The sequence below is a fragment of the Sinorhizobium sojae CCBAU 05684 genome (assembly GCF_002288525.1).
Lineage (GTDB): Bacteria > Pseudomonadota > Alphaproteobacteria > Rhizobiales > Rhizobiaceae > Sinorhizobium > Sinorhizobium sojae.
This window is the reverse complement of sequence record NZ_CP023067.1, coordinates 2834878-2891285: the sequence shown is the minus strand read 5'-3', so window position 1 is coordinate 2891285 and position 56408 is coordinate 2834878. Positions and strand designations below refer to the sequence as shown.

The following is a 56408-nucleotide window of genomic DNA, read 5'->3' as shown; positions in this document are numbered from 1 at the left end:
CGCCGAGGGAGGAAATGGTGATCGTCGAGCCAGTCAGTTCGTCGCGCGTTGCGGTGCCGCTGCGGGCGGCCTCAGCCAACCGATTGAGTTCCGCCGCGCAGTCCCAGATGCCGCGCGCTTCCGAGTGACGCACGACCGGCACCGTCAGGCCGGCGGGGGTCTGCGTGGCAATGCCGATATGGACGGCCGCATGGCGATGGATGACGCCGGCATGGTCGTCGAAAGTGGCGTTGATGCCGGGCTGCTCGGAAACCGCCTTGACCAGCGCCCGCATCAGGAAGGGCAGGATCGTCAGCTTCTGCTGGCCGGGCTTGCGGTCGCGGTTCATCGTCGCCCGCAGGTCCTCCAGTGCCGTCATATCCACCTCCTCCACATAGGTTATGTGGGGAATGCGCGAAGTGGAGAGTGACATCTTCTCGGCGATCCGTCGCCGCATCCCGGCGATCTTGACCTCTTCGACCGCCGTCTTGCGGACGAGCCCGATCTGCGCAGGCAGCGGGCCGGGCCCGCGGCTGATGAAGAGATCGAGATCCTCGTGGGTGATCCGTCCGGCAGGGCCGGTGCCGGCGACCTGCCGGAGATCGACGCCGCTTTCCTTGGCGCGCAGGCGCACGGCCGGGGAGGCGAGCGGCTTGGCGGAAACATCCGGCGCCTGTCGCGGCCTTGGCGTTTCCCTGACCGCGCTCCTGTCCGGTTTCGGGCGAGCATCCTCCTTGACCGGCGCGGGGGCTGCGGCCAGGGGTTCCTCAAGCACGGCTTCGGCAAGCGCCTCGGGAATGCTGTCCGCTGGAGGCTCGCCCGCTTCGCCGGCCGTTTCGATCCTGACGAGCGGCGCCCTGACCGGAACCGTGTCGCCCACATGGGCTCCGAGCCAAATCACCTTGCCGGATACCGGCGAGGGGATTTCGACCGTCGCCTTGTCGGTCATGACGGCGGCCAGCACCATGTCTTCGCGCACCGGATCGCCCGGCTTCACATGCCATTCCACGAGTTCCGCCTCGGCGACACCTTCACCAACGTCCGGCATTTTCAGGACGAATTCTCCCATGGCCTCACGCCTCCATCGCTTCAGTGAGCGCGCGGCCAACGCGCGCCGGCCCCGGGAAATAGTCCCATTCCTGGGCATGCGGATACGGGGTGTCCCAGCCGGTCACCCGAATGACCGGAGCTTCCAGATGGTAGAAGCAATGTTCCTGGACGAGGGCGGCCAGTTCGCCGCCGAAGCCCGAAGTCAGCGTCGCCTCGTGCACGACGACGCAGCGCCCGGTCCGGGTGACGGAGTCGACGATCGTCTCGAGATCGAGCGGCATGAGACTGCGCAAGTCGATCACTTCCGCATCGATGCCGGTCTCCTCGGCTGCGGCAAGCGCCACGTGCACCATGGTGCCATAGGCGAGCACGGTTACCGCCGAGCCCTTGCGGCGGACTTCCGCCTTGCCGATGGGGATCGTGTAGTGCCCCTCCGGCACGTCGCCGAGTTCGTGCTTCGACCAGGGGATTACCGGACGCTCGTGATGACCATCGAAGGGGCCGTTATAGAGCCGCTTCGGCTCCAGGAAGATGATCGGATCCGGATCCTCGATGGCCGAGATCAGCAGGCCCTTTGCGTCGTACGGATTAGACGGCACGATGACCTTGAGACCGCAGACATGGGTGAAGAGCGCCTCAGGGCTCTGGCTGTGAGTCTGACCGCCGAAGATGCCGCCGCCGGTTGGCATGCGCACGACGATCGGGCAGGTGAAGTCGCCGTTCGAGCGATAGCGGATGCGGGCCGCTTCCTGTGTCAGCTGGTCGTAGGCCGGGTACATGTAGTCGGCGAACTGGATCTCGACGCACGGCTTCAGACCGTAGGCGGCCATGCCGATGGCGGTGCCGACGATACCGGATTCGCTGATCGGCGCATCGAAACAGCGGGTCTTGCCGTATTTCGCCTGAAGCCCTTGGGTGCAGCGGAAGACGCCGCCGAAATAACCGACGTCCTCGCCGAAGACGACGACGTCCTCGTCGCGCCCCATCGAGACGTCCATGGCGCTGCGCACCGCTTCGATCATTGTCATTCTGGCCATGTCAATACCCCGCCTTCTGCCGCTGACGGCGGATATGCGGCGGCATCACCGCGTAGACGCCTTCGAAGATGTCGCGCACCGAGGGCCTGCCGCCGGCGTGGAGTGTGCCATGGCTTTCCGCCTGCTTCTGCGCCTGGATCACCTCGTCCATGATTTCGGCTTCCGCCTGTGCGTGACGCTCTTCCGACCAGGCGCCGCGAACGATCAGGTGCTTCTTCAGCCGCAATACGGGGTCGCCGAGCGGCCAGGCTTCCGATTCGGTCTTCGGCCGATAGGCGCTCGGGTCGTCGGAGGTCGAATGGGCGCCGACGCGGTAGGTCACATATTCGATCAGCGTCGGCCCGAGATTTCTCCGGGCGCGTTCGGCTGCCCACCGTGCCACCGCGAAGACGGCGAGATAGTCGTTGCCGTCGACGCGTAGCGCCGGAATACCGAAGCCCAGACCCCGGGCGGCGAAGGTACCGGAACCGCCGCGCGCAATGCCCTGGAAGGTCGAGATCGCCCACTGATTGTTGACGATGTTGAGGATGACCGGCGCCTTGTATGTGGAGGCGAACACAAGGGCGGAATGGAAATCCGATTCGGCCGTCGAGCCGTCGCCGATCCAACCCGCTGCGATGCGGGTGTCGCTCTTGATGGCGGACGCCATTGCCCAGCCGACGGCCTGCACGAATTGCGTGGCAAGGTTCCCGGAAATGGTGAAGAAGCCATGCTCTTTCGAAGTGTAGAGGACCGGCAGTTGCCGGCCATGGCAAGGATCGCTCTCGTTCGAGAAGATCTGGTTCATCATCTCGACCATGGGATAGTCGTCAGCGATCAGGAGCCCCGCCTGCCGGTAGGTGGGGAAGTTCATGTCGCCCTTGCGCAGTGCCTTGCGGAAGGCACAGCTTACCGCCTCCTCACCGAGATGTTGCATATAAAAGGACGTTTTGCCCTGGCGCTGCGCCATCAGCATGCGGGCATCGAAGGCGCGCAGCATCATCATGTGCCTGAGGCCTGTCAGCAATTCCTCATCAGATAGGAGACCGGCCCAGGGCCCGACCGCCTCGCCCTCGCGGTTGAGGACGCGGATGATCGAGAATGCAAGGTCACGGATTGTCTCCGGGTCGACATCGACTTCAGGTCGCGGGACTGTGCCGGCCTTCGGTATCATGACGGTGGAAAAATCGGGTTCGTCGCCCGGTCGAACCGCCGGCTCGGGGATATGCAGGCTCAATCGGCTGAATTCGTCCATGCGGGTTCCGGCCTCCTTTCCGGATTGCGCATCTCGCGTCAGCCACTCGCTGGAGACTATTCTCGCGGGTCTTGCTGCGTGGATGACGGCGGCGGTTCGTGGCAGGGGCGCGCTCCTCGGCGCCGCACTGTCAAACCGCCTACAACCCTCGTTCTCCCAAAGGGTTATGATGACAGACTGCCACGAGTCCGGGGTGAGATGAAGGATTTTCGACGAGGCGCCGACCCGCGGCGCAAAGAAAGACAGAATCGTGCCGGCACCCGTTTCTGCCGATCGGCGGGCCGATGGGGAACGTGTCGACAGCGCAATTTTCTTTCGCGATGATGGTGATTGAAACCGCTCAGACGGGCGGCGCGATCTCGATCGGAGACCCGTCGCTGAAGCGCGAGAGGCGAAATGGGGTTGGGTCGACGATCGGCGGGTCGCCGGTGACGAGATCCGCGACTAGGTGTCCGGCGCCGGGCCCGATGCCAAAGCCGTGGCCGGAGAAGCCGGTGGCAATCACCAGCCCGGTCAGGGTGTCCGCATGCGAGATGACCGGCACGACATCCGGCGTGACATCGATCAGGCCGGCCCAGATCTGCACCGGTTCGACGCCGCGGAGGGCGGGGAGATCCTTTCTCACTTCCTTAAAGGCGCGGAGCACCGATCGAGGATCTGGCCGCGGGTCAAGGATGCGATGCCGCTCGAAGGCGCCCGGCCGGTCGAGCGGCACGGGATTCAACTCGAAGAGCTCACGCCAGCTCTGGGCGCTGAGCCCGACTTGCACGGATTCGCTCTCGGCCTGCCGGGCCGGCCGGAACTCGCGATAAAAGGCAAATGTATCCGGCACGACGGGATGCAGGTTGGCGCCGGCAGTGGCGATCGTGTAGCCGCCGTCGAGGCGTTTCCGATAGGCATAGGCCGACGTGGCGCCCGCGCCCCCGGGGCCGCCCTCGGTCGGTGCGGTTCTGAGGACCGTATTGCGCACCTTCAACTGCGGCAATCGGATGCCGACGGCCTTGCAGAAGAGCCGCGACCAGGCGCCGCCAGCGAGCACGACTGTGGTCGCCTCTATGCGGCCCTTCTCGGTGACGACGGCGCTGATGCATCCGGCCGATCTCTCGATGCCGCGCACGGCGCAATGGGTGACGACATGCGCACCGGCGCGCCGGGCGCCGGCCGCAATCGCCGGAACGGCCTTCTGCGGTTCTGCCCGGCCGTCGCTCGGCGTATAGAGACCGCCCCGGTAACGCGAAACCGCGCCTGCCATAAGCGCCGCGGTTTCATCTGTACCGATCTGCCGGCTGTCGACGCCGTGGTCGCGGGCATGCTTCAGCCAGGCGTCACGATTGGCAATGTCCTCTTCCGTCTCGGAGACGTAGAGGATGCCGCTGCGGCGAAAACCGGTGTCGCCGCCGGTACGTGCATCGAGCGTGTCCCAAATCCTGAGCGATGCCATCGCAAGCGGGATCTCCCGACGATCGCGTCCCATGACGCGCACCCAGCCCCAATTGCGGCTCGACTGCTCGCCGGCCAGCACGCCCTTTTCGCAGAGCACCACCTTGACGCCGCGCTCGGCAAGGAAGAGCGCCGTGCTGATACCGATGATGCCGCCACCGATGATGACCACTTGGGCCTTTTGCGGCAGGACGTCGTCGGTGATAACGGGATCGAGAGTGGGACCGGGCATGATGCGTCTCGGGATAGTGGTGGCTGCCGTCGCAGAATTGCCGATCGCCATCACGCCGACAAGGTGCTGCTGCTGCCTTCCTGCAGGATTTTTGTTTTTTGTCTATAAAGATACAATTGTTCGCTTGACAGCCGGCAGGGGCCGATGTCTGTTGACACGACGAGCATCCGGAAACGGCGAGGCGGTAATGAGCGGACTTCTGGCAGGCAAGCGTGCGGTGATCACGGCCGCGGCACAGGGTATCGGCCGTGCGGCGGCCGAAGCTTTCAGCCGGGAAGGCGCATCGGTCATCGCGACGGATATCAACGAGGACAAGCTTGGCGAACTCGCCGCTCAAGGCATCGAAGTGGCGAAGCTCGACGTCTTGAGCGATGAGGCGATCACTGGATTTGCGGCGCGCACGGGCTCTATCGACATCCTCTTCAACTGCGCGGGCTTCGTCCATGCGGGCACGATCCTCGAAGCGAGTGAGAAGGACTACGATTTCGCCTTCGATCTCAATGTCAAATCGATGTACCGGATGATCCGCGCTTTCCTGCCGGGAATGGTCGAGAGGGGCGGCGGCTCCATTATCAACATGTCGTCGGTTGCCGGCGTGCCGATGGGCGTGCCGAACCGTTTCGCCTATTCTGCCAGCAAGGCAGCGGTCATCGGCCTCACCAAATCGGTGGCGATCGACTTCATCGGCAAGGGCGTCCGGTGCAACGCCATTGCCCCTGGTACGGTGCAGTCGCCATCGCTCGAGGAACGCATGCGCGCGCAGGGCAATTACGAGAAAGCGCGGGCCGCCTTCATCGCCCGACAGCCGATGGGCCGCCTCGGCACGCCCGAGGAGATCGCGGCCCTCGCCGTCTATCTCGCGAGCGACGCCGCCGCCTATACGACCGGCCATGTCCATATCATCGACGGCGGTATGAGCCTCTGACTGCGGGACTTTTCGAGTATCGCTGCAGCCGTTATGCTCCAGCGCATGTCCAGAGCCGATAACGAGCTTCGCCCCATTCTGCGCATCGATTTCCCGCCCGAAGACCGCCTCGGACGCGGAAAGATCATGCTTCTGGAGCTTATCCGCGAAACCGGGTCGATCTCGGCCGCCGGCCGGGCGATGGACATGTCCTACCGGCGCGCCTGGCTGCTGGTCGACGCGCTCAACCGCATGTTCAAGGAGCCCGCCGTCGAATCGCAGCGGGGCGGAAAGCAGGGCGGCGGCGCCGCACTCACCGCCTTCGGCGAGGTGCTGATCGACCGCTTTCGGGCGATGGAAACAAGGTCGCGAGCTGCGATCGCCGACGATCTCGCCTGGCTGGAGACGGTGCGTGCACAGGATCGAGCGCGGCCCAGCGAAACGCTGCCTCTCGACTGAGGCCGCAACAGATGCGGTGCCTCGTCTAATAATCGAGCGCGACACTCTTGACGATCGCGTGCACCGGCGTTCCCGGTTCAAGCCCGAGCGCCTCGCGCGAAAGGGTTGTGATGCGGGCGACCACCATGGCGCCGCCGCAGTCGACGCGGACGTCGAGGCTCCCCTCGTGGGCCGGCGACAGGTCGAAGACCGTCCCAGGCAGCACGTTGAGAGCGCTGATCCCTTGCGGCCGTGTCGTGGCCAGCATGACGTCGCGGGCGGCGATGTAGAGCCGAAGGCGGTGGCCGGCCGCTGCGACCAGGTGAGGAATACGGAAGAGGCATTCGCCGGCGCGCACGAGCGTCAGATTGTGCGCCTGGTCATGATGCTCCACGAGGCCCTCGATCAACGCGCCCGCCTCCATTCTAGCGATCGCCAGCGTGTCGGCCGGCCGGCTGAGAATGGCGGCGGCTTCGCCGGAGGCTTGAACCCGGCCATCGTCGATGACGACAACGCGTTGCGCCAATCGCGCCACTTCCGCCACCGAGTGGCTCACATAGACGATCGGGATCTTGGTTTCGTCGCGGAGCCGCTCCAGATAGGGCAGAATTTCCGCCTTTCGCGCTTCGTCGAGCGCAGCGAGCGGTTCGTCCATCAGCAGGAGGCGGGGGGCGGCAAGCAGCGCACGGCCGAGGGCGACCCGCTGGCGTTCGCCGCCCGAGAGCGTCGAGGGGCCTCGGTCGAGCAGGTGCCCGATGCCTAGCATGTCGACGACTTTGGCGAATTCGGACGCGGACCTGCTTGTGCCGGCGAACCAGCGGCCGTAGGTGAGATTGCTGCGGACCGTCAGATGCGGAAAGAGGCGCGCCTCCTGGAACACGTAACCGAAGCGGCGGCGGTGGACCGGCGTGAAGCGCTTGCGCGCGCTATCGGCAATCACGTCGCCGTCGAGGACGATTCGGCCGCCATCGGGGCGCAGAAGCCCGGCGATGATGTTGACGAGCGTGGTCTTGCCGGATCCGGAGCGCCCGAATAGTGCCGTCACGCCGCCGTGCGAGCGAAAAGCGGCGTCGATTCGAAAGGTGCCGATCCGATGGCGTGCCTCGACCTCCAGGCTCATGCGGAGACCGTCCGTCTCGCCGCGGCTGCGGCAAGGATCTCGGAGACCATCAGCGCGGCCATCGACAAGACGATCGAGATGATGGTGAGGCGCATGGCACCGGCATCGCCGCCCGGCACTTGCGTAAAGGTGTAGATTGCGACGGAAAGCGTCTGCGTCTCGCCGGGAATGTTCGAGACGAAGGTGATCGTGGCTCCGAACTCGCCCATGGCCTTGGCGAAGGACAGGATCATGCCGGCGACGATCCCGGGCAGGATCAATGGTAGCGTCACCGTCAAGAAGATCCAGGCGGGGCCGGCGCCGAGCGTGGCGGCGGCATCCTCGAGCTTGCGGTCGACCGCTTCGATCGACAGCCGCATGCTACGCACCATCAGCGGAAAGCCCATGACGGCGCAGGCGAGCGCCGCACCGGTCCAACGGAAGGAAAAGACAAGACCGACATTTTCCGCCAAGAAGGCACCGATCGGACCGCGCCGGCCGAAGAGCAGCAGCAGCACGAAGCCGGTGACGACAGGCGGCAGGACCAGCGGCATGTGCACTAATCCGTTGAGGACCGACTTGCCCCAGAAGCGGCCGCGCGCGAGGATCATGGCGGTGACGAGCGCGAGCGGCAGGCTCGAAAGCATCGCAACGGTTGCGACGCGCAGGCTCAGCCGGACGGCCGTCCACTCTGCCTCGCTCAGCGCCATCCAATCCAAATCGATTCTCTCCTGTTGACTGCCGCGCTGCGCATTCGGATTCCACGGCGCGGCCTTTGATGTTTCTAGCCCTGCGGCGACGGGCGGTGAAGGTTATTTCAGCACGGTAAAGCCTTGCGCCTCGAAGAGCGGCGCGGCATCTGGCGATCTGATGAAGTCGAGATAGGCAGCCGCATTCGGGCTTGCGCTGTCTGCGGTGATCGCGATCGGATAGATGATCGGCGGGTGGCTGTCTTCCGGGAAAGTCCCGACGACTTTCACGCCCGGATCGGCCGCTGCGTCGGTCTGATAGACGATGCCATAGGGCGCTTCACCGCGCGAAACAAGCAGGAGGGCGGCACGCACGCTTTCAGCGCCCGCCACCCTGTCGGCAACCGTCGGCCAGAGGCCGAGCTTTTCGAGCGCCGCCTTGCCGTATTTGCCGGCGGGGACCGAATCGACCGCGCCCATGGCCAGGCGTCCATCGCCGAGGAGGCCGGCGAGGTCGAGGCCGACTTTGATGTCCACCGGGGCGGCGTCCGCCTTGGCGGAAACGAGGACGAGCCGATTGCCGAGCAGGTTTGATCGGCTATCGGCCTTGATGAGATTCTTCCCGGCCAGATAATCCATCCAGGCAAGATCGGCCGAGATGAAGATATCGGCCGGCGCCCCCTGTTCGATCTGCTTGGCAAGCGCAGAGCTTGCCGCATAGGACGCGGTCACATCGCTGCCCGTCTGCCTTTTCCATTCCGCATTGACGGCATCGAGCGCGTTCTTCAGACTCGCCGCGGTGAATATCGTCACCCTCTCGGCCGTCCGAACGGGGGTGAAGCCCGCGCCCAAGAGGAGAATGCCGAGCGCCAGCGCCAATCCCTTCAGCCAGTCTCTGCGTCCGATATCCACCTGTCCTTGCTCCATTTTCCACGTGATATTCCGGAGTATATAACGCTTTATCCTTTTCGTTAGCTCTATATCCGAAGAAATACAATGCTCATCGATGAGGGCGATCAAAGCGGTGAAAGGAAGGGGTAAAATGTGGGCAAATGCTTGCGACCGGTGCCGACGCGGCTAAATTCCTCGGCGGAACACGAAGGAGGTTGGGGGCCCATGGATGCGACGATCAAGCTGGAAGAAAGCTGGAAGGCGGCTCTGGCGCCGGAGTTCCGGCACGGCTATATGTCCGATCTCAAGCGTTTCCTCATTGAACAGAAGCACCAGGGCCGGCAGATATTCCCAAAGGGTAGCGAGTATTTCAGGGCGCTGGACCTGACGCCCCTAGACCGGGTGCGGGTGGTGATCCTCGGCCAGGATCCCTATCACGGCGACGGCCAGGCGCATGGGCTCTGCTTCAGCGTGCTGCCCGGTGTGCGCATCCCGCCTTCGCTCGTCAATATCTATAAGGAACTCGAGACCGATCTCGGCATCGCGCAGGCACGGCACGGCTTCCTCGAAAGCTGGGCGCGCCAGGGCGTGCTTCTCCTGAACGCGGTGCTGACGGTCGAACGCGGCCGGGCGGCTTCGCATCAGGGCCGGGGGTGGGAGCGCTTCACCGACGCGGTCATTCGCGCGATCAATGAGCAGCAACAGCCCGTCGTCTTCATGCTTTGGGGTTCCTATGCGCAGAAGAAGGCGGCCTTCGTCGATCGTTCCCGCCATCTCGTCCTGACGGCGCCGCATCCCTCGCCGCTCTCGGCACATTCCGGCTTCTTAGGCTGCCGGCATTTCTCCCAGGCCAACACCTTTCTGGCCTCGAAGGGGCTCGATCCAATCGATTGGCGCCTGCCGGACACCCCACCGCTCAGGGCTGAACCGTAGCGCATCGGCCCGAAAAATCGTACCCGATTCTCGGAGAGCTCGAAGCGCCGATTTAAAGAGTTGCAGCGACCTTTGCGCGTCTGAAAAGCCGCGCGGGCGCTGTAGCGCGGCGTCGCCCTCTGGCGCGCTCGTTCGGCCTCCTGTCGCGGTTGGGCTTGCGTCGGCGATCCCGATCCGCCAAGACGGACCGGCGCAAAGTGGGGGACACGGCATGCGGCATATCCTGATCATCGGCATCGGCGCGGGCAATCCCGAACATATGACGGTCCAGGCGATCAATGCGCTGAACCGGGCGGATGTGCTCTTCATTCCCACCAAGGGCGCGAAGAAGGCGGAGCTTGCCGAGGTGCGCCGCGATATCTGTGCCCGCTATGTGACACGGCCCGGCAGCCGCACGGTCGAGTTCGCCGTGCCGATGCGCCGCACCGAGGGGCGGAGTTACACGGATAGCGTCGACGAGTGGCATGCCAGCATCGCGACGGCCTATGAGGATCTGCTCGAACGCGAACTTTCGGACGGGCAGACCGGCGCTTTCCTCGTCTGGGGCGATCCAATGCTCTACGACAGCACGATCCGCATTATCGAACGGGTCCGGGCGCGGGGGCGTGTCGACTTTGGTTTCGATGTGATACCGGGCATAACCAGTCTTCAGGCGCTCTGCGCCAGTCATCGCATTCCCCTCAACCTCGTGGGAAAGCCGGTCGAGATCACCACAGGTCGGCGGCTGGCCGAGAGCTTCCCGGAGAAAACCGCCACGGCGGCGGTGATGCTCGACGGGGAGCAGGCTTTTCAAAAGGTCGAGGATCCCGAGGCGGAAATCTATTGGGGCGCCTATCTCGGCACGCCGGACGAGATCGTCATTTCCGGGCGCCTCGATGAGGTGAAGGAAAAAATTCTGAGCACCCGCAAGGAAGCGCGGGAGCGCATGGGCTGGATCATGGATATCTATCTCCTGCGCAAGGGCGCAGATTTCGACGATTGACGAAGCCGGTAGCGCCGGGTCGCCATAGTTGGGCCCGATTGATCTCTCTCAAGGCGCGAGCCTGTGATATAGGGTCGACCGAATTGCGGAGGATGGCGAGGTGCTACCTCAGGGGAGATTGATTGAAGCGATGACGAGCTGTGCCGTGAAGCCAGACCCCTCGATGCGCCGCGGCGCCTGCCCCTCGCTGGCGACCCCGATGCAGACGGGCGATGGTCTGCTTGTGCGCCTGCGCCCCGCCGGCGCCCTGGCGCCGACGGACCTGCGTAAGATTGCCATATTCGCGGAGCGCTTCGGCAATGGCCTTCTCGAGGTGACGGCCCGCGGCAACCTGCAGATTCGCGGGCTGACGGCCTCGACCGTTGCGCCGCTCGCCGCGGCTATCGCAGAGGCGGAGATTGCGATTTCCGATGGTGTCGCGATCGAGACGCCGCCGCTTTCCGGGTACGATCCGGGGGGAATTGCCGACCCGCGGCCACTTGCCGCCCGCTTGCGCGCGGCGATCGCCGAGCACCAGCCGGAGCTGACGCTCGCGCCGAAACTGGCGATCGTTGTCGATGGCGGCGGACGCTTCCATTTGAAGGATGTGGCGGCCGATCTGCGGCTCGACGCGCTCGGCGGAGGGGGGGGCGTCCGCTGGCTGTTGTCGGTCGGCGGCCCGGCCCGCTCGGCCCTGCCGGTTGCTCTGCTCGCATCCGAGCAGGTCGTTCCTGCGGTTATGGAGATACTGGCGGAACTGAGCTCCCTTGGGCCAGGCGCCCGTGGCCGCGATCTCGATGCCGATCGTATCCGGCAGTGCCGGTCCGATGCCGCTTTGCCGGCCGTGGCTGAAGAGATCTCACCCTGGCTGCCGGCGGGAATCCACGACTTCGGCGACGGCCGCATCGTGCTCGGCCTCGGCCTTGCTTATGCGCAGACGGAAGCAAGCGCTCTCATCGCCTTAGTGAACGGGGTGGAGGAGATGGGCGCGACGGAGATACGGCTTTCGCCGCGGCATGGCTTTCTTGTGCTCGGTCTATCCAGTGAAGCGGCAACGCTTGCGCAAGACCTGGCGCTCGCCCAGGATCTGCTGATCTCGTCCGATGATCCGCGCAATCACATCGCCACCTGCGCCGGCCGCGCCTGCGCCTCTGCGCTGATGGACACGAAAGCGGCGGCAAGGCTCTTGGCGGAGGCGGGCTCCGAGCTGCTCGACGGTTCGCTTACGGTCCACCTGTCGGGCTGTGCCAAGGGGTGCGCCAGGCCGACGGCCTCTCCATTGACACTCGTCGGTGCGCCATCAGGACATGCGCTTGTCGTAAATGGTACGGCTTCCGTCGCGCCGAGCGCCTACACGGATGAAAACGAAATAGGGTCCGCGCTGGCGCGTCTCAATGTGCTGGTGCGGGAGAACAAAGGCGCTGGCGAATCGGCACGCTCCTGTCTTACACGGCTCGGGACCGGGCCGATCGCCGCAGCGTTTGAACAGGGATAGAAATGCCTGACTACGATTACATCCGCGATGGCAACGCCATCTATGAGCGTTCCTTTGCGATCATTCGCGCCGAGGCCGATCTTTCCGGCTTTTCGGAAGAAGAAGCGGACCTTGCGGTCCGCATGGTGCATGCCTGCGGCTCCGTTGAAGCAGCGCGCCAATTCGTCTTCTCACCAGACTTCGTTTCCGCCGCTCGCACGGCGTTGAAGATCGGCGCGCCGATTTTCTGCGATGCGGAAATGGTGGTGCATGGCGTGACGCGGGCTCGCTTGCCGGCTGGCAATGACGTCATTTGCACGTTGCGCGATCCGCGCACGGCAGAGCTTGCGGCCGAAATGGGCAATACGCGTTCGGCGGCGGCGTTGAAGCTCTGGGGCGAGCGGATGGCGGGGTCGGTGGTCGCAATCGGCAACGCGCCGACGGCGCTCTTTTATCTGCTCGAACTGCTGCGCGACGGAGCACCGAAGCCGGCGGCGATCCTCGGCATGCCGGTCGGCTTCGTCGGTGCGGCGGAATCGAAGGATGCGCTTGCCGAGAATTCCTACGGCGTTCCCTTCGCCATCGTTCGGGGCCGCCTTGGCGGCAGCGCGATGACGGCGGCAGCCCTCAATTCGCTCGCGAGGCCCGGCCTGTGAGCGCGGCGTGTGCAGGCAGAATGAGCGGCGTCGGCAGGTCTGTAGACGTTGGCAGGCTCATAGGCGTCGGTACTGGGCCGGGCGATCCGGAGCTCCTGACGATGAAGGCGGTGCGGGCGCTCGGCGAGGCGGACGTCGTCGCCTATTTCGCCAAGGCCGGACGCAGTGGCAACGGCCGCGCCGTTGTCGACGGGCTGCTGAAGCCGGATCTCGTCGAACTGCCGCTTTACTATCCGGTCACGACCGAGATCGACAAGGACGACGGAGCCTATAAGACCCAGATCTCCGAATTCTACAATGCCTCCGCGGAAGCGGTCACGGCGCATCTGCTGGCAGGGCGAACCGTCGCCGTGTTGAGCGAGGGCGACCCGCTCTTCTACGGTTCCTACATGCACCTGCATGTGCGGCTTGCCGGCCGCTTTCCGGTTGAGGTCATTCCCGGCATCACCGCCATGTCCGGCTGCTGGTCGCTCGCCGGCCTGCCGCTGGTGCAGGGCGACGACGTGCTCTCGGTTCTTCCCGGCACAATGGGCGAGGGTGAGCTCCAGCGCCGTCTCGCGGACACTGAAGCCGCCGTCATCATGAAGGTCGGCCGCAACCTGCCGAAAATCCGCCGCGCCCTTGCAGCGGCCGGGAGGCTGGAGGCCGCCGTCTACGTCGAGCGCGGCACCATGAAAAATGCGGCAATGATCCCGCTGAACGAGAAGCCGGACGACGCGGCACCCTATTTCTCGCTGGTGCTCGTGCCCGGTTGGAAGGACCGGCCCTGCTCGAACGAGATTGTCCAGGAGGTGAGGGCATGAGCGGCAAGCTCTTCATCGTCGGCACCGGCCCCGGCAAGCCGTCACAGATGACGCCCGAAACGCGGGAGGCGATCGCGGCCGCGACCGAGTTCTTCGGCTATGGGCCGTATCTCGATCGCCTGGACCTTCGCTCCGATCAGGTCCGCATTGCCTCCGACAATCGCGAGGAGCTCGACCGTGCCCAGGCCGCGCTCGCGCGGGCGGCCGCCGGTGCGAATGTCTGTGTCGTCTCCGGCGGCGATCCCGGCATTTTCGCCATGGCGGCGGCCGTTTGCGAGGCGATCGACAAGGGTCCCTCGGAGTGGCGGCAGGTCGATCTGGTGGTCACGCCGGGCGTAACGGCGATGCTCGCGGTTGCCGCCCGCATCGGAGCGCCGCTCGGCCATGACTTCTGCGCCATGTCGCTGTCGGACAATCTGAAGCCATGGGACGTCATCACCCGACGTTTGAGGCTCGCTGCGGAGGCGGGGCTGGTGATCGCACTCTACAACCCCATCAGCAAAGCGCGTCCCTGGCAGCTCGGCGAGGCGTTCGAGGTCCTGCGCAATGTGCTGCCGGCCAGCGTGCCGGTCATTTTCGGCCGGGCGGCCGGGCGGCCGGACGAGCGCATCACGGTTATGCCGCTCGGCGAGGCCGATGCCAACCGCGCCGACATGGCGACCTGCGTTATCATCGGGTCTCCGGAGACGCGCATGGTCGCCCGTCAAGGCAGACCGGATCTCGTCTACACGCCCCGATCCTTTAACGGGGAAAGCCATTGATGGATGCGTTCGAGCGCCTCGTCGCACGTGCTGACTGCGGTCACATCGGCGGGCTCGTGGCGCTCGACCATGACCACATCGAGCCCGAGTGTGCGGGCGGCGGCGATCTTGCCGTAGGTTGCGCTGCCGCCGCTGTTCTTGGCCACGACGACGTCGATTTCGTGATCCCGGAGCAGTTTCATCTCGTCCGCTTCCGCAAACGGGCCGCTGGCGAGAATCGGAGTTACGTTCGGCAGCTCGAGCGGCGGCGTGACGGGGTCGACGCTGCGCAGGACATAGCTGTGCTGCGGGGCCCTTTCGAAATGGAACGCCTCCTGCCGGCCGATCGCCAGGAAGACGCGGCGTGGCTCTTCGCCGACGGCGGCCGCCGCTTCGGGGACGCTCTCCACTCGCGTCCACCGATCGCCGGCCTCGGCTTTCCAGGCGGAGCGGCGCAGCGCCAGGATTGGCGTCCCGCTTGCCTCCGCCGCCGTAACGGCATTGCGCGAGATGCGGGCGGCGAAGGGATGCGTGGCGTCGATGAGCAGGGAAATCTTCTCCGCCGTCAGGAAGGTCGCGAGCCCTTCTGCGCCACCGAAGCCGCCGATCCGCGTCGGCAGCGGTTGCGGGCGGGGGTCGGCCGTGCGTCCGGCAAGCGAGATCACCGCGTCGTAGCGCGAATCCGCTGCGAGGCGATCGGCGAGCTGCCGCGCTTCGGTGGTTCCACCGAGGATCAGAATGCGAGGTCTGCCCGTGGCTGACATGTCGAACAGCGTCTCGGCCATAGCCGCTCCCTGGCTCACCATCATCGGTATCGGCGAGGACGGTGTAGCCGGTCTCGGCGACGAGGCCAAGCAGCTCGTTGCGACGGCACCGGTCGTTTTCGGCGGTGTGCGCCATCTGGAGCTTGCGGCACCGCTGATCAGAGGCGAAGGCCAGGTCTGGCAAAGCCCTTTCGAAAGATCGATCGAGGCGATCGTGGCGCGGCGCGGCAGCCCTGTCGTCGTGCTTGGCTCGGGCGACCCGTTCCTCTACGGCGTCGGCGCGACGCTTGCCCGTCGCATCGACCCGAGCGAAATGCGCACGATTCCGGCGCCCTCCGCATTCAGCCTGGCCGCCTCACGGCTCGGATGGGCCTTGCAGGACGTTGCGGCCGTCTCACTACACGGCCGTCCGCTCGATCTCGTTCGGCCGCATCTGCAGCCGGAGGGCCGGGTGCTGGCGCTGACATCGGACGCAAATGGCCCGAGGGCGCTCGCCGAACTCCTCACCGAAAGCGGATTCGGTCGGTCCCGGATTACCGTGCTCGAAGCGCTGGGAGGAGAGCGCGAGCGGATTTCGCGGCAGGTTGCCGCAGATTTCGCGCTCGAGGAAATCCATTCCCTAAACGTCTGCGCCATCGAGGTGATTGGCGAGGCGCACGCGCGCGTGCTGCCGCTCGCCTGCGGCCTCGATGACGCCCTGTTCGAACACGACGGCCAGATCACCAAGCGCGAGATGCGGGCGCTGACGCTTTCGGCGCTCGCACCGCGCAGGGGCGAGCTTCTCTGGGATATCGGCGCCGGTTCCGGCTCGATCGCCATCGAGTGGATGCTGAGCGATCCGGCTATGCGGGCGATCGCCATCGAGGCTTCGCCCGAGAGGGCCGCGCGGATCGGCCGCAACGCCGCAAGCTTCGGTGTACCGGGCCTTGTCGTTGTCGAGGGCCAGGCGCCGGATGCGCTGCGCGGCCTTCCGGAGCCTCATGTGATCTTCATCGGCGGTGGCGGCAGCGAACCGGGGGTGATGGATGCGGCGATCGCTGAGCTTCGGAGCGGCGGCAGGCTCGTCGCCAATGCGGTGACGACGGAAATGGAAGCGGTGCTTCTTGCGCACCACGCACGGCTTGGCGGTTCGCTGATCCGCATCGATATCGCACGGGCTTCGCCGGTCGGTACCATGACCGGGTGGCGGCCGGCGATGCCGGTCACGCATTGGTCGTGGACCAAGGCCTGAGCAGAAATAGTTCCAAGAGGGATAGATCATGACCGTTCATTTCATCGGCGCCGGTCCGGGCGCGGCAGACCTAATCACGGTCCGGGGCAGAGACCTGATCGGCCGTTGCCCAGTTTGCCTCCATGCCGGTTCGATCGTCTCGCCGGAGCTTCTGCAATATTGTCCACCGGGTGCGCGCATCATCGATACGGCACCCATGTCACTCGACGAGATCGAGGCGGAATATGTTCGCGCCGCCAAGGCCGGCGAGGATGTCGCGCGGTTGCATTCAGGCGACCTCTCCGTCTGGAGCGCGGTCGCCGAGCAGATCCGGCGGCTTCAAAATCATGGCATCGCCTATACCATGACGCCCGGCGTGCCGTCCTTCGCCGCCGCTGCCGCAGCAATCGGCCGTGAGCTGACGATCCCGGCGCTCGCACAAAGTCTCGTCCTGACGCGCATTTCCGGCCGCGCCTCGCCGATGCCCGACCGGGAGACGCTGGCCGGCTTCGGAGCCACCGGTTCGACGCTGGCGATCCATCTTGCGATCCATGCGCTCGATCGCGTCGTCGACGAACTGACGCCGCTCTATGGCGCGGATTGCCCGGTGACGATCGTCGTCAAGGCCTCCTGGCCGGACGAACGAGTCTTGCACGGCACGCTCGGCGATATCGCCGCCAAAGTCGCGGCCGAGCCGATAGAGCGCACCGCGCTGATCTTTGTGGGGCCGGGCCTCGAGGCGTCCGACTTCCGCGAGAGCTCGCTCTACGATCCGGCCTATCAGCGCCGCTTCCGTGGGCGCGGATAGGGCTGCGGGGTCAGTCCGGGTCCGCCCTGGCCGGCGGACCGGGTTTTACGGGAACGTCCTGCGGCTTCTCGAAACGGTGGCGGTAAAGGGAGGCCTGCCCGAGCAGCATCAGCGTCACGGGGGTGGTCACCGTAATGAAGACGATGATCAGCACTTCATGGAAGATCCAGCGGCTCTGCAGTACTGCGAAGCAGAGCATAGAAGCGAGGCAAACGAGAATCGTGCCGCCGCTCGTCGTAATGGTCGGCGCGTGCAGTCGGTCGTAGAAGGTCGGAAGGCGCAACAAGCCGATCGAGCCGATCAGCGTCATTGCCGCGCCGAGGAGCAGAAGACCACAGACGGCGATCGCCGCCCAGGCCGGCAGATCGGTGAGGTGGCTCATTCGATGATCTCCCCGCGCATGAGAAATTTCGCGAAGGCGATCGACGAGACGAAGCCGAGCAGTGCGATAATCAGTGCCGTCTCGAAATAGACCGTGTTCGCCGTGCGAATGCCGAAGGCAACGAGCATCAGCATGGCGTTGATGTAGAGCGTGTCCAAGCCGAGGACGCGGTCCTGGGCGTGTGGCCCCTTGACGATCCGGTAGAGCGCGAAGGCCATGGCGAGCGCGAGCATGACCTGGGCGAGCAGGATGGACCAGAGGATTGCCAGCTCTGTCATCGGAATATCTCCTTCAGCGATGCTTCATAGCGCGCAAGCGTTTGCCGCCAGGCATTTGCATTATCCATGTCGAGGATGTGGAAGAGCAGCTTCTTCTTGCGCCTGTCGTGTTCCAGCCAGGCCGTGCCCGGCGTTGCCGTCAGGATGCAGGCAAGCAGCGCCAGGGCGTTCTCGTCCTCGATATCCAGGTCGACGGAAAGGAAGCCAGACCTCACCGGCTGTCGTCGCGACCGCAGTATGAGGCGCGCCACCGCGATATTCGAGCGGGCAATGTCGGCGACGACGTGGAGGCCGAAGCTTGCCATATGGCCGAGGCGGCGCAGATGCGATCGCGGCGGCTGCAGCTTCAGCATGACCCAGGCGAGGATCGTACTGAGGACGATGCCGACGAGAATAGTGCCCGGTGCCACCGATTGCCTTAGCAAGAGCCACATGAGGAGAAGCGCAGTCGAAAGCAGCGGGTAGGGAAACCAGGTGCGCATCGGCTATCGGCCTCCGGCCCGGGGTGCGGAAAGGACCCGCTCGCTGTGCAGTGCCGGTGCAAGCAGGTCGTCGGCCGTTGCCTGCATGTAGCGCATGGCGGGGCCCGCCTGGAAGCTCAGGAAGAGGCAGGCGGCGAGCAGGACCGCGACCGGCGTGATTTCGATGATGACGACACGCGGGATGGTTCCCTCGATCGAGGCCCAGAAGGTGCGGATCCCGATTCGGTTCATGGCGATCATGGCCGCGAGCCCGGAAAGGATGATCAGCGTCACATAGGTCCAGTCGGCAGCGGAAATTGCCATTGCCGGGTCAGCCGCCGACATGTCGAAGAGGCCCTTGAGGAGCGCGAATTTGGCGATGAATCCCGAAAGTGGCGGAAGGCCGGCCATTAGCACAGCGCAAAGCGAAAAGCAGAGGCCGAGCACGGCCATGGTGCCCGGAATGGCGACGCCCGCTTCCTCCTCCTCTTCGTCCTGGTCGAAGTCGCCATAGGCCTCCATCGTCACCGCCAATACGTCGGCTGCGGCATCGCGGCCGCGTTCGACGAGCTCGATGAGCAGGAAGAAGGCGGCGATCGTCAGCGTCGAACTGACGAGATAGAAGAGCGCGCCGGCCAGCATTTCCTCATGCCCTAGCCCGATGGCGGCAAGCAACGTGCCCGAGGAGACGAGGACGGAATAGCCCGCGAGCCGTCCCATCGCCTGTGATGCCAGCACGCCGATGGCGCCGAAGGCGATCGTCGCCATGCCGCCCGCAAGCAGCCAGCTCTGGCCGAAACCGGCCGAGGCGCCGGCCGCGGCGCCGAAGACGAGCAGGTGCAGACGGAGGATGATGTAAATCCCGACCTTCGTCAGTATGGCGAAGACGGCGGCGGCGGGTGGCGTTGCCGCGGCATAGGCCGTCGGCAGCCAGAATCCAAGCGGCCACATGCCCGCCTTTACCAGGAATGCGATGCCGAGAAGGGCGGCGCCGGTCTCGACGAGCATCCTGCTTTCGGGTGTCAGCGCCGCGAGCTTTGTCGCGAGATCCGCCATGTTGAGCGTGCCTGTGGTGCCGTAGATCAGGCTGACGCCGATCAGGAAAAGCGAGGAGGCGGCGAGATTGATGGCGACATAGTGCAACCCGGCCTTCACCCGCAGCGGACCGGAGCCATGCAACAGAAGACCGTAGGACGCCGCGAGCATCATTTCGAAGAAGACGAAGAGGTTGAAGAGGTCGCCCGTCAGGAAAGCGCCGTTGAGGCCGGCCAGAAGAAGCTGGACGAGCGAGTGGAAATGATGTCCGGCCGTATGCCAGCGCGCCATCGAATAAACCTGGGCAGCGAGCGCAAGGCCGCTCGTCAGGCACAACAGGAGCGCAGAGAGCCGATCGAGGACGAGAACGATGCCGAAGGGCGCCGGCCAATTGCCGAGTTGGTAGACGCCGTCACCCGGTAGGCTGTCCTCGCCCGCCGCCGCAAGGCGCATGAGGATCATCGTCACGACGAAGACCACGAGTGTCGATACAAAGCCGATGGAACCCTTGAGCGTCCGCTCGCGCTCGTTGATCGGGACCAGCGCGGCGGCGACCGCGAGCGGCACGAGAATCGGCAGGATCAGCAGATGGTGGAGCCACTCAGTCACCGCGCGGCTCCCTGCCGTCGACGTGGTCGGTGCCGGTGAAGCCGCGCGAGGCGAGAATCACCACGAGGAACAGGGCGGTCATCGCGAAGCCGATTACGATCGCGGTCAGCACCAGTGCCTGCGGTACGGGATCGGTGTGGTGCGCCAGGTCGCCGATGCCGCCCGGCTGAAGAATGGGCGGTGCATTCACCCGCAGCCGTCCCATGCCGAAGATGAAGAGATTGACCGCGTAGGAAAGCAGCGAAAGCCCGATGATGACCTGATAGGTTCGCGGTCTCAACAGCAGATAGACGCCCGATGCGGTCAGCGCTCCGATGCCGGCGGAGAGTATGAGTTCCATTACTGTGCCGCCTCCCTCTCGGTGCGCGCGGGTCTCGCATGGGCGCGCGGTGCGCGGACGGACTGGTGCGCCAGCGCGATGAGGATCAGCACCGTGGCGCCGAGCACGAGCGAGAAGACGCCGAGGTCGAAAAGAATTGCGCTCGCCAGCGGCACCTTGCCGATGATCGGAAGCGTCGCATATTGCGAATGCGAGGTCAGGAACGGATGGCCGAACAGCCAGGAACCGATGCCGGTGGCGGCCGCGACCAATAGGCCGAGGCTCATCCAGCGCAACGGGTGGATGCGCAGCCGCTCCTCGACCCAGCGCGTGCCGCCGGACATGTATTGCAGGAGGAAGCCGATCGACATGGCGATGCCCGCGGCAAAGCCGCCACCCGGCAGGTCGTGACCCCGCAGGAAGAGATAGGCGGCGAGCATGCCCGTGACCGGGAACATCCAGCGCATGATCGCGGAAGGAATGTGGAGGTATTCGGCTATGCTGTCGCCGGCGTTCCGATCCGGATGGTCGTCGTCGAAGGCGTTCTGCACCCTCTGCTGCAGCGGGATATCCTGGCTGTCCGGGTGCGGGCGGAAACGCAGGAGCAGCGCGAAGACGGTCAAGGCGACGATACACAGAACGGCGATTTCGCCGAGCGTGTCGAAGCCGCGAAAGTCGACCAGGATGACGTTGACGACATTGGTGCCGCCGCCTTCGCTATAGGCGCGCTCGAGGAAGTAGCTAGCGACGGTCCCGGACGCCGGCTGCGTCATCACCCGATAGGCAATGAGCGTCATTCCGCCGCCGGCGGCAAGCGCAAGCAGGAGGTCGCGCAGGCGCCGGAAGCGGATGCGGAACGGAATATCCTCCGGCTCCGGCTTCTGGACGGGTTTCGGCAGCCAACGCAATCCGAGCAGGATGAGCACGGTCGTGACGATCTCGACGAGAAGTTGGGTGACCGCCAGGTCTGGTGCGGAGAGCCAGGCGAAGGTGATGCAGGTGACGAGCCCCGCTCCGCCGAGCAGTACGAGCGCGAACAAGCGGTGGAATTTTGCCTGGTAGGCTGCGCCGACGGCGCAGGCGATGCCGATCGCCCAGAGCAGGGCGAAGGCCGGGTCGACGCCGCGTATCACCAAGGACGGCAATTCGAAACCCCGGAGGAAAAGCGGGGTTGCGGCCGCCGAAACCGCCAGGAAAACGAGGAGCAAAATCTGCGGTTGCAGCCGGCGCGTACCGAGCCTCTGTTCGAGCGAGCGCGCCCATTTCCACGAAAGCGTCACCAGCACGCGCTCAAAGATGCGCTGTCCTTCGAGCAGCCGGAAAACCGGCGGGCCCTCGATCCCGGTCGCGAGATAGGAGCGCATGAGGAAATAGAGGCCGACGCCGCCCGAAAGCGCCACGAAACTCATGATCAGCGGGACGTTCCAGCCATGCCAGACGGCCAGGCTGTAGTCCGGCGTCCTGTCCCCGAGGATCGAGACGACCGCAGTGTCCAGGAAGGGACCGATCGTCCGGCCCGGAAGAATGCCGACGACCAGGCAGGCGAGCACCAGGAATTCGATGGGTGCCCGCATCCAGCGCGGCGGCTCGTGCGGCTTTTTCGGCAGATCCGCAGGCGGAGCACCAAAGAAGACGCTGTGAATGAATCGCAGCGAATAGGTGACGGCGAACATGCCCGCAATCGTCGCGACATAGGGCGTCACCGTATCGAGCGTATTGACGAGATGCGTCTCGATCGCCTCGGCAAAGAACATCTCCTTCGACAGGAAGCCGTTGAGCAGCGGCACGCCGGCCATCGCAGCGCTGGCGACCATGGCGAGCGTCGCCGTAATCGGCATGTAGTGAAAGAGGCCGCTCAGCCTGCGCATGTCGCGCGTGCCGGTCTCGTGGTCGATGATGCCGGCCGCCATGAACAGCGACGCCTTGAAGGTGGCATGATTGACGATGTGGAAGACAGCGGCGACCGCCGCGAGCGGGCTGCCGAGGCTGAGGAGTACGGTTATCAGCCCGAGATGGCTGATGGTCGAATAGGCGAGCAGGCCCTTCAGGTCCTGTTGGAAAATGGCGAAATAGGCGCCGAGCAATAGCGTCGACAGGCCCGCAAGGCCGACGATCCAGAACCAGGCCTCCGTGCCGGCCATGACCGGCCATAGCCGCGCAAGGAGGAAGACGCCGGCCTTCACCATGGTTGCCGAGTGCAGGTAGGCGGAAACCGGCGTCGGCGCGGCCATGGCGTGTGGCAGCCAGAAATGAAACGGAAACTGCGCGCTCTTCGTCAGCGCGCCGAAGAGGATGAGGATCAGGATTGGCAGGTAGAGCGGATCATTGCGGATCGCATTGCCGGAGGCGAGCACCGCATCGAGCTCGTAGCTGCCGACGACGCGTCCGATGAGCAGCAGCCCGATCAGCATGGAGAGGCCGCCCATGCCGGTCATCGTCAGTGCGATGCGGGCGCCGTCGCGCGCATGGGCGTTGTGGTGCCAATAGCCGATCAACAGGAAGGACATAATGCTCGTCAGTTCCCAGAAGACTGCGAGCAGGATCAGGTTGCCGGAAAGCACGACCCCGAGCATCGAGCCCATGAAAGCGAGGAACAGCGCGAAGAAGCGCGGGACGGGATCTTCCGCCACCATGTAATAGCGGGCATAGAGCACGACGAGGACGCCGATCGCCGTGATCAGCGTTGAAAACAACCAGGAAAAGCCGTCCATCCGCAATGTGAGGTTCAGGCCGAGCTCGGGGATCCAATCGAGTTCGAAACGCAGCACGCCGCCTGCGGTGACGAAGGGGTAGAGACCGGCCGCCAACAGGAAACAGACGAGCGCGATGGCGCCGGCGAACCAAGCCGTGGCGCCGCGCTGATCCGACGGGAAGAAGAGTACGAGGAGACTCCCCCCGAAAGGGGCGAGAAGGAAGATGGTAAGCAATTTCTCCGCGTATACGATCGTTCGACTCCCGCCTGACTTGTATTGGGATTGGGTCCTGACGCGCCGGTGATATCGTCGCCGAAGCGGCCGACGAAGGCAATGCCCGCATCGCCCTCCAAACGGTAAAGGCGTATGTTTTTACGGCTTTTTTTCAGTCGGCTACCTGGGTCGCCGGAGAGAACTGGCCGGCGCTGTGCGCAGCCTTCGGCTGCTCTCAAGTCCCGAGCTTACGCTCAGCGGCGCGCCATCGCCGCTCGAAGATGAAGGCAGCGAGATCGTTGGCACCCATGGGTCGTGCGAAGGCATAGCCCTGGAGGCCATGGCAGCCGAGTTCCTTGAGAATGGCGGCATGCTCCAGCGTTTCCACGCCCTCGGCGATCACTTCGATGCCGAGCGACGTGCCGATGTCGATGATCGATTCCACCAGACGCCGCTGCTGAGCCGATTCGCGGATCGGCAGCACCAGTTGCCGGTCGATCTTCAGCCGGCGTGGCGTCAGCTTCAGGAGGCTGACGATCGAAGCATAGCCAGTGCCGAAATCGTCGATTTCGATGTCAATGCCGAGCTCCTTTATGCGCCGGATATTCGACAGCACCGTCAGGTCGTTCTCATCGAAGGAGATCGACTCCAGCAGTTCGAACGAAAACCGCCCTTCGGGTATGTGCATCTGCTCCAGCCGCTCGATCAGCCGCTCGTCGCGCAGCCGTGAATAGGAGAGGTTGACGGAGACCTTCGGTATGCGGACACCGTTCGCCTCCCACCGGCAGATCTGGAAAAGCGCCTGCTCCAGGATCGCCTGATCGATCGCCGCGACCACGTTGATGTCCTCGGCCGTCTTCAAGAAGGCGTGCGGGCCGATGAGCCCTTTGGTCGGATGATCCCAGCGCGCCAGTGCCTCCACGCCGATTACCTCCAGCGACTTCGGACAGAATTGCGGCTGGAAATGCGCGATGAATTCGTTCTGCTCAAGAGCGCGAAGGATTTCATCGGCGGTCTGCTTGGTCCTGAAAACCTCGGTCTTGAGCGCGCCCGTGAAGGTTTCGTGGCGATTGCGGCCGCGGCGCTTGGCCTCGTAAAGCGCGATATCGGCGTTGACGAGAACCTGGGAGAGTTCGTCAGCGGCGGCTGTCTGGCCGGCAATGCCGATGCTGACGCCGATGCGGCATTCCTGATCCTTGTAGCGGACCGGTGTACTCATCGCCTCGATGATGCGGGATGCCAGTGCCCCATCCTCGTCAGGGCTTCCGCTCGCGCGAATGATGACGAATTCGTCCCCGCCGATGCGCGCGACGAAGTCGCCCTCGCGCGCATTCTCCCGCAGAAGCGCGGCGGCATGCCTGAGGATCTCGTCGCCGGCGGCGTGGCCGAGCGTGTCGTTGATCTGCTTGAAGCGGTCGAGATCGATGTGAAAAATGCTAAGCCTTGCCTCGGCATCGAATTGTCTGCTGCGGTTCGCCAGGATCTGGTCGAGGAAGCGGCGGTTGGGCAATCCGGTGAGCGGGTCGTGAAGCGCATTGAATTCCATGCGGTGGCGCGCGGCCTCCAACTCGGCGCTGTGCGCCTCCGCAAGACGCTTGGCTTCCGAAAGCCTCGCCCGCGTTTCGATGTCGGCCGTCACGTCCCAGTTGACGCCGACGATCTTGCGTGTGCCGCTCTCGGCGAGGTAGGTGGAGCCGATGGCGCGGATATGGCGGATCCGGCCGCCGGGGAGAATGATGCGGAATTCGGAGTTATAGGCTCCACCCGTTGCGACTGCATCGGCGAATTCCGCTTCGGCGCGCACGCGATCGCCCGGATGCAATCTCTCTTCCCAGACAGCGGTTGTCGTGCCGACATGCGTTCGGACGCCGTAGAGCTCTTTCATCCGGCTGTCCCAGAGCAGCTTGCCGCTGTCGATGTCCACTTCCCAAATGCCGATCTTCGACGCGTCAAGCGCGATCTTCAAGCGGTGGGAAAGTTCCTGGAGCTGATCCTTGCTCCGCTTCAGCGCTCGAATGTTCTCCTGACGCTCTGTCGTCAAGCGGCCGGTCATGATCATCGGGACGACGATCATCAACCCGCCGAGCAGGATCAGCAGGCGAACCGTCCAGGCATTTTGCGGCGTCGCGGGCCATCCGCCCTTCGGTATCGCCGCGATGCGCCAGGAGCCGCCCGGCAGGGCAACGTCTATTTCGACCGGCGCATTCCGGAAGATCGTGGAGTCCCCGAAGAAGACGGAACCATGGCGCCCCAGACCGTCGCGGCCGGCAATGGCTATATCGATGTCGAGATCAAGCGAAACCAGGCCACTGTCGCGATAGAGCTGATCGACATCGATGACGGCCGAGACCAGGCCCCAGAAGCGCTTTGCCTTGCCGGTAATCACCGGAAAACGGCCGATCAACCCCTGACCGCCCTGCACGAGTTCGACTGGGCCGGCGAGCACGAGCTTTCTCGTCTCCATCACCCGCAACGCGCTCGCACGTTGCTTTTCATTGCTGCGATAATCGAGGCCGATGGCCTTTTCGTTGCCTTCGACGGGATAGACCATCGACACGACCAGATCCGGGGCAGCCGCAAGGTTGCGCAACTGCGAGCGCTCGGTGAAGATGCTTTGCGCGAGCTCGGCAAAACGCTGCTGCTGCATCTCCGGTTCGGTGGCTATGGTGCCGACCAGACCGCGGACGAGCTGGATATTGCCGTTAATGCTGTTCTCTAGGTTCGAGTGGATCGGCGCGAGCTCGTTGGCGACGAGCGAGCGCATGCGCGCTTCCGAAATGATCCGGTTCTGATGGTCGGCGAAGATCCCGGCCACCATCACGACAATGGTGGCGATGACCGCCGGAAGGTAGTTGGGGGTCAGAAATCGCGAAAGCCGGGACTTTCCGAGGTTGAGGATGTTGTTTTCTGGCACAAGACTACCCAGCAGACCCGCATGCAAATGAAGTTCGCTGCGATAATTTCAGAGTCTCCTTAACAATTCTTCATCCGTCGTGCTGAAATAGGATCATGCCCTCGCACCGATCATCGCCTGCAGGGTTGCCAGCCGGTCGGCGTCGCGTGGCAGCTTGTCGGGCCGCAGGCGGGCGATGCGCGGAAAGCGCATTGCGACGCCCGACTTGTGGCGCGTGGAACGGTTTATGCCTTCGAAGGCGACTTCGACGACGAACCCGGCATCGGGTTCCGCCCGCACGGCGCGCACCGGGCCGAAGCGCTCGACCGTGTTGTCGCGCACGAACCGATCGAGGATCTCGAGTTCGGCGTCAGTGAAGCCGAAATAGGCCTTGCCGACCGGGACGAGCGCCGCTCCGTCTTCCCCTTCCGTCCAGACACCGAAAGTGAAATCGGAATAGTAGCTGGATCGCTTGCCGTGGCCGCGTTGCGCATACATCAACACCGCGTCGATGTTGAACGGTTCGCGCTTCCACTTGAACCACGGCCCTTTGACGCGGCCAGCCAGATAGGGCGAATCGAACCGCTTCAGCATGACCCCTTCGATCACCGGATCCGGCGGGCTCGAGCGCAGGCGGTCCAGTTCCTCCCAACTGGAAAACGGGACCAGCGGAGAGAGGTCGAAATGTTGCGGCGAGGCGGAGTCGATCAAAGAGGACAGAGCCTCGCGGCGGACGTAAAAGGGCTCCGGGCGGATGTCCTGCTCGCCGGAAAACAGGATGTCGTAGCCGCGGATGAAGGCCGGAAAGTCTTCAAGCAGCCTGCGGCTGACCGTCTTGCGGTTCAGGCGCTGCTGCAAGTCGGCGAAGCTGCCCGTAGCGCGGTTGCTGCGCGCGGTCCCGCCGACCAGCAATTCGCCGTCGATGACGCCGGTGAAGTCGGCGGCATCGAGGATTTCGGGAAAGGCGCCGGAGATCTCGTCGCCGCTGCGCGAATAGAGGCGCCGCACGCCGCCGATATTGGCAAGCTGCACGCGGATGCCATCCCATTTCCATTCGGCGGCGAAATCGGCGGGATCGAGCCCCTCGAGTTCGTGCTCGGCGACTGGCGTCGCGAGCATCACCGAGTGGAAGACGGCGGGGGTCTTGAGCACAGGCATCTCACCCTCTCCGCTGAGCCAGAGGAAGAGGGGCAAATAGGGCGGTGCCAGGCCGTGCCAGAGCCTCTCTATCTCGCCGACATCCTTGCCACCCATGTCCGCCAGCGCCTGTTTGGCGAGCCGCGCCGAGACGCCGATCCGCAACCCGCCGGTGGCAAGCTTCAGGAAGGCGAAACGGCCGGACGCATCGAGTCGGTCCAGCGTATCGCGCACGAGCGAGCGCACCTCGGAGCGTCCCGCCATCTGGAGGCGCTCGATGATCTCTCCGAGGGAAATGTCCGCCGGCGCGACATCGGCCGGCGGCTCCCAGGCAAGCGAAACGGTCTCGGCGAGATCGCCCACGTAGTCATAGGAATAGTGGAACAGGACCTCGTCCATGCGCTCGAGCAGGAGGTCGCGAATCAGGGCCGGCTTCACGGCATTGAGCGAAAGCGTGCCGGCGATCGCCGCCAGCGCATAGCCGCGGCTCGGGTCCGGGGTGGTGTGGAAATAATCGACGAGTAGCCGGATCTTGGCGTTTCGCTGCGGCGTGAGCACGAGGCGGCCGAGGAGTTCAGCGAAGGCCTTCATCGGTCACTCCCCTTCATCGTCGTAACCGACGAGGTGCAGCGGGCGTGCCGGGATGCCCTCCAACTCGCACCAGCGCACGAGGGCCTCTTCGCGGCCGTGCGTCACCCAGACCTCACCTGGTGCGATGTCCCGTATGGTCTGTGTCAGTTCCGCCCAGTCGCAATGATCGGAGATAACGAGGGGCAGTTCGACGCCGCGCTGCTTCGCCCGTTGGCGAATGAGCATCCAGCCGGAAGCAAAGGCGGCAAGCGGGTCGGCGAAGCGCCGCGCCCAGCGGTCGGAGAAGGCCGAGGGAGGGCCGACGATGATCGCGCCGGCGAGGTCCTGTCGGTTCCCGCCCTCGACCGTTGCGTGGCGGATTTCGCCGAGTTCGATACCTTCGCGCTGGTAGTACTCGCAGAGCTTCGCAAGCGCGCCATGGATGTGGATCGGCGCGTCATAGCCCTGCTGACGAAGGAGGGCGATGACGCGCTGCGCCTTGCCGAGCGCATAGGCGCCGACCAGATGGGCTCGCTCGGGGAATTGCCTCAGCGATTGAAGCAGACGGGCAACTTCCACCCTGTCGTCCGGATGGTGGAACACCGGCAGGCCGAAGGTCGCCTCGGTGATGAAGACATCGCAGGGGACGGGCTCGAAGCTCAGACAGGTGGGGTCCGGGCGGCGCTTGTAATCGCCGGAGACGACAATCCGCGTTCCATTCGTTTCGACCGAGATCTGCGCCGATCCGAGCACGTGGCCGGCCGGATGGAAGCATATGCGAACGCCGTCGATCGCGATCGTTTCTCCGAGACGCGCTGTATCGCTCGCGCCGCAAAAGCCGTCGCCATAACGCAACCGCATGATGTCGAGCGTCTCGCGTGTCGCAAGCACATGGCCATGGCCGGCACGGGCGTGATCGGAATGCCCGTGGGTGATCAGCGCTCTTTCGACCGGCTGCACCGGGTCGATGTAGAAGTTCCCCTTTTCGCAATAGAGCCCCTTCAGGGCGGGATAGAGTAAAATCTCCGGCTTCATGCTTTTAAAGATAGCTGGCCGACGCCCGCCTGCCAGCTATCGGGCCAAGTTTTTTGGCGTCAATCGACCTTTGCCAGCGTGTCGCCGATAAGTTTCAGGACGGCCCCGGCATCGATGCCGATGCAGACCCGCTGGCTCGGCAGTCCGTCCCAGGCATTCGGCGGGAAGAGACGTCCATCGGGCTTCTGGATCGTCTGCCCGTCGGCGATGCCGCCGCAAAGGACGCGGATGGCACCGCTACGGGTTCGGAAGAGTTCCGGTGCGACGACATAGGCGCAGGCGCAGCTGTCGTGCACGACCATGCCGTCGTCGACATGCTGCTCGTAGAAGCTGATATAGAAGCGTGAGATGTCGGCAAGCAGCCGCGCAGCCGTGCCGCCGCGCTCGGCGATGTCCGCGAGCATGGCGCGCGTCATCACCGTCTGCGAGGTCACGTCGAGCCCGATCACGGTCACCGGCCAGGGCGCCGTCATTACCACGTCCGCGGCCTCCGGGTCGCCGTGGATATTGGCTTCGGCCGCCGGCGTGATATTGCCGGGCACGTCGAAAGCTCCGCCCATGATGACGACGCCCTTGACCAGGAGCGCGATGTCCGGATCGTTACGCACCGCCCGCGCCAGATTGCTCATGCGGCCGACCGCGACGAGCGTCACTTCGCCCGGACTGGCACGCACCGTGTCGATGATGAGTTGGTGGGCCGGGCGGGGATCGAGCGGCAGGTCGATCTCGTCCGGCACGTCGATATTGCCGAGCCCGTCATGGCCGTGGATGCCCGTCGGCCAATCGATATGCGGCCGGCTCGGATCGAAGGTCTCGCCGAGTCCCCTGGCGACCGGCGCGGCAATGCCCCAGGCCTGTTTTAGAAAAAGTGCGTTGCGCGTCGTTGTCTCGATCGAGGCGTTGCCAAACACGGAGGTGATACCGACGAGATCGATGTCTGGGTGCCGGTGCAGGAAGAGAAGGGCCATCGCGTCGTCGACGCCCGGATCCGTATCGAAGATGACCTTGTGCATGGTGTCGCCTTTCCGGCGGTTTCTCCGCCTAGTTGCCTGCAGTCGGTGTGTGCGGGCGGCAATGGACAAGGAGCGGGCGAAAGTCAATCGACTGCGGCTCGGCCCTTCCGAAAATGACGGATACCGAAGCGGCCGCGATCCGCCCTTTGGCGGCGCTTAAACTTTCCGAAAGGGTGCTTCGCCTATTCTTGGGGGAAACCATTGGTATTCCCTGCAATCCTTACGACGAGCGCGGAGCCGAGCGTGAAGGTTATCCTGAGTAAATTGCGTCCTTCGAAGCGCCTTGTACTTATTCTGTCCTCGGCCTTTGCCGTTTCCGCCGCTTCCGGCGCCGCTGCCGTTTATGTCGGTGGCGACCGGCTCATGGCGGGCCTTGGGCAACCCTCGCCCTCCGGCCTCGGCTGCACGACGCTCAGGACAGTGAAGCTCGATCACCACGGCCAGCGCTGGATCCGCATGCATGTGAAGACGGACAGGGCAAGCGGACAGGACCGCATGCGGACTGCGCTGCGCGTCGTCGGGGCATTGGCCAACAGGGAAAAGGCGGATCTCTACCAGGTGGTGGTGCTGGATGCTGCCGGTCCAGAGGAGCGCGCGGCGGTACGGGGCGCGGCGATCGGTGCGGAAGTGCTTTTCGCCCCCGGCCCGCGAAGCGTCATGGGCATGGATGAGCCGTTCCGCGCCTCCTATAACGACGGGAAGGCCAATCGGATTGGCATGTTTCACGGAAAGGTCGTCGACCTCGAACTCGACGAGGTCCGGGGCATGATGGCCAAGATGGACGATCGCTCGTTATGCGTCAATCCGACCGCGGAGGGAACCGAGGTTGCGCAGGTGAGCGAAAGCGCCGCGCATGGGAGCCAGTAGCCCAGCGCACCCAAATTTGGGATGCGTGCGCTGTAAGGCTTCCTTTTTTCGGTAGCTGCACACGGACAAGAAAGCTCGCCGCTCGCGCGACGGGCTCTTTTTATTCGACCGTTCTTCGCTCAATCAGCCTTGTGGCGGCGAGCCGGGAAGAGAATGATGTCGCGGATCGACGGCGAATTGGTGAGCAGCATGATCAGCCGGTCGACGCCGATGCCCAATCCGCCGGCAGGCGGCATCCCCTGGTCCATCGCGTCGAGGAAGTCTTCATCCAGCGTCTTTTCCGTCTCGCCGCGGGCGTGGGCCTGTTCCATCTGCTCGACCATGCGGGCGCGTTGCTCGATCGGATCGTTGAGCTCGGAGAAGGCGTTGCCGATCTCCCAACCGTTACAATAGGTCTCAAAGCGTTCCACGAGCCGCGGCTCGCCCGGCACTTCCTTGGCGAAGGGCGAGATGTCCTTCGGGAAGTGGATGACGTGGGCGGGCTGAATGAGCGTCGCCTCAACCTTCTCCTCGAAGATGAAAGCGAGAACTTCGCCCCAGGTCGCATCCTTCTCGATCTCGAAACCGGCCTTCCTTGCGGCCTCGCGGGCTTCCTCATCAGTCTTGATGGCAAGGAAATCGATGCCGGTTGCTTCCTTGACGGCCGCCGGCATGGAGACGCGCGGGAACGGTCCCTCGAAAGAAAGCTGCTTGTCGCCAAATTCGAACTCGGTCTTGCCGTGCACCGCCAGCGCCAGCGTCTCGAACATGCGTTCGACGAGGCCCATCATGTCCTCGTAGTCCGCATAGGCCCAATAGCACTCCATCATTGTGAATTCCGGATTGTGCCGGGTGGAGACGCCTTCGTTGCGGAAGTTGCGGTTGATCTCGAACACCTTGTCGGTCAGGCCGGAAACCAGCACGCGCTTGAGATAAAGCTCGGGCGCGATGCGCAGATACATGTCGAGCTTGAGCGTGTTGTGATGGGTCTTGAAGGGCTCTGCCGTCGCCCCGCCATAGATCGGCTGCAGCATCGGCGTTTCCACTTCCATGAAGCCCTCGTCTTCGAGGCAGCGGCGCAGGCTCGACACGATGCGGCTTCGCTGCTGAAAGCGCAGCTTGGATTCCTCGTTGACCATGATGTCGAGATAGCGCTTGCGGTAGCGGGTCTCGATGTCGGCGAGCCCGTGATACTTCTCCGGCATCGGCAAGAGCGACTTGCAGAGCATGGTGATTTCTTTGGCGTTCACCGTCAACTCGCCGCGCTTTGTGCGCCGCACCTCGCCGGTGACGCCGATGATGTCGCCGAGGTCGATCATCGGGAGCAGTGCCCGCGCCTCTTCGGGCGTCGTATCCTTATGCGAGAAGATCTGGATCTTGCCGGATGCGTCGTGAATGTCGATGAACATGCCGGAATTGCGCGAGGAAAAGACGCGCCCCGCGACCGTTACCGTGTCGCCGCTTTCCGTATCCAGTTCGAGTCCGGCATATTTCTCGGCGAGTTCCGCATTGGTGATGGTGCGATGGAAATGTGCCGGGTAGACGTCGCCGATCTGCTCGCGCAGGAGTTCCAGCTTCTGTGCGCGCACCTCGGTCGCGTCGGAGGAAAGGCCGGCGTTTTCAGTCGTCTGATTCATCGTCTTGTCCTTACTTTCCGCTGCCGACCATCGAAGCGACGACCTGGGACGCCAGCTTCAGACGCTGGCGCACGACCGCACGGCCGAGGAGCTCCATGGAATCGAAGAGCGGCAGCGAACGCTGCGAGCCCGAGACGGCCACGAAGAGCGGTGCGACGATCGCCTTCAGCTTTTTGCCGGTCGCATCGGCGACGGTGCGCAGTTCCGCCTCGATCGACTCCTTGTTCCATTCGAGGATCTTTTCGAGATGCGGCTGTACCGTGTTCAAGATTTCCAGCATATCCTCGGGCGAAGCCTTCACCCCGGCAAAGGCGGCGGACTGCAGGCCGAGATCCGATTTGAACAGGAAGGCAGCGAGGTCCGGCAGTTCGCCGAGCTTCGCAATACGCGATTGCGAGAGCTTGAGGCCCTCCTTGAGGCGATCGTTCTCCGAAGCCCAGGCGAAGACGCGGGCGGCGAATTCTTCCTCGGTAAGCTCCTCGCGGATCCAGCGGGCGTTTAGCCAGTCGAGCTTCTGGATGTCGAAGATCGCGCCGGCTTTCGAAAGATTTTCCGGGTCGAATTTCTCGGCGAGCTCCTCCATCGTCAGGAGTTCCTCGCCTTCGGCGATCTGGATGAAGAAAAGACCAAGGAAGTTCATTAGCGCTTCCGGCAGGTAGCCGAGCGCCGTGTAATAGGAGATCGAGGTCGGGTTCTTGCGCTTCGACAGCTTGGACTTGTCGGCATTGCGCATCAGCGACAGATGCATGAATTTCGGCGGCTCAAGCCCGAGATACTCATAGATCAGGATATGCTTCGGCACGGAGGCGAGCCATTCCTCGCCGCGCGCGACGTGGGTGATTTTCATCAGGTGGTCGTCGACGACATTCGCCATGTGGTAGGTCGGCATGCCGTCCGCCTTGAGCAACACCTGCATGTCCACGGCATCCCACGGGATCTCGACCTCGCCATAGACGCCGTCATGGAACCTGCAGGAGCCTTCCGTCGGGATCTTCATGCGCACGACATGCGGCTCGCCGGCTTCAACGCGCTTCGTCACTTCCTCGGCCGAGAGGCTCAAGCACAGGCCGTCATACTTCGGCGGCTTGCCAGCGGCACGCTGTGCCTCGCGCATCTCTTCCAGCCGCTCGGGCGTGCAGAAACAGCGGAAGCCGTGGCCGTTTGCGACGATCTTTTCGACATAGGGCTTGTAGATGTCCTTGCGGTCGCTCTGGCGATAGGGACCGTAGGGGCCGCCGATATCGGGACCTTCCGACCACTTCAGGCCGCACCATTTCAGAGCATCGAGCACCTTCTTCTCGAACTCCGGCGTCGAGCGTGTCGCATCGGTATCCTCGATGCGCAGGATGAACTCGCCGCCATGCTTCTTCGCGAAGAGATAGTTGAACAGCGCAATATAGGCGGTACCGACATGCGGTTCGCCGGTGGGGGAGGGCGCGATGCGCACTCGGACTGCTGAATCTGCCATGGTCTTGCCCGTCTTGACGTGCTTTGGGGCCCTTTGCCGGAGCGTACTCCCGCTGGCGGGCGCGCAATTTTATGGGAAGGAAACGCCCGCAAGGGCGCCGCACCAGCGGTATCGGCGGGCAATTCCAGTCGGCAGGGGTGAGACCATAGAAAGCCCCTTCTGTCAACGGAAACCGGCAGGCAGTCGCTTCTGCAGGGACGGTCGTGCTGCAGCATGGCGGAACGCGGCGCATGATCACCATGGAGGCCCGCGAGTAGCGGGCCTCATCAAGGCAATTAGTGTACATTTTCGGCCCGCTGCTTCCGCAGTCGGGCGTTGCGGGCCATTATGTTCAGCCCTTCGACCAGCGCCGAGAATGCCATCGCCGCATAGATGTAGCCCTTCGGGACGTGGAAGCCCATGCCTTCGGCGATCAGCGTGGTGCCGATCATCAGGAGGAAGGCGAGCGCCAGCATCACGATGGTCGGGTTCCGCTCGATGAAGTTGGCAAGCGGCGTTGCCGCAAGCAGCATCACCGTGACGGCGATGACGACCGCGGCGACCATGATCGGCAGGTGCGGCGTCATTCCGACGGCGGTGATGATGCTGTCGACGGAGAAGACGAGGTCGAGCAGCAGGATCTGCCCGATCGCCGCGGTGAAGCTGTTGATAGCCGAGGTGGCAATGAAATCCTCCGCATGATCTTTCGGATCAACGCTGTGGTGAATTTCTTTCGTCGCCTTCCAGACGAGGAACAGGCCGCCGGCGATCAGGATCATGTCCTTCCAGGAGAAGCCGTGCCCGAAGGCCTCGAAGACCGGCCGGGTCAGTTGCACGATCCAGGCTATGGTGCCGAGCAGCGCCAGGCGCATGATCAGCGCCAGCCCGATGCCGATGCGGCGGGCCTTCACGCGGTGGGTGCCCGGCAGCTTGTTGGTGAGAATCGAGATGAAGATCAGGTTGTCGATGCCGAGCACGACTTCCATGACGACGAGCGTAACTAGGGCGACCCAAGCCTCGGGGCTTTGGACAAGCGTGAGAATTTCCTGCATCGGCGATCTTTCCTTTCTCGATATGCGAGATCGCCGCAGTATTTAGCCATACTTCTGAAAGTCGCAAGCGCCGCCGCGCATTTAGCGGCGGTGTCTGCCGAGTGCTCTTCCGTGCCGGGCCGTGGTGGAAACCATAGGGAATGTATGCCCGATGCGGGGCCCGGCTTAGTAACATGCGTCATCAGGGCGCTTCCCGGCCATAGGCGGCCAGAAATACGCGGATGGCCGACGAGACGTTCTTTTCGAGCTGCTCGGCCGACACCGCATCGCACATGCCGAAGAGCCGCCCCTTGAAAAGCCCGGCCATCGAAAGCTCGATGAACTGTTTGGCCGCCAGTTCCGTATCGTCGATCGACAGTGTGCCCGTGGCCACCTGCCGGTCGAGATAGGCCTTCAGCACCGTGTAGCCGTTTTCCGGCGTGGCAGTGAAGAAGCGTTGTGCCAGCCGCGGCATGCGGTCGATGACACCGAGTACGGTGCGCATCGCCCGGATCGTGTAGTCGGAGGTGATGCTGGTCACGAGGGTCACGCCGAAATCGTGAAGCGCCACCTCAATAGGGTCATGGTCGTTCAGCAATTGCTTGATGCTGCTGACGATGCGGCTGCGCTCGCGCGCGATCAGCGCCTCGAACAGGTCTTCCTTGTTCTCGAAATAGACGTAGAGGGTGCCTTTTGAGACGCCGGCCTCGCGGGTAATGTCGTTCATGCTGGCGGCATCGAAATTGCTGCGCATGAATACGCGTTTGGCACCCTCGAGAATCTGTTCGCGCTTCACCGGATCCGCGCCGGCGGGACGCCGGCCGCCGCCTGCGCGCTGCTGTTCCTGCTCCTGCAGGTGTCTCTCCTGCCGTTCGCTTTTCGACGACATCATGGGTGCCGGGCTCCTCCACTCCTTCGCGTAGCTCTCGGGAGACGCCGGGAAAGCCTGCGCCCCATTTTCCCTCGTCTTGTCACCTCGCCTTGCTTCGAACTGATTGGTTCGATTTGCGCTTGATATGCGGTCATGAAGGCATTATGTCAAGCGACATCGAACCGAACGGTTCAGTCAATTTAAATCAGTCATTCAAGCCGGTATCCCCATGTCCAGCAACAGCACCTCAAGCGCTGCCCGCGTCCGTCCCGTCGACGATCATTTTGAACTCACGGATTCTGCCAACAAAGCCGAGGCTCAGCGAGGCGAGGCTCCGTCGGCGACGGAACGCCCATCCACCGAAACGGCGGCGCCCGAGAAAAAGCGTCGAAACCCGATCCTTCCGGTCCTGGGCTTGGCGTTGCTCGCGGCGGGTGGCTGGTACGGCTATGATTGGTGGACGCATGGCCGCTTCATGATCTCGACCGACGACGCCTATATCGAGGCGGACATAGCCACCATCTCGCCAAAGGTGTCGGGCTATGTCGCCGGAGTCGATGTCGTCGCCAACCAGCATGTGAAGGCTGGAGACCCGCTCGTCACGCTCGACGATGGCGACTATCGCATCGCGGCCGAGCAGGCCGAGGCGCAAATCTCGACGCAGAAGCTGGCGCTCAGCCGCTTCGACGCGCAGATCGCCGGCGCAAAGGCGAGCCTCAACCAGGCGCAAGCGCAGAAGGAATCCCTCGAAGCGGCGCTCAGGGGCGCCGAACTGGCGCAGAAGCGCGCCAGCGAGCTGCAGTCCAAGGACTTCGGAACGGACGCCGCGCGCGACAGCGCACAGGTTGCGCTGGACCAGGCACGCGCAAACCTCGTCGGCGCGGACGCCAACATCGCTGCGGCCAAAGCCAATATCACCGTTCTCGAGGCCCAGCGCCAGGAAGCGGAAAGCGCCATTCGCTCGCTGGAACTGGCCCGGGACAAAGCGAAACGCGACCTCGGCTTCACCGTGCTGAAGGCGCCCTATGACGGCATCATCGGCAATGTCGCGGTCCAGGTCGGCGACCTCGTTGCCGCAGGACAACGTCTCGCCGCGCTCGTGCCGGTAAACGCGCTCCACGTCGACGCCAATTTCAAGGAGACGCAGATCGCGAATCTGACGCCGGGTTCCAAGGTCCAGATCCATGTCGACGCCTATGATGAGCACTCCATCGAAGGCACGGTCGCGTCGATTTCGCCGGCCTCCGGCGCGGTCTTCTCGCTGCTGCCGGCGGAAAACGCCACCGGTAATTTCACCAAGATCACCCAGCGCGTCCCGGTCCGCATCACGCTGCCGGCCGATGCGCTCGCCATAGGCAATTTGCGTGCGGGACTGAGCGTCGTGGTGGACGTCGATACCCGAACGGCCCCGAAAGACGCGACGGTCGCCGAGGCGAAGTAGGCGACAAGCGAGGAGTGCCCGAAATGGCGGCAACGGCAACAGCGGGCGTTTTGGCGGCAGATGCTGCCGGCGCGGAAGAACGCATGGATCCGAAACGGCTGATCGCCTTTTTAGCGATGGTGGCCGGCATGTTCATGGCGATCCTCGATATCCAGATCGTTTCTGCCTCGCTCGCCGAAATCCAGGCGGGGCTCTCCGCCGGTTCGGACGAGATCGGCTGGGTGCAGACCTCCTATCTGATCGCCGAGGTCATCATGATCCCGCTGTCGGGCACGCTCGCCCGCATCGTCTCGACGCGCGTGCTCTTTTCCGTCGCCGCCGCCGGTTTCACGGCGGCGAGCGCGCTCGCCGCGACCGCCACCAATATCGAGCAGATGATCGTCTATCGTGCGATCCAGGGCTTTATCGGCGGAGGCATGATCCCCTCGGTCTTCGCCGCCGCCTTCACCATTTTCCCGCCGTCGAAGCGCAATATCGTCTCGCCGATCATCGGGCTGATCGCGACGTTGGCGCCCACCATCGGCCCGACGGTCGGCGGATATCTGAGCCACGCCTTTTCCTGGCACTGGCTGTTCCTCGTCAATGTCATTCCGGGCATCATCGTCGCATCGCTGACCTGGACCTACATCGACTTCGACAAGCCGGAATTAGGGCTGATGAAGAAGTTCGACTGGTGGGGCCTATTATCGATGGCGATCTTTCTGGGGTCGCTCGAATTTGTGCTCGAGGAAGGCAACGCCAATGACTGGTTCAATGACGACCACATCGTCATGGGCGCGTTCGCAACCGTGCTCGGCGCCCTCGTGTTCTTCTACCGGGCTTTCGCGGTGGAGTTTCCAGTGGTCGATCTCAGGGCCTTCGTTAACCGCAACTTCACATTGGGTTCGCTCTTCTCTTTCGTCATGGGCATCGGCCTTTACGGGCTCACCTATCTCTATCCGCTCTATCTGGGGCGCATCCGCGGCTATGATTCGCTGATGATCGGCGAGACCATGTTCGTCTCGGGTCTCGCCATGTTTCTCACCGCACCGGTCGCAGGCTTCCTGGCGGGCCGGGTCGATCCCAGATTGATGATGAGTATCGGCTTTGCCGGATTTGCGGCGGGTACCTGGATGATGAGCCATCTGACCGGCGATTGGGACTTCTGGGAACTGCTCGTCCCGCAGATCCTGCGCGGCAGCTCGCTGATGCTCTGCATGGTGCCGATCAACAACATCGCCCTCGGCACGCTGCCTCCCGAGCGCGTCCGCAATGCCTCTGGTCTGTTCAACCTGACGCGAAATCTCGGCGGCGCGGTCGGCCTTGCCGTCATCAATACGATTCTCACGCAGCGGCAGCAATTCCACTATTCCCGGCTTGCCGAGCACGTGCAATGGGGTAATCCCGCGGCGGTGGAGCGCTTGGAGAACATGACGTCGAATTTCGACGCCTACGGCCTCGACGGCGCGACCGTTGCGCTCAAGCAACTGGCCACGACGGTGCAGCAGCAGGCGACGATCCTGTCCTTCGGCGATATCTTCCTGCTCCTGACAGTGCTGTTCCTGGCGATGATCGCCGGCGTCCTGATGATCAGCAAGCCGCAGGGCGCCGGGCCTGGAGACGGTGGCCACTAGAAGATCCCCCCTGACTGCAAACTGCTCTTGGGAGAGACGAAAGCGATGCCGCCCCCCGCGGGGCGTCCGGCCCAGATCGGTGCATTCAATTGGCGCAGCGCGACACAGAAGCGGATTTGTTGTTTGCTGCATTAAATGCGAGCGCGACCGGGTCTGGATTTTGAGCCTGTTTAATACTAACCAAAACTCAATATTCTCCACCCCTGCTGATTCCTCCGAAATGGAACGCAAGATGCTGCAATGGCTCAATAGGCCAATAGGATTTACCGAGGAACTGTCAGGAAAATCGTTCTCCCCCTCAAGAGCAGACTACTATACCGGGCCGCCTGGGAAGCCGATTCAACTGCTTGTGCAAGCAAGAAAAGATTTTCTGTCGATCTGGCGCGCAAGCGACTACAAAGAGAAAGTTTCCGAGATACGGGTGCTCGGTCGACAGATCGTCATCGTCAACTCGCCCGAACTCATCCGGCACGTCGTCGTCAAGCGCCACGAAAACTTCCAGCGCAAGACCCCACAGATGCGTCGCGCGCTTGAATTCCTCCTTGGAGATGGGCTTTTTATCTCGCCGCCCCCTTGTGACCGACATAGTGCACGCAAAAAGGGTGCCTTCCTTCGGTCCGATTATGGAGCGCACGTCGATCGAACTCGTCGAGCGCTGGAAGCGAATACCCGAGGGTACACCCGTCAACGCGCTTCACGAGATGGCCGGCTTGACTGCGGAGATCATCGCTCGAAGCGTCTTTGGAAACGACCTCGGCGACGACAGCGCCGCGGCTGTCACAGAAGGCTTCACCAGTTACCAGGCCCTGGTCGACTCCATCAATATCGGTTACTTCCTCGGATTTGACGACGGCTTGCCGATCTTTCGCACGCCGACACTGCGTCGCTCCGTTAGCCGCATTCACCGGATCATCGACAAGGTTGTGGAGGATCACCTGTCCGGTCGCGGCGACCACAATTCGATGGTCGAGCTTCTCGTGCGCCGCCAGATGAAGAGTCCGGAACTGAAACTCGATCTTGTCGCTCTGCGAAACGAGGCCGCAACTATTTTCATGGCGGGCCATGAAACGACAGCTTCGACTTTGACCTGGGCCTGGTATCTGTTGTCCAGGGCACAATGGGTGGAAGAGGCCGTGCATGCCGAGATCGGGCGTGTTTGCGGCAACCGGATTCCGACGATAGACGACGTACCGCAGCTCGAACTGTGCAAGGCAGTGATCGAGGAAACGCTTCGCCTCTATCCTCCTGTCCCAATTCTGGCACGGCAGACCCGTGAAGCCGAGATGATCGGCAACATCGCCGCCCAGCGCGGTTCCCTCGTGCTGATCGTACCCTGGCTGCTGCACCGCACGGGGAGCCTGTTTGAGCAGCCGCATTATTTTCGACCGGAGCGTTTCATGGGCGGGCGCCGCCCGACTCCCTATAGCTACATACCGTTCGCAAGCGGACCACGCGTGTGCCCAGGCTTGCATTTCGGCCTTACGGAAGCGGTCCTCTGCCTGGCAATCATTGCCCAGCAATTCCGCGTCGTCGTCGCGAGTACCCACAAACTAGAACCAGTCTGCCGTCTGACGCTGCGGCCCAAAGGGGGCCTGCCGGTCACACTCGAGAAACGAAGTGGAACGCCGCGTGCCGACCGCTGAGTGGCAGACGAAGCCGCGTATGAAGAAACGGAGCGCCTGGATATTTTACCAGCAAAGCGCCCCCACGATTACCGATGTCCTGGCAGGGAGACGGCGATCGCGCGATTTCTGGCGCCATGTGGTAACGAACAATTTTTGGAATGTTACCCACCTGCTCGTACATTTCGGACTCAAGCTTCTCCCGATGGATGCCTGCTCGAATTTCGGAGCGAGCCTCGGCAGCTTCGCGATGCCGCGTTTTCACAGGATCGCTTCGAATCGTGCCCGTGACACGATCCGGCAACTATGCCCGGACATGGGTGATCGCGACCGTGACGAGCTTTTTCGCAGGAATTGCCGTGCGCAGGGACGGCTGATGACAGAATTTTCTGTTGTCAATCGCCTCCAACGCCATCCCGAGCGCGTGGAAGTCCACGGACTCGATATCATTGCCGAAGCCGTTGACCGTGGGCCGGTCATCCTGGTCGGGATGCACCTCGGTAACTGGGAAATCACCCCGACCGTATTGCACGGCATCAATGTTCACGCGTTTTATGTCCCTCCAAGAGGGCGTGCAAAAGCCTGGATCGCCGAACGCGTTCGCCGCAAGGCTGGCCTAAGATTTCTGCCCCCCGGCGCGGCGGGCGTTAAGCCCGCGATCAAGATCCTGAAGGATGGTGGCGTCGTCAGCATCTTCTGCGACGAGGGTTTCGGCGGCAAAATCCGGGGACCCTTCTTCGGACGGAAACCCCATCTCGAAGGGAATATCGGCGTTGCCATCCGCTTGGCACGTGTGACGGGCGCCACAATATGTCCGTGGTATTGCTTGCGCGGCGAGGGCTTCAATTTCGTATGGCGCTCGCTCGACCCAATTCGGCTCCCGCCTGAAGACAGTCCTGGCGCACGGCGGGGCGAGGACCTCCTTCTGCTGAACGACGTGGTCGAAAGGGTGATTAGGGAGAACCTCGATCAATGGTATTTCCTGGACCATGCGCTTCGCGCACCATGACAGCGCAACCTTGGTCTGACAGCTCCGCCCCCTTCAACTCATACCTTTTGCCCTTCATCCGGCCTGTCGGCCACTTTCTCTCCCATGCTGATGCATGCTGGAAAAGGGACTCGCCGCTTGTCTGGAGAAGGGTTAGAGTGGGGCAACCTTCACCTCGCCTCGCCGCCCTGTGGTTCCCTGAGCAAACACAGCGACTGAGACGTTGCTATTTCGCCTCGTTTATCGCCGTTGGCGTATTTTTGATTTACGTACATCAAAAATTCCTCTAAGGGTTCCCGAGGAGGAGAGGATGCGTCCAACCGTTCACGATATCGCCGCTGAAGCGGGGGTCAGCCTGGCGACCGTCGACCGGGTGCTCAACAACCGTCCGGGCGTCAGGGCCGTGACGCGCGACAAGGTCGAGCAGGCGATCGAGACGCTCGGCTATGTGCGTGACGTTGCGGCGGCGAACCTTGCCAAGGGGCGCACCTATCCGCTGATTTTCATCATGCCAGCGGGCGACAATTCCTTCATGCGCGGCCTTGAGGCCGAAGTGAGGGCGGCGACCGTCCGCTCGGCGGCGGAGCGCACGGAGATCACAATTCTGACGGTACCTGCCTTCAATGCGCAGGCATTGGCGGAGGCGCTCGCCGAGGCGCATCGTCGGCAGCCGGCAGGTGTTGCCGTGGTCGCTATCGAAGCGCCTGAAGTGACCGCCGCGGTAAAGCGTCTTCGCGACGACGGTATTGCCGTCGTGACCCTCGTGTCGGACCTGCCCGGTTCGGCGCGCGACCACTTCGCCGGGGTCGACAATGTCGCCGCCGGGCGCACGGCCGGCAGTCTGATGGGGCGTTTTCTCGGCAACCGCGAGGGACCGGTGGCCGTGCTGGCGGGCTCCATGCTCGTACGCGACCACAGGGATCGCCTCGAAGGTTTCCAAGCCGTGATGCGCGACTGTTTCGGCACCCGCGCGCTGCTGCCGGTGGTCGAGGGCCAGGACGACGCGGCGCTTGCTGAGAAACTGGTTGCGGCGCTGATCGACGCACATCCGGATCTTGCCGGCATCTATAGTATCGGCGCCGGCAATCGCGGTCTCGTCGCGGCGCTCGAGAAGGCGGGCAAGGCGGGGACGATCTGCGTGGTCGCGCACGAACTGACCGCCTATAGCCGCGCGGCGCTCCTGTCCGGAACGATCGACGCGCTCCTCAACCAGGATGCTGGCCACGAGGTCAGAAGCGCGATCCGTGTCCTCAAGGCCAAGGCGGATGGTTTGGCGGTGATTGCGGCGCAGGAGCGCATCCGCATCGACATATTCCTGAAGGACAATCTGCCGAGCGGGCAGGTTTAGGAGAATGCCCATGTATCTCGGACTGGATCTCGGCACCTCCGGCGTCAAGGCGATGCTGATCGACGATGACCAGCGCATCATCGGTTCCGCCTCGGCCGGTCTCGACGTGTCACGCCCGCATCCCGGCTGGTCGGAGCAGGACCCCGCCGACTGGATTCGTGCGGCCGACGAGGCGATCGGCGGCCTCAAGGCGGCCCATCCGCGGGCGCTTGCCGCCGTCCGCGGGATCGGCCTCTCCGGCCAGATGCACGGCGCAACGCTTCTCGACAGGCATGACGCCGTGCTTCGGCCATGCATACTCTGGAACGATACCCGCAGCCACCGCGAGGCGGCCGCGCTCGACCGCGATCCGCAATTCCGGGCGCTCACCGGCAATATTGTCTTTCCCGGCTTCACCGCGCCGAAGCTCGCCTGGGTGCGTGAAAACGAGCCGGAGATATTCGCGCAGGTGCGCTGGGTCCTGCTGCCGAAGGACTATCTCCGCCTATGGCTGACCGGCGAGCACATGTCGGAAATGTCGGATTCCGCGGGTACGTCCTGGCTCGACACGGGCAAGCGCGGGTGGTCTGAGAGCCTGCTTGCAGCCACTCATCTGGAGGAGCGGCAGATGCCGAGCCTCGTCGAGGGGACCGAAGGAGCAGGCACATTGAGGTCGGACCTTGCGAGCCGCTGGGGCATGGGAGAGAACGTCGTCGTGGCCGGCGGCGCCGGCGACAACGCGGCGTCGGCTTGCGGCATGGGCACCGTAAGCGAGGGGAATGCCTTCGTCTCGCTCGGGACCTCCGGCGTGCTCTTTGCGGCCAACTCGCGCTACCTCCCCAATCCGGAGAGCGCGGTTCATGCCTTCTGTCATGCGCTGCCCAATACCTGGCACCAGATGGGCGTCATCCTATCGGCGACCGACGCGCTGAACTGGCATTCGGGCGTTACCGGCAGGAGTGCCGCCGATCTCACCGGTGAGCTTGGCGGTAAGCTCAAGGCGCCAGGTTCGGTCACGTTCCTTCCCTATCTCTCCGGTGAGCGCACGCCGCACAACGACGCGGCGATCCGCGGCGCCTTTGCCGGTCTCGGGCACGAGAGCTCGCGAGCGGTGCTGACGCAGGCGGTGCTCGAAGGCGTTTCCTTCGCGATCCGCGACAGTCTGGAAGCCTTGCGGGCGGCCGGCACGACGCTCGCCCGCGTCACCGCGATCGGCGGCGGCTCCCGCTCCCGCTACTGGCTGCAATCGGTCGCGACGGCGCTCGACCTGCCGGTCGACCTGCCGGCGGACGGCGATTTTGGTGCGGCCTTCGGCGCGGCGCGGCTCGGGCTCATCGCCGCGACCGACGCTGATCCGTTTGCCGTCTGCACGGCGCCCGAGACGGCGGAAACGATTGCGCCGGATGCATCTCTCGTAGCCGCCTACGAAGATGCCTATCAGCGTTATCGGCGGCTCTACCCCGCGATCAAGGGAGCAATGCCGTAGGCAATGCACATGATTTCAGCCGGCGCCGGCTGAGTCCCGTGCCGAAATGAAATCGATTACTTTTCACCCAATGCCCGTGCCCCCCCTCAAGCGGCGCCGGCATTGCTAAAGTCCATGAGAGGAGACGACCGTGAGCACGGGTTTTTTCGGCGATGTCGCCAAGATCAAATATGAAGGGCCGGAAAGCAACAACCCGCTTGCCTTCCGCCATTATGATCCGGACGAGATCGTGCTTGGAAAGCGGATGGAGGAGCATCTGCGCTTCGCGGTCGCCTATTGGCACACATTCGTCTGGCCGGGCGGCGATCCCTTCGGCGGGCAGACCTTCGAGCGTCCGTGGTTCAAGGACACGATGGAAGCGGCCAAGCTCAAGGCAGACGTCGCCTTCGAGTTCTTCCAATTGCTCGGCGCGCCCTACTACTGCTTCCACGACGCGGATGTGCGCCCGGAGGGCCGGAATTTCGCCGAGAATACCAGTAATCTCCACGAGATCGTCGACTATTTCGCCCAGAAGCAGGCCGACACCGGGGTCAAGTTGCTCTGGGGCACGGCGAACCTCTTCTCGAACCGTCGCTATATGGGCGGTGCTGCGACCAATCCCGACCCGGACGTCTTTGCCTTCGCGGCAGCGACCGTGAAGACGTGCATCGACGCGACTCAGAGGCTTGGCGGCGAGAACTACGTGCTCTGGGGCGGGCGCGAGGGCTATGAGACGCTGCTCAACACCGACATGAAGCGCGAGCTCGACCAACTCGGCCGGTTCTTGAACCTCGTCGTCGAATACAAGCATAAGATCGGCTTCGAGGGCACGATCCTCATCGAGCCGAAGCCGCAGGAGCCGACGAAGCACCAATACGATTTCGACGTCGCGACCGTCTACGGGTTCCTCAAGAAATACGGCCTCGAGAACGAGGTGAAGGTGAATATCGAGCAGGGCCATGCGATCCTCGCCGGCCACTCCTTCGAGCACGAGCTGGCACTTGCCAATGCCCTCGGCATCTTCGGCTCGATCGACATGAACCGCAACGACTACCAGTCCGGCTGGGATACGGACCAGTTCCCAAACAATGTTCCGGAAATGGCGCTTGCCTACTACCAGATCCTTTCCGGCGGCGGCTTCAAGACCGGCGGCACCAATTTCGACGCGAAGCTGCGCCGCCAGTCGATCGATCCGGAGGACCTGCTGATCGGCCATATCGGCGGCATGGATTGCTGTGCGCGCGGCCTCAAGGCGGCGGCGAAAATGATCGAGGACAAGGCGATCTCGGGCCCGCTCGATGCTCGTTACGCCGGCTGGAACGTACCCGAAGCGAAGAAGATGCTCGAAGGCGGCTTCTCGCTCGAAGAGATCGAGGCATGGGTCCGCAAGGCGGGCCTCAACCCGCAGCCGAGATCCGGCAAGCAGGAATACCTGGAAAACATCGTCAACCGTTACGTCTGACGACCATGGGGTGCCTCGCCAGGGGCGCAATTCGCGCTCCTGGCGAGGCGGCAGGTTCTTTCAAGCGTGCGGCAGAGGCCCATTGCTCGTTGCGGAGAATCTGCTAGCTTCTGGCTCCTGCAACGTTGCAGGTGCTCAGTCGGCGCGAAAATCGCGGGGCAGAGGTGCAAAGGCCATCACTCGGCCGGCAGGCCGGTATCTCAGACGACCGATCGAACAGGGAGGAGATTTGCATGCGGACCATCAAGGGACCAGGGCTTTTTCTCGCGCAATTCGCCGGCGATGCGGCGCCGTTCAACTCCTGGGATGTGATCACGAAATGGGCGGCCGATTGCGGTTATAAGGGGGTGCAGGTGCCGAGTTGGGACGCCCGCCTCTTCGACCTGAGAAAGGCCGCAGAATCGAAGGCCTATTGCGACGAGATTGCCGGCAAGGCACGTGACAACGGCGTCGAGATCACCGAGCTTTCGACGCATCTGCAAGGGCAACTGGTGGCGGTGCATCCGGCCTATGACGAGTCTTTCGATGGCTTCGCGGCGCCTGAGGTGCGCGGCAATCCGAAGGCGCGACAGCAATGGGCTGTCGAACAGGTGAAACTGGCCCTGACCGCGTCCAGAAATCTCGGCCTCAACGCCATGGCAAGCTTTTCCGGTGCGCTTGCCTGGCCCTTTGTCTATCCCTGGCCGCAACGCCCCGCGGGCCTCGTGGAAACCGCCTTCGACGAGCTTGCCCGCCGCTGGAAACCGATCCTCGACTATGCGGAGGATTGCGGCGTCGATATCTGCTACGAGATACATCCGGGCGAGGACTTGCACGATGGCATCACCTACGAAATGTTCCTGGAGCGAACCGGCAACCACGCCCGCGCCTGCATGCTCTACGATCCCTCGCACTACGTGCTGCAGTGTCTCGACTACCTCGACAATATCGACATCTACAAGGACCGCATCCGGATGTTTCACGTCAAGGACGCGGAGTTCAACCCGACCGGGCGGCAGGGCGTCTATGGCGGCTATCAAGGTTGGGTCGATCGCGCCGGACGTTTCCGGTCGCTTGGCGACGGTCAGGTGGACTTCGGCGCTATCTTCTCGAAAATGGCGGCGAACAACTTTGCCGGCTGGGCCGTGGTCGAGTGGGAATGCGCCTTGAAGCATCCGGAAGACGGCGCGCGCGAAGGTGCCGAGTTCGTCAAGGCGCACATCATCCGTGTCACTGAAAAGGCCTTCGACGATTTTGCCGACAGCGGCACGGACGAGGTGGCGAACCGGCGCATGCTGGGGCTTTAGCTTTCAAGATTTGCCCCTCACTCCAGCCCTCTCCCCGCGGGCGGGGAGAAGGCGCCGGCAGGCGGATGAGGGGCTGTCCCATTGCAAACATCTCAGGAGAGGACGCAGGATGGCAATTGAGGGAAGCAGTAAGGAAACGCGTCAAGAGCCCATCCGCCTTGGCATGGTCGGCGGCGGCTCCGGCGCCTTCATCGGCGCGGTGCATCGCATCGCCGCGAGGCTCGACGATCACTTCCAGTTGGTCGCCGGCGCTCTGTCGTCGACGCCGGACAGGGCCCGGGCCTCGGGCCGCGAACTCGGCCTCGACCCTTCACGCATCTATTCCGATTTCAGGGAAATGGCGATCCGCGAGGCGAAGCTGAAGAGCGGCATCGAGGCGGTGGCGATCGTCACGCCCAATCACGTGCATTATGCCGCCGCCAAGGAGTTCCTGAAGCGTGGCATCCATGTGATCTGCGACAAGCCGCTGACCTCGACACTTGCTGACGCGAAGAAGCTCAAGCGGGCGGCGGATGAGAGCGATGCGCTCTTCGTGCTGACGCATAATTACACCGGCTATCCGATGGTGCGGCAGGCGCGCGAGATGATCGCGAACGGGGAGATCGGCGCCGTCCGCCTCGTTCAGATGGAATATCCGCAGGACTGGCTGACCGAGAGCATCGAGCAGTCCGGCCAGAAACAGGCCGCGTGGCGGACCGATCCGGCGCGCTCTGGCGCCGGCGGTTCGACCGGCGATATCGGCACGCATGCCTATAATCTCGGCTGCTTCGTATCCGGACTGGAATTGGAGGAGCTTGCGGCCGACCTCGACAGTTTCGTTCCCGGCCGTCAGCTCGACGACAACGCCCACGTGATGCTGCGTTTCAAGGAGAAGGACGGTGCGCGCGCCAAAGGCATGCTCTGGTGCAGCCAGGTGGCGCCCGGTAACGAAAACGGACTGATGCTGCGCGTCTATGGCAGCAAGGGCGGTCTCGAATGGACGCAGAAGGATCCCAATTATCTCTGGTATACGCCCTTCGGCGAGCCGAAGCGCCTGCTGACCCGCGCCGGTGCCGGCGCGTCTCCGGCCGCTGCCCGTGTATCACGCATTCCTTCGGGCCATCCGGAAGGCTATCTCGAAGCCTTTGCCAATATCTATACGGAAGCGGCGCGGGCGATCCATGCCAGGCGCAACGGCGAGACGGTGGACCCGGCCGTCACTTATCCGACAATTGACGACGGTATGAAGGGCATGATCTTTGTCGACGCCTGCGTTCGCTCCTCGAAGCGCAACGGTGCCTGGATAAAGGTTGGAGGCCTGGGCGATGGGCGGGACAACTCTGCGGTCGCGGGTTGACATTTGTCACGATCGCTTTAGGCGGCGGTCCGAATAGAGGAGGCGCAGCGGCGGCCACGACTTGCCGGTCAGACGTCGCTGGGAGCAAGGATGATGAGCATGATCGACGCCAAGAAACTCGCAGAACGCTTTCCGGACGACTTTGTCTTCGGCGTTGCCACGGCCTCCTTCCAGATCGAGGGCGCTAGCAAAACGGACGGACGCAAGCCGTCGATCTGGGATGCCTTCTCCAACATGCCCGGCCGCGTTTTCGGGCGCCATAATGGCGACGTCGCCTGCGACCACTACAACAGACTGGAGCAGGACCTCGATCTGATTAAGAGCCTCGGCGTCGAGGCCTATCGCTTTTCGATCGCCTGGCCACGCATCATTCCGGAAGGCACGGGACCGGTCAACGAGAAGGGGCTCGACTTCTATGATCGGCTCGTCGACGGCCTCAAGGCTCGCGGCATCAAGGCGTTTGCCACGCTCTACCACTGGGATCTGCCACTGGCCCTGATGGGTGACGGCGGCTGGACGGCGCGGACCACCGCCTATGCCTATCAGCGCTATGCGAAGACGGTAATCGCCCGCCTCGGCGACCGCCTCGATGCGGTGGCGACCTTCAACGAGCCCTGGTGCTCCGTCTGGCTCGGGCATCTCTACGGCATCCATGCGCCAGGCGAGCACAACATGGATGCGGCGCTTGCCGCACTTCATTTTACCAACCTCGCCCACGGTCTCGGCGTCGGCGCGATCCGCTCCGAGCGGCCGGACCTCCCGGTCGGCATCGTTATCAACGCCCATTCGGTCTATCCCGACAGCGACAGCGCCGAGGACAAGGCCGCGGCCGATCGCGCTTTCGATTTCCACAACGGCGTTTTCTTCGATCCGGTCTTCAAGGGCGAATATCCCGAAGGCTTCCTCGCCGCGCTCGGTTCCCGCATGCCGCCGATCGAGGACGGCGACATGGCGACGATCGCGCAGCCGCTCGACTGGTGGGGGCTCAACTATTACACGCCGATGCGCGTCTCGCACGATCAGGCCCCGAGCGCCGAATATCCGGCTACGGCCAATGCCAAGCCGGCCAGCGACGTAAAGACCGATATCGGCTGGGAGGTCTGTGCGCCGGCGCTCGGCGCCTTGGTCGAAACGCTGAACGCCCGCTACGCACTGCCGGACTGCTACATCACCGAAAACGGCGCCTGCTACAACATGGGTGTCGAGAAGGGCGCTGTCGACGACCAGCCGCGGCTCGACTACATCGCCGACCATCTCTCTGTGACGGCCGATCTGATCGCCAAGGGTTACCCGATGCGCGGCTACTTCGCCTGGAGCCTCATGGACAATTTCGAATGGGCCGAAGGCTACCGCATGCGCTTCGGCATCGTCCATGTCGACTACGAGACGCAGGTTCGCACCATCAAGAAAAGCGGCCATTGGTACAAGGAACTGGCGGAACAGTTCCCGAGGGGAAACCGAAAGGCTGCGTGATCACGTCAATGCTGGTATCTCGGAGCGAGACGGCGCGGCAGCGGCGTGCTGAGACCGCCTAACTCCCCAGATGCCGATCCCCGCGCTTCTTCGCCAGGGCGATCTGCCGCTGCCGCTCTCGGTAGCGCTCGCGATCCTCTTCACTGCGTTCTTCGTGACAGTGCACGCAGGAGACGCCCTCCTCGTGGAGGGGCGAGAGCAGGTCTTCCGGCGTCAAGGGCTGGCGGCAGGCATGGCAGAGCGTGTGCTCGCCTTCTTGAAGGCCGTGGGTGACCGAAACGCGCTCGTCGAAGACGAAGCAGGCGCCCTCCCAAAGACTCTCCTCCGAAGAGATCTCCTCCAGATATTTGAGGATGCCGCCCTTGAGATGGTAGACCTCGTCGAAGCCCTGTTCCTTCATGAAAGCGGTCGCCTTCTCGCATCGGATACCGCCGGTGCAGTACATGGCGATCTTCGGCTTGTTGTGCAGGCCGCTATGGTTGCGGACCCAGTCGGGAAACTCCCGGAACGTCTTCGTCTTCGGATCCACGGCACCGCGGAAGAGGCCGATCGCGGTCTCGTAGTCATTGCGCGTATCGATGACGAGCGTGTCGGGATCGGAGATCAGCGCGTTCCAGTCCCTCGGCTCCACATAGGTGCCTACCACACGGTTGGGGTCGATGTTGTCAACCCCCATGGTGACGATCTCCTTCTTCAGTCGCACCTTCATGCGCAGGAAGGGCATGGACGAGGCACGGCTCTCCTTGTGCTCAAGGCGGTCGAATTCGGGCTGCGCGCGCAGATAGGCGAGCACTGCCGCGATCCCTTCGTCGGTGCCCGCGATCGTGCCGTTGATGCCTTCACGGGCGATGAGCAGCGTGCCCTTGACGCGGTTTTCGTCGCAGACGATCTGCAGCGGCTCGCGGAATTCGGCAAAGCGCGGGAACGAAACAAAGTGATAGAGCGCGGCAACCAGGTACTGGCCGTGCGTCTCCGGGCGCGGTGTCGTGAAGGTGTCGGTCATGGGCAGGCAAATACAGCTTTCGGGCGTTTGGTGCAATTGCGGCGAATGGCACTTGCCATCGGCGCTCCCCGGCAAGCGGGGCGAAGGTGGCCGGCAGGCGGGTTGAGAGGGCAAAATGTGGCTATCGCGCCGCCTCGAGCCAGAGCAATTCGACCGTCCGGCTCTCCCGCTCCGGCGCGTCGAGAAAAACGGCCTTCGCCCGCTGCAGAGCCTCGTGCCGAAGTTCTTCCTGGCGGGCGATGACGGCGGAAAGCAGGTGCGCCTGGTTCTGGCTGTCGCGGGCGACCTCCGGCTCTTCGTCTATTAGCGACGTCAGGGTGGAGAGGTCGTTCAGGTGGCCGAGCAGGTCGACCAGTTCCCTGGCGTCTGACCGCTTTGCCTGCATGGCTGATGGCCATACTTCCCTGAGGAGAGCCAAATGCATTCGGTAGTCCTGGGCACGCTTGCGCAACTCGTGAAAGAGGACTGCGTCGGTGCCCGTTTTGCAGGCGACCCTTGCGCGCGCAGCGCGTTCCAGCGCCAGCCGCCAACCCCTTTCCAATCGGGCGGCCGATTTTCGCCTGCCATCGTGGAAGGAGACCCGTGAAAGCGCCGAAAGCGCCCGTTCGCAGCCGGCGATGGTCACACAGATTTTCCCCTCGAGATCGGTTTGTCTTTCGGCGATCCGGTCGCGGCGGGCCGCGAGGATCGAGCAGACCTTGTCCAAAGCGACCTGCTGTTCCTCGCTTGCCGCATGAGCGCGCAGGTAACTGGCGTTTTCGACAAGCGCGGCCGCTTCGCGTACAATCGACAGATTCCGCGCCATGTCCCGAAGTCGGGCGTTTTCCTGTTTCTGGAATACCGCGGCATCGCAAGCCACGAGCCGGTAAAGCGCACGTAGGCGCTTGAAATTCTTGCGGGCGTCGTGGATCGCCACATGCACGCCCGCAGGCTGGTCCTTCAGCACCGTCATTGCGCACTCGATCTGCTCGGCAGCGAGCGCCCGAAAGTCCTCGGTGAAGGGCCGGGTAGGGCCAAAGGCATAGGTCATGGCTGCGCCACCAGAACCCCTTCGGTGGCAAGCGCCTGGTTGGAGTAGCGGCGGTCGCCGGTTATTTCCCGCCCCAGCCAAGCCGGCAACGCAGGCAGATCCGATTCCCGCTTCATTTCCACCTCGGCGACGACGAGTCCTTCGAGCGCGCCCTCGTAAACGTCGACCTCCCAGGTGAAACCCTTGTGCGGCACGCGAAAGCGCCGCTTCTCGATGACGATGCCGACTGCCTGGGTCAACAGCTCGCGGGCGTCGTCCATCGGCAGATCATATTCGTATTCATTGCGAACGAGCGAGGATTTGCCGATCTTTATAGTCAGGCGCGCCCATTTATTGCCGTGAATGCGGACCCGCACCGAACGGTCCTCCATGGTCACGATATAGGCCTGCCGGAGCCTGATGCCTTTGTCGGCGTGGTTTTTCCAGCCGTCGGACCCGACCAGGAATTTTCGTTCGATCTCCTTCGCCATGGCATCCTGCCGTATCGAGAGGTCCCCTGCCGGCAGAGACTAGCGTTTAATTGGTTCGGCTCAAGCCCATCTCTTTGTCGCGGATAATATTTTATCGTCCGCTTCATTGGGGCTGTGGGTGCGACGCAGCATTCGGGCTCGACAATGACAGGCGAGGGGAGTATTCGGAAGGGCAGGATTCAATCGTTTTAAAAGGACGGCGGGCATGAGCGTCAAGACCGACAAGCTTCTTTCCATCCTCAAGCTGCAACCGGTGGTGCCGGTCTTGGTGATCGATGACGCGGCAACCGCCGTACCGCTTGCTCGGGCGCTGGTTGCCGGCGGCCTTAAGGCAATCGAGATCACGCTGCGCACGCCGGCGGCGCTCGAGGCGATCCGCGCGGTGGCAGACGAGGTCGATGGCGCGGTTGCCGGCGCCGGGACGATCCTCAATGCGGCGCAGTTCGAAGCGGCCGTCGAGGCAGGGTCGCAATTCATCGTCAGCCCCGGCACGACGCAGGAACTGATCGACGTCGCCAATGACCACGAGGTGCCGCTGCTGCCCGGCGCGGCAACGGCAAGCGAAGTGATGGGCCTGCGTGAGGAAGGTTACGAAGTGATGAAATTCTTCCCGGCCGAGCAGGCCGGTGGCGCTGCCTATCTGAAGTCGCTCTCCTCGCCGCTCGCCGGCAGCCTGTTCTGCCCGACCGGCGGCATCTCGCTCGCCAACGCCCGCGATTATCTCTCGCTGCCGAACGTCGTCTGCGTCGGCGGTTCGTGGGTGGCGCCGAAGGACCTCGTCGCCAAGGGTGACTGGGCCGGCATCACCAAGCTCGCCGCGGAGGCGGCTGCGCTGAGGGTTTGAGGCAGGCTTTCCCAAAGGTGGAAGGCCGAGGCCCGTTCCTTCTCCCTTCGCCTGGTGTTTGTATTTTGTTGGCAAGGTTCCTATGTCTCTCTCCGCCGACAGGAGCGGGATGGGAACGCCGACGTTCATCCGAGTCCCGCCAAACCGACAAGGAGCGAGGCCGATGTTCGACGCGAAGAAATTGCTGGATCAGTTCCTGGGTTCGCAGGTGCCCGGTGCCGGCGGCACGGTTCGTGACCGCGCGGACCAGGTGACGAAGCTCGCCCAGGACAATCCCTTGGCAACGGGCACGATCGCAGCGGTCCTGCTCGGCACCAAGTCCGGCCGCAAGCTGGCCGGCAATGCGGCGGTTCTTGGCGGCCTGGCGGCGATCGCGGGCCTTGGATACCAGGCCTACAGGAAGTACCAGGCGGGCCAGTCGCCTGCCGCCGAGCCCGCAGCCGCAGCACCAGCGCAACTACCGGCGCCGCCAGCCGATTCCGGCTTCGTCGCGCCGGAGGCGATGAGCGATGACTTCGCCCGGGTACTCGTCCGCGCCATGATCGCCGCCGCCCGGGCGGATGGGCACATCGACGAGGCCGAGCGGAGCCGCATCATCGACAAACTGTCCATTTCCGGACTTTCGGCAGACGCGGCCGCCTTCCTCGAAAGCGAACTGGCAAACCCGATCGACCTCGACGCGATCATTGCCGCGGGGAAGACGGAGGAGGAAAGAGTGGAGATCTATACGGCCTCGCGCCTTGCGATCGAGCCGGAAAGCCGCGCCGAGCGCGGTTACCTCGATCTGCTGGCCGGCCGACTTGGTCTTGCCGATGCGCTGGTTGACCACATCGAGGCGACGGTTGCGGCAGCGAAGGTTCCAGCCTGAAGCGGTGCGGACGGATCAGAGCGCGTCATCCGGCTCACTTATCGGATCCATCACGACTTTGAATTTGCCGTCGGGCGGCGTCTGTCCTATTGCGAGGCAAATGCCGGTGCGGGTGTGGGCTTTCCGCCCGCAGTCCGCGCTAGCTCCTTAGAGTCGATCAGGATGACGATCCGACCTAAGGTCATCGTGTTCAGCGCGGGAGAAGTCGATGCGTGATCTTGCCAATTGGACGGCCTGCCCTGCGCCGCAACCCGTGACGATCGAGGGGCGCTACGTGCGCCTGGAGGCCTACGACCGGGCGGCGCATCTCGAGGCGCTCTGGCATGACGCCTTTGGTGGTCTTGCGATCAATCCGCTGCTCAAATATTTCACCCAGGATGATTTTTCCGGCATCGAGGACTTCGGTGCCTGGCTATCCGCCGTGCAGACGAAATCCGGCTGGATCACGGAGGTATTTCGCGATCGGGCGACGGACAAGGTCGTCGGCATGGCGAACTATATGCGTGCCGACGCAGCCAATGGTGTCGTGGAGGTCGGTGGCGTTGCGCACGGACCCGCCATGGCGCGCTCGGCCCTTTCGACGGAAGCGCATTACCTGATGGCGCGACACGTCTTCGAGGATCTCGGCTATCGGCGCTACGAGTGGAAATGCCATAGCGAAAACCAGCCGAGCCGCACCGCTGCGCTGCGGCTCGGCTTCACCTTCGAGGGGATTTTCCGCCAGCACATGATTTCCAAGCATGCCAATCGCGACACGGCGTGGTATTCGATCATCGATCGCGAATGGCCGCCTATCAGGACAGCCTTCGAAACTTGGCTCTCGCCCGGCAATTTCGACGGCGAGGGGCACCAGCGGCGGCGGTTAGAGGATATCCGCGCGGAGCTTTCGGTAAAGGAGCAGGCGTGACCATGGCCGACAGGAAAGAAAACTCCCCGGCAATCGCGGCGGCGATTATCCTCGTCGTCGTCGGCATCGGCTTCTTCGCCCTGCCTTCGATCATGCTGCGGCTCGGCGACATCTCGCCCTGGCTCGCCGCCGGCTTCGGCGCCCTTTTCGTGCTCGGCTTCTTTCTGATCTTCTGGCTGCGCGCCCGCCATCAGCGCCGGCGCGGGCGGTGACTTGGCGCGGTTAACGCCCGGACTGATAGCAAGCGGCTCGTCCCTTCTTCCCGTCTGCGGCGAGAAGAACCCGGCAGGCGATGCGGGCTGCCGCGGCGGATATGGCGCCCGAGTCAACCCTGGAGCGCGGCGCCCAAAAGCACAAGCCCGAGAACAAGAACCAGAAGCGCACCGGCGATCTCGATGGTACTGGAGATGCGCGCCGCTGCCGAGTGGCTTGAGGCGTAGCGGACGGCAATGCCCTTGGCGGTGACTGCCATGGTGGCGAGGATGGAAACGGTGATGGCCGTGCCGATCGACATGGCGAAGACCGAGAGAACCCCGCCGAGATAGAGCCCGTTCAGCAGCGCGAAGGACAGTACGATCAGCGCGCCGGAGCAGGGGCGCAGGCCCACGGCGACGATCGCCGACCAGGCTTCTCTGAGCGCGAAGCGGTCGCCTTTCAACATCGTCGGATCAGGGGCGTGGGCATGGCCGCAGGTGGCGCAGACTTCGCCCGGCCCATGGTGGTGGCCGTCATGACCATGATGAATATGGCGGTGATCATGCTCGTCATGCGCATGACCGACGGCAAGCGCCGGCCGCACCCGCGATCGAAGCTTGCGAAAGAGCAGCCATCCGCCGAAAGCGGCGATCAGCGCGTAGCTTGCGACCTCCAGCGAGTGGGTGGCGCGGGTCATGTTGATCGAAGAGCCGCGAAGCACGAGGTATACGGCGCCGATCAGGAGGATGGCCACGACGCCCTGGAGCATGGAGGAGAGGAACGACAGGAGCACGCCGCGCTTGAGTTCCGTCTCGTTGGCGATCATGTAGGAGGAAATGACGGCCTTGCCGTGGCCCGGGCCGGCGGCGTGGAGAACGCCATAGGTGAAGGAAAGCCCCACCAGCGACCAGAGCTGCCCAGGATTTTCGCGCATAGCCTTGAGCGCGCCGGTCAGCATTCGGTAGAAGCCCTGCTGTTCGGCATTGACCCAGGCGAAGAAGCCGCCGAACAGGCCGGTCGTCGGGATGGAGGGCTCGGCAGAGCCGATGCCGAGCGGCGACTGGGCGCTCGCCATGGTCGCGCAAAGGACCGTCAACAAAAGCGCGGCCGCAAGCGCGCCGCCGATCCTGCGGACGTTCAGCATGTAATCTCGATCCTGGTTGCGAAGAGCTTCGACATGTCGGTGCCCGTCGGGTCGTTCCAGAAGGCGTCCGTCAGCGTGTCCTTGTTTTCGGCAAGGACTTCGTCCGCGTCCGGGCGAACAAC

The 56408-nt window shown here is 63.6% G+C and carries 52 protein-coding genes (2 of these 52 only partly in view); 25 read left to right on the top strand and 27 right to left on the bottom strand.

Annotation, left to right across the window (positions count from 1 at the left end; all coding sequences use genetic code 11):
• From SJ05684_RS14110 to SJ05684_RS14095, 4 genes are all read right to left on the bottom strand, one after another.
• Positions 1-1048, bottom strand: the 5' portion of a protein-coding gene (locus SJ05684_RS14110) for a dihydrolipoamide acetyltransferase family protein (protein WP_034855877.1). The gene continues 236 nt to the left of window position 1, outside the view; 1048 of the gene's 1284 nt are visible here — the first part of the coding sequence; its start codon is at positions 1046-1048; its stop codon lies beyond the left edge, outside the window.
• 4 nt (positions 1049-1052) lie between these two features.
• Complete coding sequence (locus SJ05684_RS14105) at positions 1053-2066, bottom strand: alpha-ketoacid dehydrogenase subunit beta (protein ID WP_034855875.1); 1014 nt, start codon at positions 2064-2066, stop codon at positions 1053-1055.
• Between the two features lies 1 nt (position 2067).
• On the bottom strand, positions 2068-3300 hold the full coding sequence (locus SJ05684_RS14100) for a 3-methyl-2-oxobutanoate dehydrogenase (2-methylpropanoyl-transferring) subunit alpha (protein WP_034855872.1): 1233 nt from the start codon (positions 3298-3300) through the stop codon (positions 2068-2070).
• Between the two features lie 340 nt (positions 3301-3640).
• Complete coding sequence (locus SJ05684_RS14095) at positions 3641-4972, bottom strand: NAD(P)/FAD-dependent oxidoreductase (RefSeq protein ID WP_034855962.1); 1332 nt, start codon at positions 4970-4972, stop codon at positions 3641-3643.
• A gap of 187 nt (positions 4973-5159) precedes the next feature.
• Here SJ05684_RS14095 and SJ05684_RS14090 point away from each other — a divergent pair, with 187 nt between their 5' ends.
• The gene (locus SJ05684_RS14090; RefSeq protein WP_034855870.1) at positions 5160-5897 is read left to right on the top strand and encodes an SDR family oxidoreductase; all 738 of its coding nucleotides are present in this window, start codon (positions 5160-5162) and stop codon (positions 5895-5897) included.
• Between the two features lie 45 nt (positions 5898-5942).
• Positions 5943-6335 (top strand): winged helix-turn-helix domain-containing protein, encoded by a 393-nt coding sequence (locus SJ05684_RS14085; RefSeq protein WP_034855959.1) that lies wholly within the window; start codon positions 5943-5945, stop codon positions 6333-6335.
• Positions 6336-6360: 25 nt separating this feature from the next.
• On the opposite strand, the gene modC is transcribed toward SJ05684_RS14085, so the two are convergent.
• From modC to modA, 3 genes are all read right to left on the bottom strand, one after another.
• The gene (gene modC, locus SJ05684_RS14080) at positions 6361-7434 is read right to left on the bottom strand and encodes a molybdenum ABC transporter ATP-binding protein (protein WP_034855868.1); all 1074 of its coding nucleotides are present in this window, start codon (positions 7432-7434) and stop codon (positions 6361-6363) included.
• A complete protein-coding gene (gene modB, locus SJ05684_RS14075) occupies positions 7431-8123 on the bottom strand; it encodes a molybdate ABC transporter permease subunit (protein ID WP_034855866.1) in 693 nt (230 codons plus the stop codon). The genes modC and modB overlap by 4 nt, the downstream gene beginning before the upstream one ends.
• 102 nt (positions 8124-8225) lie before the next feature.
• On the bottom strand, positions 8226-9029 hold the full coding sequence (gene modA / locus SJ05684_RS14070) for a molybdate ABC transporter substrate-binding protein (RefSeq protein ID WP_034855864.1): 804 nt from the start codon (positions 9027-9029) through the stop codon (positions 8226-8228).
• A gap of 189 nt (positions 9030-9218) precedes the next feature.
• Between modA and ung the strand changes: the two genes are divergently transcribed.
• From ung to SJ05684_RS14040, 6 genes are all read left to right on the top strand, one after another.
• Positions 9219-9926: a uracil-DNA glycosylase gene (ung, locus tag SJ05684_RS14065; RefSeq protein ID WP_034855862.1), complete on the top strand. Its 708-nt coding sequence runs from the start codon at positions 9219-9221 to the stop codon at positions 9924-9926.
• Between the two features lie 211 nt (positions 9927-10137).
• On the top strand, positions 10138-10908 hold the full coding sequence (gene cobF / locus SJ05684_RS14060; protein ID WP_034855861.1) for a precorrin-6A synthase (deacetylating): 771 nt from the start codon (positions 10138-10140) through the stop codon (positions 10906-10908).
• Positions 10909-11038: 130 nt separating this feature from the next.
• Positions 11039-12382, top strand: a complete 1344-nt coding sequence (gene cobG / locus SJ05684_RS14055) for a precorrin-3B synthase (RefSeq protein WP_034855859.1) — start codon at positions 11039-11041, stop codon at positions 12380-12382.
• 2 nt (positions 12383-12384) lie between these two features.
• A complete protein-coding gene (locus tag SJ05684_RS14050; protein WP_034855857.1) occupies positions 12385-13017 on the top strand; it encodes a precorrin-8X methylmutase in 633 nt (210 codons plus the stop codon).
• 20 nt (positions 13018-13037) lie between these two features.
• Positions 13038-13820: a precorrin-2 C(20)-methyltransferase gene (locus SJ05684_RS14045; protein ID WP_034855855.1), complete on the top strand. Its 783-nt coding sequence runs from the start codon at positions 13038-13040 to the stop codon at positions 13818-13820.
• Positions 13817-14581 carry a precorrin-3B C(17)-methyltransferase gene (locus SJ05684_RS14040; protein ID WP_034855854.1) on the top strand — a complete coding sequence of 255 codons (765 nt, stop codon included), beginning with the start codon at positions 13817-13819 and terminating at the stop codon, positions 14579-14581. The genes SJ05684_RS14045 and SJ05684_RS14040 overlap by 4 nt, the downstream gene beginning before the upstream one ends.
• On the opposite strand, the gene SJ05684_RS14035 is transcribed toward SJ05684_RS14040, so the two are convergent.
• A complete protein-coding gene (locus tag SJ05684_RS14035; protein ID WP_095694275.1) occupies positions 14545-15345 on the bottom strand; it encodes a cobalt-precorrin-6A reductase in 801 nt (266 codons plus the stop codon). The genes SJ05684_RS14040 and SJ05684_RS14035 overlap by 37 nt on opposite strands.
• Here SJ05684_RS14035 and SJ05684_RS14030 point away from each other — a divergent pair.
• The gene (locus SJ05684_RS14030) at positions 15323-16555 is read left to right on the top strand and encodes a bifunctional cobalt-precorrin-7 (C(5))-methyltransferase/cobalt-precorrin-6B (C(15))-methyltransferase (protein ID WP_034855839.1); all 1233 of its coding nucleotides are present in this window, start codon (positions 15323-15325) and stop codon (positions 16553-16555) included. The genes SJ05684_RS14035 and SJ05684_RS14030 overlap by 23 nt on opposite strands.
• Before the next feature lie 28 nt (positions 16556-16583).
• Positions 16584-17342 (top strand): precorrin-4 C(11)-methyltransferase, encoded by a 759-nt coding sequence (cobM, locus tag SJ05684_RS14025; protein ID WP_034855837.1) that lies wholly within the window; start codon positions 16584-16586, stop codon positions 17340-17342.
• Between the two features lie 10 nt (positions 17343-17352).
• On the opposite strand, the gene mnhG is transcribed toward cobM, so the two are convergent.
• The 10 genes from mnhG to SJ05684_RS13975 form a co-directional block, all read right to left on the bottom strand.
• Positions 17353-17724 carry a monovalent cation/H(+) antiporter subunit G gene (gene mnhG / locus SJ05684_RS14020; protein ID WP_034855835.1) on the bottom strand — a complete coding sequence of 124 codons (372 nt, stop codon included), beginning with the start codon at positions 17722-17724 and terminating at the stop codon, positions 17353-17355.
• The gene (locus tag SJ05684_RS14015; RefSeq protein ID WP_034855833.1) at positions 17721-18002 is read right to left on the bottom strand and encodes a K+/H+ antiporter subunit F; all 282 of its coding nucleotides are present in this window, start codon (positions 18000-18002) and stop codon (positions 17721-17723) included. Before SJ05684_RS14015 ends, mnhG begins: the two co-directional genes overlap by 4 nt.
• A complete protein-coding gene (locus SJ05684_RS14010) occupies positions 17999-18484 on the bottom strand; it encodes a Na+/H+ antiporter subunit E (RefSeq protein WP_034855830.1) in 486 nt (161 codons plus the stop codon). The genes SJ05684_RS14015 and SJ05684_RS14010 overlap by 4 nt, the downstream gene beginning before the upstream one ends.
• Before the next feature lie 3 nt (positions 18485-18487).
• Complete coding sequence (locus SJ05684_RS14005; protein WP_034855827.1) at positions 18488-20107, bottom strand: monovalent cation/H+ antiporter subunit D; 1620 nt, start codon at positions 20105-20107, stop codon at positions 18488-18490.
• Positions 20100-20447: a Na+/H+ antiporter subunit C gene (locus SJ05684_RS14000; RefSeq protein ID WP_034855825.1), complete on the bottom strand. Its 348-nt coding sequence runs from the start codon at positions 20445-20447 to the stop codon at positions 20100-20102. Before SJ05684_RS14000 ends, SJ05684_RS14005 begins: the two co-directional genes overlap by 8 nt.
• A complete protein-coding gene (locus SJ05684_RS13995; protein ID WP_034855823.1) occupies positions 20447-23353 on the bottom strand; it encodes a monovalent cation/H+ antiporter subunit A in 2907 nt (968 codons plus the stop codon). The genes SJ05684_RS14000 and SJ05684_RS13995 overlap by 1 nt, the downstream gene beginning before the upstream one ends.
• A 214-nt stretch (positions 23354-23567) precedes the next feature.
• Positions 23568-26246, bottom strand: a complete 2679-nt coding sequence (locus SJ05684_RS13990; protein WP_244426656.1) for a bifunctional diguanylate cyclase/phosphodiesterase — start codon at positions 26244-26246, stop codon at positions 23568-23570.
• Positions 26247-26339: 93 nt separating this feature from the next.
• Complete coding sequence (locus SJ05684_RS13985) at positions 26340-27953, bottom strand: cisplatin damage response ATP-dependent DNA ligase (protein ID WP_034855821.1); 1614 nt, start codon at positions 27951-27953, stop codon at positions 26340-26342.
• 3 nt (positions 27954-27956) lie between these two features.
• Positions 27957-28967: a ligase-associated DNA damage response exonuclease gene (locus SJ05684_RS13980; RefSeq protein ID WP_034855820.1), complete on the bottom strand. Its 1011-nt coding sequence runs from the start codon at positions 28965-28967 to the stop codon at positions 27957-27959.
• A gap of 59 nt (positions 28968-29026) precedes the next feature.
• The gene (locus SJ05684_RS13975) at positions 29027-29980 is read right to left on the bottom strand and encodes a nucleoside hydrolase (protein ID WP_034855819.1); all 954 of its coding nucleotides are present in this window, start codon (positions 29978-29980) and stop codon (positions 29027-29029) included.
• A 243-nt stretch (positions 29981-30223) separates the two neighbouring features.
• Here SJ05684_RS13975 and SJ05684_RS13970 point away from each other — a divergent pair, with 243 nt between their 5' ends.
• The gene (locus tag SJ05684_RS13970) at positions 30224-30847 is read left to right on the top strand and encodes a hypothetical protein (protein ID WP_034855845.1); all 624 of its coding nucleotides are present in this window, start codon (positions 30224-30226) and stop codon (positions 30845-30847) included.
• 119 nt (positions 30848-30966) lie between these two features.
• On the opposite strand, the gene lysS is transcribed toward SJ05684_RS13970, so the two are convergent.
• The 4 genes from lysS to SJ05684_RS13950 form a co-directional block, all read right to left on the bottom strand.
• Positions 30967-32463, bottom strand: coding sequence for a lysine--tRNA ligase (gene lysS, locus SJ05684_RS13965; RefSeq protein ID WP_034855817.1), 1497 nt, complete (start codon positions 32461-32463; stop codon positions 30967-30969).
• 10 nt (positions 32464-32473) lie between these two features.
• Positions 32474-33931: a glutamate--tRNA ligase gene (gene gltX / locus SJ05684_RS13960; protein WP_034855814.1), complete on the bottom strand. Its 1458-nt coding sequence runs from the start codon at positions 33929-33931 to the stop codon at positions 32474-32476.
• Positions 33932-34206: 275 nt separating this feature from the next.
• The gene (locus tag SJ05684_RS13955; RefSeq protein WP_034855812.1) at positions 34207-34962 is read right to left on the bottom strand and encodes a TerC family protein; all 756 of its coding nucleotides are present in this window, start codon (positions 34960-34962) and stop codon (positions 34207-34209) included.
• 181 nt (positions 34963-35143) lie between these two features.
• On the bottom strand, positions 35144-35833 hold the full coding sequence (locus SJ05684_RS13950; RefSeq protein WP_034855810.1) for a TetR/AcrR family transcriptional regulator: 690 nt from the start codon (positions 35831-35833) through the stop codon (positions 35144-35146).
• Positions 35834-36041: 208 nt separating this feature from the next.
• On the opposite strand from SJ05684_RS13950, the gene SJ05684_RS13945 reads away from it, so the two are divergent.
• The 10 genes from SJ05684_RS13945 (at position 36042) to SJ05684_RS13900 (ending at position 49825) form a co-directional block, all read left to right on the top strand.
• On the top strand, positions 36042-37253 hold the full coding sequence (locus tag SJ05684_RS13945; RefSeq protein WP_034855807.1) for an HlyD family secretion protein: 1212 nt from the start codon (positions 36042-36044) through the stop codon (positions 37251-37253).
• Positions 37254-37276: 23 nt separating this feature from the next.
• Entirely contained in the window at positions 37277-38866 is a 1590-nt protein-coding gene (locus SJ05684_RS13940; RefSeq protein WP_034855805.1) for a DHA2 family efflux MFS transporter permease subunit, read from the top strand.
• A gap of 602 nt (positions 38867-39468) precedes the next feature.
• A complete protein-coding gene (locus SJ05684_RS13935; protein ID WP_244938003.1) occupies positions 39469-40509 on the top strand; it encodes a cytochrome P450 in 1041 nt (346 codons plus the stop codon).
• Between the two features lie 19 nt (positions 40510-40528).
• On the top strand, positions 40529-41497 hold the full coding sequence (locus tag SJ05684_RS13930) for a lysophospholipid acyltransferase family protein (protein WP_157211983.1): 969 nt from the start codon (positions 40529-40531) through the stop codon (positions 41495-41497).
• A gap of 289 nt (positions 41498-41786) precedes the next feature.
• Positions 41787-42824: a LacI family DNA-binding transcriptional regulator gene (locus SJ05684_RS13925; RefSeq protein WP_034855803.1), complete on the top strand. Its 1038-nt coding sequence runs from the start codon at positions 41787-41789 to the stop codon at positions 42822-42824.
• Positions 42825-42834: 10 nt separating this feature from the next.
• On the top strand, positions 42835-44289 hold the full coding sequence (xylB, locus tag SJ05684_RS13920) for a xylulokinase (protein ID WP_095694274.1): 1455 nt from the start codon (positions 42835-42837) through the stop codon (positions 44287-44289).
• Positions 44290-44419: 130 nt separating this feature from the next.
• Complete coding sequence (xylA, locus tag SJ05684_RS13915; RefSeq protein ID WP_034855779.1) at positions 44420-45730, top strand: xylose isomerase; 1311 nt, start codon at positions 44420-44422, stop codon at positions 45728-45730.
• Between the two features lie 233 nt (positions 45731-45963).
• The gene (locus SJ05684_RS13910; protein WP_034855778.1) at positions 45964-47016 is read left to right on the top strand and encodes a sugar phosphate isomerase/epimerase family protein; all 1053 of its coding nucleotides are present in this window, start codon (positions 45964-45966) and stop codon (positions 47014-47016) included.
• A gap of 109 nt (positions 47017-47125) precedes the next feature.
• Complete coding sequence (locus SJ05684_RS13905; protein ID WP_050980056.1) at positions 47126-48352, top strand: Gfo/Idh/MocA family protein; 1227 nt, start codon at positions 47126-47128, stop codon at positions 48350-48352.
• A 99-nt stretch (positions 48353-48451) separates the two neighbouring features.
• A complete protein-coding gene (locus SJ05684_RS13900) occupies positions 48452-49825 on the top strand; it encodes a GH1 family beta-glucosidase (protein WP_034855792.1) in 1374 nt (457 codons plus the stop codon).
• Positions 49826-49883: 58 nt separating this feature from the next.
• On the opposite strand, the gene trhO is transcribed toward SJ05684_RS13900, so the two are convergent.
• The 3 genes from trhO to SJ05684_RS13885 form a co-directional block, all read right to left on the bottom strand.
• Positions 49884-50828: an oxygen-dependent tRNA uridine(34) hydroxylase TrhO gene (trhO, locus tag SJ05684_RS13895; RefSeq protein ID WP_034855775.1), complete on the bottom strand. Its 945-nt coding sequence runs from the start codon at positions 50826-50828 to the stop codon at positions 49884-49886.
• A gap of 121 nt (positions 50829-50949) precedes the next feature.
• A complete protein-coding gene (locus tag SJ05684_RS13890; RefSeq protein WP_034855773.1) occupies positions 50950-51858 on the bottom strand; it encodes a CHAD domain-containing protein in 909 nt (302 codons plus the stop codon).
• Complete coding sequence (locus SJ05684_RS13885; RefSeq protein ID WP_034855772.1) at positions 51855-52328, bottom strand: CYTH domain-containing protein; 474 nt, start codon at positions 52326-52328, stop codon at positions 51855-51857. Before SJ05684_RS13885 ends, SJ05684_RS13890 begins: the two co-directional genes overlap by 4 nt.
• Before the next feature lie 205 nt (positions 52329-52533).
• Between SJ05684_RS13885 and SJ05684_RS13880 the strand changes: the two genes are divergently transcribed.
• The 4 genes from SJ05684_RS13880 (at position 52534) to SJ05684_RS13865 (ending at position 55159) form a co-directional block, all read left to right on the top strand.
• Positions 52534-53172: a 2-dehydro-3-deoxy-phosphogluconate aldolase gene (locus SJ05684_RS13880; protein WP_034855771.1), complete on the top strand. Its 639-nt coding sequence runs from the start codon at positions 52534-52536 to the stop codon at positions 53170-53172.
• Between the two features lie 163 nt (positions 53173-53335).
• Positions 53336-54040 (top strand): tellurite resistance TerB family protein, encoded by a 705-nt coding sequence (locus SJ05684_RS13875; RefSeq protein WP_034855769.1) that lies wholly within the window; start codon positions 53336-53338, stop codon positions 54038-54040.
• A 208-nt stretch (positions 54041-54248) separates the two neighbouring features.
• Positions 54249-54947 (top strand): GNAT family N-acetyltransferase, encoded by a 699-nt coding sequence (locus SJ05684_RS13870; RefSeq protein WP_095694273.1) that lies wholly within the window; start codon positions 54249-54251, stop codon positions 54945-54947.
• Positions 54948-54949: 2 nt separating this feature from the next.
• Complete coding sequence (locus SJ05684_RS13865; protein ID WP_034855765.1) at positions 54950-55159, top strand: hypothetical protein; 210 nt, start codon at positions 54950-54952, stop codon at positions 55157-55159.
• A gap of 113 nt (positions 55160-55272) precedes the next feature.
• Here the strand turns inward: SJ05684_RS13865 and SJ05684_RS13860 are convergent, their stop codons facing one another.
• Both SJ05684_RS13860 and SJ05684_RS13855 read right to left on the bottom strand, forming a co-directional pair.
• On the bottom strand, positions 55273-56286 hold the full coding sequence (locus tag SJ05684_RS13860) for a nickel/cobalt transporter (RefSeq protein WP_034855763.1): 1014 nt from the start codon (positions 56284-56286) through the stop codon (positions 55273-55275).
• Positions 56280-56408 carry the end of a DUF1007 family protein gene (locus SJ05684_RS13855; RefSeq protein WP_034855761.1) on the bottom strand. 516 nt of this gene lie beyond the right edge of the window, so only the last 129 of its 645 coding nucleotides appear in the window; its start codon lies beyond the right edge, outside the window — the gene reads right to left on this strand; its stop codon occupies positions 56280-56282. Before SJ05684_RS13855 ends, SJ05684_RS13860 begins: the two co-directional genes overlap by 7 nt.

Coding starts and splice junctions, on each gene's coding strand:
- SJ05684_RS14105 (WP_034855875.1), bottom strand. CDS start 2,066: ATGGCCAGAATGACAATGATCGAAGCGGTGCGCAGCGCCATGGACGTC.
- SJ05684_RS14100 (WP_034855872.1), bottom strand. CDS start 3,300: ATGGACGAATTCAGCCGATTGAGCCTGCATATCCCCGAGCCGGCGGTT.
- SJ05684_RS14095 (WP_034855962.1), bottom strand. CDS start 4,972: ATGCCCGGTCCCACTCTCGATCCCGTTATCACCGACGACGTCCTGCCG.
- SJ05684_RS14090 (WP_034855870.1), top strand. CDS start 5,160: ATGAGCGGACTTCTGGCAGGCAAGCGTGCGGTGATCACGGCCGCGGCA.
- SJ05684_RS14085 (WP_034855959.1), top strand. CDS start 5,943: ATGTCCAGAGCCGATAACGAGCTTCGCCCCATTCTGCGCATCGATTTC.
- modC (WP_034855868.1), bottom strand. CDS start 7,434: ATGAGCCTGGAGGTCGAGGCACGCCATCGGATCGGCACCTTTCGAATC.
- modB (WP_034855866.1), bottom strand. CDS start 8,123: ATGGCGCTGAGCGAGGCAGAGTGGACGGCCGTCCGGCTGAGCCTGCGC.
- modA (WP_034855864.1), bottom strand. CDS start 9,029: ATGGAGCAAGGACAGGTGGATATCGGACGCAGAGACTGGCTGAAGGGA.
- ung (WP_034855862.1), top strand. CDS start 9,219: ATGGATGCGACGATCAAGCTGGAAGAAAGCTGGAAGGCGGCTCTGGCG.
- cobF (WP_034855861.1), top strand. CDS start 10,138: ATGCGGCATATCCTGATCATCGGCATCGGCGCGGGCAATCCCGAACAT.
- cobG (WP_034855859.1), top strand. CDS start 11,039: ATGACGAGCTGTGCCGTGAAGCCAGACCCCTCGATGCGCCGCGGCGCC.
- SJ05684_RS14050 (WP_034855857.1), top strand. CDS start 12,385: ATGCCTGACTACGATTACATCCGCGATGGCAACGCCATCTATGAGCGT.
- SJ05684_RS14045 (WP_034855855.1), top strand. CDS start 13,038: ATGAGCGGCGTCGGCAGGTCTGTAGACGTTGGCAGGCTCATAGGCGTC.
- SJ05684_RS14040 (WP_034855854.1), top strand. CDS start 13,817: ATGAGCGGCAAGCTCTTCATCGTCGGCACCGGCCCCGGCAAGCCGTCA.
- SJ05684_RS14030 (WP_034855839.1), top strand. CDS start 15,323: ATGTCGAACAGCGTCTCGGCCATAGCCGCTCCCTGGCTCACCATCATC.
- SJ05684_RS14035 (WP_095694275.1), bottom strand. CDS start 15,345: ATGGCCGAGACGCTGTTCGACATGTCAGCCACGGGCAGACCTCGCATT.
- cobM (WP_034855837.1), top strand. CDS start 16,584: ATGACCGTTCATTTCATCGGCGCCGGTCCGGGCGCGGCAGACCTAATC.
- mnhG (WP_034855835.1), bottom strand. CDS start 17,724: ATGAGCCACCTCACCGATCTGCCGGCCTGGGCGGCGATCGCCGTCTGT.
- SJ05684_RS14015 (WP_034855833.1), bottom strand. CDS start 18,002: ATGACAGAGCTGGCAATCCTCTGGTCCATCCTGCTCGCCCAGGTCATG.
- SJ05684_RS14010 (WP_034855830.1), bottom strand. CDS start 18,484: ATGCGCACCTGGTTTCCCTACCCGCTGCTTTCGACTGCGCTTCTCCTC.
- SJ05684_RS14000 (WP_034855825.1), bottom strand. CDS start 20,447: ATGGAACTCATACTCTCCGCCGGCATCGGAGCGCTGACCGCATCGGGC.
- SJ05684_RS13985 (WP_034855821.1), bottom strand. CDS start 27,953: ATGAAGGCCTTCGCTGAACTCCTCGGCCGCCTCGTGCTCACGCCGCAG.
- SJ05684_RS13980 (WP_034855820.1), bottom strand. CDS start 28,967: ATGAAGCCGGAGATTTTACTCTATCCCGCCCTGAAGGGGCTCTATTGC.
- SJ05684_RS13975 (WP_034855819.1), bottom strand. CDS start 29,980: ATGCACAAGGTCATCTTCGATACGGATCCGGGCGTCGACGACGCGATG.
- lysS (WP_034855817.1), bottom strand. CDS start 32,463: ATGAATCAGACGACTGAAAACGCCGGCCTTTCCTCCGACGCGACCGAG.
- gltX (WP_034855814.1), bottom strand. CDS start 33,931: ATGGCAGATTCAGCAGTCCGAGTGCGCATCGCGCCCTCCCCCACCGGC.
- SJ05684_RS13955 (WP_034855812.1), bottom strand. CDS start 34,962: ATGCAGGAAATTCTCACGCTTGTCCAAAGCCCCGAGGCTTGGGTCGCC.
- SJ05684_RS13950 (WP_034855810.1), bottom strand. CDS start 35,833: ATGATGTCGTCGAAAAGCGAACGGCAGGAGAGACACCTGCAGGAGCAG.
- SJ05684_RS13945 (WP_034855807.1), top strand. CDS start 36,042: ATGTCCAGCAACAGCACCTCAAGCGCTGCCCGCGTCCGTCCCGTCGAC.
- SJ05684_RS13940 (WP_034855805.1), top strand. CDS start 37,277: ATGGCGGCAACGGCAACAGCGGGCGTTTTGGCGGCAGATGCTGCCGGC.
- SJ05684_RS13930 (WP_157211983.1), top strand. CDS start 40,529: ATGAAGAAACGGAGCGCCTGGATATTTTACCAGCAAAGCGCCCCCACG.
- SJ05684_RS13925 (WP_034855803.1), top strand. CDS start 41,787: ATGCGTCCAACCGTTCACGATATCGCCGCTGAAGCGGGGGTCAGCCTG.
- xylB (WP_095694274.1), top strand. CDS start 42,835: ATGTATCTCGGACTGGATCTCGGCACCTCCGGCGTCAAGGCGATGCTG.
- SJ05684_RS13910 (WP_034855778.1), top strand. CDS start 45,964: ATGCGGACCATCAAGGGACCAGGGCTTTTTCTCGCGCAATTCGCCGGC.
- SJ05684_RS13905 (WP_050980056.1), top strand. CDS start 47,126: ATGGCAATTGAGGGAAGCAGTAAGGAAACGCGTCAAGAGCCCATCCGC.
- SJ05684_RS13900 (WP_034855792.1), top strand. CDS start 48,452: ATGATCGACGCCAAGAAACTCGCAGAACGCTTTCCGGACGACTTTGTC.
- trhO (WP_034855775.1), bottom strand. CDS start 50,828: ATGACCGACACCTTCACGACACCGCGCCCGGAGACGCACGGCCAGTAC.
- SJ05684_RS13890 (WP_034855773.1), bottom strand. CDS start 51,858: ATGACCTATGCCTTTGGCCCTACCCGGCCCTTCACCGAGGACTTTCGG.
- SJ05684_RS13885 (WP_034855772.1), bottom strand. CDS start 52,328: ATGGCGAAGGAGATCGAACGAAAATTCCTGGTCGGGTCCGACGGCTGG.
- SJ05684_RS13880 (WP_034855771.1), top strand. CDS start 52,534: ATGAGCGTCAAGACCGACAAGCTTCTTTCCATCCTCAAGCTGCAACCG.
- SJ05684_RS13875 (WP_034855769.1), top strand. CDS start 53,336: ATGTTCGACGCGAAGAAATTGCTGGATCAGTTCCTGGGTTCGCAGGTG.
- SJ05684_RS13870 (WP_095694273.1), top strand. CDS start 54,249: ATGCGTGATCTTGCCAATTGGACGGCCTGCCCTGCGCCGCAACCCGTG.
- SJ05684_RS13865 (WP_034855765.1), top strand. CDS start 54,950: ATGGCCGACAGGAAAGAAAACTCCCCGGCAATCGCGGCGGCGATTATC.
- SJ05684_RS13860 (WP_034855763.1), bottom strand. CDS start 56,286: ATGCTGAACGTCCGCAGGATCGGCGGCGCGCTTGCGGCCGCGCTTTTG.